Genomic DNA, 56781 nt, shown 5'->3' on the forward strand with positions numbered 1-56781 from the left:
CTAAATCAGATGATGTTGCATCCATCGGTTGAGACCGCCCCGGTTTTCGGAAACTTCACGCCCAGATCAAATTGGCCCACTGCCGGGAACTCGCGGCCGAAAGAAGACCCCAAGCTTACCGTTCCTAAGGTGTTGAAGTCGTATGCGGTGCGTCTCATGGCATCACTGCCGTGTAGGCGGCCGCTTATTGACGGCGGGCGATTACTCCAGCTTCATCCACTCCCCACAATAATCACCACGAAAAACCCAATTCACCAGCGAATGATCCGTCAAGAACATTCTTTTAGATTTGACAAGAACTAGACGGCAGCTTAACGACAACCATCCCTTCAACTTCGTACCTTGTGTCTCGTAGGGAGGAAACACTATGCGACCGATGACAAGGATGTTCGTTATTGCAGCAGCTCTGGCAAGCTCCAGCGCCGCCTTCGCACTCAGCAAGGTAACGGTCAACGTTCCCTTCAATTTTGAATCACATGGCAAGACCTACCAGGCTGGAAGCTATGACGTGAGCCTCGACCCCAACGAGAGCATCCTGGTCATGACCAACCATAACAATCCAAAAGTCTCTGCACATTGGATCGTTTCACCCACAGAATTTGGTACCGACGCCCCCGCACTGTCGATGAAGTTCGACGATGCCACAGACGGCTCGCATGAATTGCACAGCATTCGTCTCGCGACGCGGACCACACAAGTACTGGACAAACGGGAGCGGCATAGCGTTCAACGCGAAGTGTCAATCTCGGGCGGCCGGTAGTAGCAACCACCCCTTCCAGGAAGAGCCTGTATCTTCATGCTCCGATACAGGCTCTATTTTTTTTTGCTCCCAACAATTCCCGCCTCTTCTAATCCCTCCCGACACTCTGCATCGCCCCGGAAGCCGCCAAAACTTGGCAAGCAGGCCAAACCTCTTTATGCTTTAAAGCGTTTGACCGGAGAGGCGATAAGAGTGAACCAAATCACGAGACGAACATTTTTGAAAACCGGAGCAGCCGCTGCCGCTGCTTTGAAGCTTGGCGAACGCGCGCTCATGGCCGACCCCCTCGGGTTGCCGGTTGGCCTTCAGCTCTACAGCGTCCGTAAGCTGCTGCCGAACGACTATCTGGGCACTCTGAAGCAGGTTGCGGCCATCGGATACCGCGAGGTAGAAGCCGCAGGCTTCTACAATCACAGCGCCGAAGAAGTGAAGGCCGCCATGTCGACTGCGGGCCTGCACTGCGTAAGCGCGCACTATCCCATGGGCGAGCTACAGAAAGACGTGGACGGAATCCTGAAGTATGCAAAAGCCGTAGGGCTGAGTTACGTCATCTGCTCGTCGCCGTCGGTTGCCGACCCCTCAAAACTCGCCAGCTATCCCGGAGGCGCAGGCAAATATTTTCGCGACGGCATGACCGCCGATGACTGGCGCTGGAATTGCGACCAGTTCAACGAGATCGGCAAAAAATATAAAGCAGAGGGAATCCAGTTCGGCTACCACAACCACACGACGGAATTCCACGATCTTGGCGGCGGTCTGAACGGCTTCGAAGTGCTGCTCAAGGACACAAATCCAGCCTACGTCACGCTGGAAATGGATTGCGGCTGGGTCTCAGCAGCCGGAAAAGACCCCATTGCCTTCCTGAAGAAATATCCAGGCCGATTCTCCATGCTGCACATCAAGGACCTGAAGCCCGTCACTCCCGGCTCACAACCAAGCGAACGCCACTCCACGGTGCTCGGCAAGGGTACGGTGGACTACAAGCCGATCTTTGCCGCGGCAAAAACTGCAGGCGTGAAGCACTATTTTGTGGAGCAGGAAGAGTTCGACGGCGACGCGCTGGATGAACTGAAGCAGGATTACCAATACCTGCATGCCATGCGCGTTTGATCCAACGCATCGGCGTCCGGAGTGACTCATCCGGACGCCGATACATCGCAAAATCACAGCTGAGAGATACTCACATTGCCATCCGAAGTGTGAATGGACAGCGGAATACTTCCGTCATTCATCTTTCCCCGAATGTGGTGCCCTGAGCTCTCGCGGCTGTCATAGTGATCCATCGTCAGCGGCAGCGAGCAATCGATGCGCCCGTCGCTCGTTGAAACATCGAGATCGGCAGCCAGCGTATGCGGCACCCGGATCGTGACATGTCCATCCGAGCTTTCGATCCGCGACGCCGCGGTTAACTGAGCACCTTCCGCAAGCGAGAATTCCAGCGTCCCATCGCTCGTGTGCAGCTGCACGGCAGAGAAATTCCCATCCACCTTCATGTGTCCATCAGAGCCGCGCGCTTCCAGCGTGCCTGCGGCATTCTGAATCGTAAGATTGCCGTCGCTCGAAGTCAGCTTGAGATTGCCGTGAAGATTGTCGAGTTCAACATTTCCGTCTCCGGTATGAATCCGTAAATCTCCCTGCAAATCCTTCGCCGTCAGGTTGCCGTCGGATGTTTTCGCGTCCAGCTCCAGCGTGCCCGGCGTCATCACTACAACCGACGTCGCCTCATGATTGTTCCAGGTCACATGGAATCCCACGCGAGGCTTCTCTTTGAGAGTGAAGTACACATGATCGCCGGACTGACTCTCTTCCAGCCGGAATTCACTCAGCTTTTGACCGGAATGTATCTTGATCTGAACCGTCTTGCACTCGCCGCACGATCGAATATCGAGATGGCTGTCCGACGTTTCAAGCGTCAGCGACGGTTTTCCGGTAACCGTATAGGACTTCTCCCAGTCGTGCTCAGCATCCTGCGCACGCGCATAACTGGCTGAAAATATGACGACGCTGGCAAGGGCGAAGGAAGAAAAGAGGCAGGATCGTGCGGAAGGCATGGTTCTCTCCTGTCGTGCCATACGCAGGAGGCGCTGCATTGGTTCCGTTGAGAAAATGCTGCAGGCTTTCCGGAACGGAAAGCCCTCAGCATGATGAAGCGGGTAAGAAGTTAAACGAGTTCGTAGCCGGCGAAGAAGTAGCCGATCTCGAACTTGGCGGTATCTTCCGCGTCCGAGCCATGGATGGCGTTCTCTTCGATCGATCCGGCAAACTGCTTGCGGATGGTTCCTTCTTCCGCATTAGCCGGATTCGTCGCGCCCATCAGCTTGCGAAGATCGGCGATGGCGTTGTCCTTCTCAAGCACGAGAGGAAAAATTGGCCCCGAGGACATGAAATCGGTCAGCGAGCCAAAGAAAGGCCGCTCTTTGTGCACGTAGTAGAAGCCCTCGGCCTGCGCCTTGGAAATGGAAACCTTCTTGATGGCGACAATCTTGAAACCCGCCTTCTCGATTTCGGCGAGAATAGCTCCGGTATAGCCCTTACGGACCGCGTCTGGCTTTATAATGCTGAAGGTGCGTTGTGACACCTGGTTGTTCTCCCTTGCAAAAAATGCGTTACTTCCAGTGTAAAGCACGCCGACCCGCAAGCTGTTCTGGGAGCCAGCGGAAGACATCGTCCTGAAACCGACACCAGAAGCCGTCACTTCATGAACGCGTAGAAAAGGTCGTCATTCTGAGCGTAGCGAAGAATCCCAAGCCATGCCCGAGCAAGTTTTGCTTTCAGCAAGCAACTTTCTCTCAGCAATAGCTTTTACGGGTAGAAGCACCGGCCTTCAGGCCGGTGAAATAGCCCCATAAATGAGGGCTTTAGCCCTGGGCCTCACGGTCTACTCAATCACCGCCGTCTTCGCCTTCTTGCCGACCTTGACCGTCACCTTCGCCGGGCGCCCGCTTACCTCAATCGTGCGATCTTTCCGCGCGACGCCATCAATCTGCACGCCCGCTGCCACCTGACGCTCCGCCGCAGTCCGCGATTCAGAGATACCCAGCGCAACCAACAGCTTCGCAACGCTAACCGGGAATGGCAGCGCAGAATCTCCCTTAAGCCTCTCAAGCGCAACTGCATCGACAACCGCAACCTGAACCCAATCCACCCGCACTTCATCGTGAACAGCCGACAAATCCCGTTCCTGGTGAATACGCGTCCAGTTTTCCTGCGCTTCCTTCGCCGCTTCGTCGGGATAGAAGCCGCTGACAATCGTGCGCGCCAGCCGCTTCTTCGCTTCCATCGGGTGCAGCGCTCCGCTCGCCACATCGGCCTGCATCTGGTCGATCTCCGACTGGCGCAGGTCCGTGAGCAGCGTCCAGTAGCGCCACATCAGCTCATCGTTGATCGACATCAGCTTGCCGAACATCTCCTGCGGCGGCTCGTGAATGCCGATCGCATTGTTCAACGACTTCGACATCTTCTGCACGCCGTCGAGTCCTTCGATGATCGGCGTCATCAGCACAATCTGCGGTGGCTGGCCGCTGTCGCGCTGCAGTTCGCGTCCGGCAAGAAGATTAAATTTCTGATCGGTCCCGCCCAGCTCCACATCGCTCTTCAAAGCGACCGAATCATAACCCTGCATCAACGGATACAGCATCTCGTGCAGCGAGATCGGCTTCTCTTCCTGAAAGCGTTTATGAAATTCATCGCGCTCGAGCATCTGTGAAACGGTAAATTTCGCCGCCAGCCGGATAATGCCCTCAAAACCAAGCTTGTCCAGCCACTCGGAATTGAAGCGTACCTCGGTCTTCTCGCGGTCGAGAATGCGAAAGACTTGATCCGTATAGCTCTTGGCATTCTCGTCAATTTGCTCGCGCGTCAAAGGCTTGCGCGTCACCGATCGCCCCGTTGGATCGCCGATGAGCGACGTAAAATCGCCAACAAGAAAGATCACCTGGTGCCCAAGATCCTGAAAGTGCTTCAACTTGCGCATCAGCACCGTGTGGCCCAGGTGCAGGTCAGGAGCAGTCGGATCGAACCCGGCTTTCACACGCAGCGGTACGCCGCTCTGCCGCGATTTCTCCAGCCGCTCACGCAGATCGGAGACCCGGATAATCTCTGCCGCTCCCTTTTGGAGCAGGTCTAATTGTTCATCTACAGGAAGAAAATTGGCCATTGCTTCTTTCAGTATAAGAGGTACAACAGAAGCTATGGACGCCGAGCGCCTGCGAACATTCCTGCTCAAGTTGCCGCACGTCGAAGAGACGATGCAATGGGGTGCCAACCTTGTCTTCTGGGCAGGCGATAAAGCCATCGGCGGCAAGATGTTCGCCCTCACCAATCTCGACGAGGATGGACGCGGTGTGCTCTCTTTCGCCGCTGGTCCGGAACGCTACGCTGAACTGCTCGAAATCGACGGAATAATCCCCGCGCCGTATCTGGCGCGTGCCTATTGGGTATGCCTGGAGCGGTGGGACGCGCTCTCCCAGCATGAATTCGAAGACCATTTAACCCACGCCCACGCCATCGTCTTAGCGAAGCTGCCCAAGCGAACACGAGATGCACTGGCCTTGCCGGCTACCCAGAGGAAGAAACTGATCGCCGACAGAAAGAAGCTCCTGGCTTCTCGCAAAAAGTAACGTAATCCCACTAATCTCACGCAAGAAGTAGCAAAAATCCTCCGACCTTACGCGAGAAGTAGCGGTCCTCCCCCTATGCCGTCATCCTGAGCGCAGCGAAGGATCCACTTTGTCTCCAGTCACAGAATTACCCTGACAAGTTTTCCTGTAAATCTAGACTGGACACGACCGCCGTCATTCTTGACGACCGAGGGGTCAGGATGACGATAAGAGAAGACTAAGCCCGAGCCTCAAAGACCATATTGAACGGCGTTTCCGCAGCCCTGCGGAAGTGCGTAAAGCCGCCATCGGTCACAACTTTGCGAATATTCTTCTCCCCCGCCTGCGCGCCCAGCCCCAAACCAACCTCCTGCGAACGCGAAGCAGGCACGCAGAACACAGTCGAAGCCGAATAATAAATCCGCCCAATCGGATTCATATTCGAAGCAATATCATCCCCTGCAATCGGCTCCACAATCATCCACGTTCCGTTGTTCGCGAGCGACTGCAGCACATGCGCCGCCGCCCCCGTCGGATCACCCATATCGTGCAGGCAATCGAAGCAGGCGACAAAGTCGTAACCGTTGCCGGGGAACGATTTCGCCGGAGCTACATCGAAGTGCACGCGATCCGCGCAACCCGCCTCAGCAGCTTTTTTCGCCGCCTGCTCAATCGAAGCGTCGTGGTAATCGAAGCCGAAAAACTCAGAGTTGGGATAGGTCTTCGCCATCAACAGAGTCGAAGCCCCGTGGCCGCAGCCAATATCCGCCACCCGCGCCCCGGCCTTCAGCTTTTCCTCCACGCCATTGAGCGATGGAATCCAGCTCGACGTCAGGTTCGCGAGATACGTCGGTCGAAAGAATCGCTCGCATCCCTCAAACAGCCCTTTCTCATGCTCATGCCAGCCAAAGCCCTTGCCTGTACGGAAAATATCCGTCAGCTTCTCTTCATCTTTCATGCACGAAGCCAGCATGTGATAACACCCCGGCAAGTGTACCGCCGAATCATCCTGCGCCATGGCAAACGACTGCTCCGGCGTCATCGCATAGGTATCCGTCGCCGGATCATATTCCACGTAGCCACCGGCAGCATTGGCGTTCAGCCACTCACGCACATAGCGCTCGTTGGTTCCGGTGCGCTGCGCCAGCTCCGCCGCCGTCACCGGCGCACAATCTCCCATCGCGCGATAAAGATTCAGCCGGTCGCCGATCACAATCAGAGCCGATTGCATGGCCGCGCCCATATCGACAACTGCCTTGTGTAAAAGTGTGTTGAGCTTATCCGGATCGAGAGCCCGGACCGATGTAGTAGACATAAATTTTTCCTCCCTGGGAAAGACCGCCGTGGACGGGTGGATCGAGCAGGCTGTGCAGGGGCCGGAGCGGGAGAGAAGAGATTTGCCCGTCTATGGCAAGCAGCAGAATCATAGTCATCTAGCAGCACTGAGGCAATAGGCTCTTCGATTTGCCTGCCGCGCCCGCCTCAAGTAGCGTCAAGTCATGACTGGAGTTGCACTCTCGCTCGAAGGCAAAGTAGCCCTCGTCACCGGAGGCTCGCGCGGCATTGGAGCCGAATGCGTCCGCATCTTCTCGGATGCAGGCGCGCAGGTGGCATTCAATTACCAAACCGCCCGCGCTGAAGCCGAAGCCCTTGCAGCCGACTGCGGCGGCAGCTCGAAGTGCGTCGCCTTCGAACAGGACCTTTCATCCCCTGAGGATGGCCGCGCCCTCGTCGCCGATGCCGTTAAAGCCTTCGGCCGCCTGGACTGCCTCATCGTGAACCACGGCATCTGGCCACCACACGACGCGCCCATCGCCTCCATGGCGGAATCACAGTGGCGCAAAACCATGGGCATCAACCTCGACAGCGTCTTCGGCCTGGTTCAGGCAGCCGTTGCCCAGATGCAGCAGCAGCCGCGAAACGGCTCCCCCGCCGGACACATCGTGCTCGTCAGTTCCACAGCCGGTCAGCGTGGCGAAGCCTTCCACGCCGACTACGCCGTCACCAAAGGCGCCATCATCAGCCTGACCAAGAGCCTTTCGAGCGAGCTGGCGCGTGAGGGCATCTATGTAAACTGTGTTGCTCCCGGATGGGTAAACACCGACATGTCAGCCTCCGCATTGAATGACCCGGTGACCAGCCAGAAGATTTTCGCCACCATCCCGTTGGGGCGCGTAGCGACTCCGCACGAAATCGCGGGTCCAATTCTCTTTCTCTGCACGCCGCTGGCAGGCTTTATGAGCGGAGAAATCGTCAATGTAAATGGCGGCGCGGTTCTGGTGGGGTGAAGATGAAGAAGATCTGGATTCTGATAATTTTGGCAGTTCTCTTTGCAGCACATTCGCTGCGGGCGCAAACCGATGCCGTACAGGACGCCAATTCAAAGAGAGCCCACGCCGCACTCGACGCCATGGTCGCGGCCTTGGGTGGCGACCGCTGGCTGACCCTGCAGAATACCTATATCGAAGGCCGGACCTCCGGCTTTTACCAGGGCAAGCCTACCGGCGCCATCGGCGATTTCTTCTCCTGGCACGTCTTCCCCGACAAGGACCGTATCGAGCTCTCGAAGAAGCATGACGTCGTCGACATCTTCCTCGGCGGTGAAGGCTGGGAGATCACCTATCGCGGCAAGCGCGCGTTGCCCGCCGACCAGCGCGACGAATTCCTGCGTCGCCGTGACCACTCCATCGAAACCGCGGTGAAGGTGTGGATGAAAGATCCGAGGACAATTTATCTCTTTGACGGCCAGTCACTCGCCGAGCGTCACTTGGCCGATCAGGTCACCCTCATCAACGCCAGCAATGATTCCATCACGATTCAAATGGACGCGCAGACCCACCTGCCACTACGCCGCACCTATCAATGGCGCGACCCGCTCTACAAAGACAAGAACGAAGAGGTCGAGGAGTACGACGACTACCACACCATCGACGGCATTCCTACCCCGTTCGGTATGACGCGCTTCCACAACGGAGACATGACCAACCAGCGCTTCGTTTACAAAGCCGCCTACAACGTGCCTCTGCCGCCAAATGCGTTTGACGTGGATGCGACCGCAGCAAAGATCAAAAAATAGAAACGCAGCCGAAAGCATAGGGATCATTCGGCTGCGTGCAGTCTACTTCTTATTTTGTATTGATCGCCGTAACGGTGCCGTCCTGGCTGTTCACTACGTACAGCAGTTCCCGCAGAATATCGATATCGGAATAATCAGGGCCATTGCCAACAGGAATCGAATCGATCAAGGTGTTCTTCACGCCGTTGATCACCTGCACTGCGTTGAGTCCGCTGTTAGCCACATACACACGCTGATGCAGAGGATCGACCGAGACATCAGCCGGCTGACCGCCAACCTGGATCGTCGCCGTAAGCTTGTCCGTCGCACCATTGATCACGCTCACCGTCCCCAGCTGATCGGCCGTGTAGATGATGTCGTGAATCGTGTCGATACCAACATTGAAAGTCAAAGCTCCGCCGTCGGTAATGCTCGCCATCACCTTGTCATTTTTGCCATCAATTACCTCTACGGTTCCGGGGAAAGTTTCTTCCGCAACATAAACGCGGTTGGTGACCGGATTCACCGCAAGATTTTCCACGCCACCGGATAGCGATATTTGTTTATGAATGTCGTTGTTATGCCCGTCCACCACATAAACGCTCGAATTGAAATCGGAAACGTAAATTTTATCGGTGACGACATTCACCGCTACACCCACGGCAGGCACATTTACCCTCGCTATGACCTTATTTGTAACTGTATTCACGACATATAAAGCCTGCGATGTCGAAACATAGAGCCTGTTTGTGAATGGATTGATCGCAGCTTCTTCGGCCCCATAGCTCGAATCGATCGCAATAAAACCAACGGAAGCATTCTTTTTTTCATCGATGATATCGACCCCGTTGCCGGCAGGAACATATCCCAGGCCAGTCAGCGGGTTGACAGTGACATCCGAAGCAAAAAGGACAGGAATAGTAGCGACTACTTTTTGCGCATGAGCAGCGCCCGCAGCAGATGAAAGCAGGTAAAACGCTGACACAAGCAGGCTTAGCTTGCCTTTGAACCAGAAACCAGACATTGGCGCTCCGAAGAAAGTTGGGATGGGTGATGAAGTCTCGACTCGTGGGCTTACAGCGATGGCCGGACAGCTGCTGCGAAAGAGTAGATGAGGTTCGCAATGCGCCGGGTTGGCTCACCGCCAGGAATGGCCCATTTCAATTCCCTACCGCAGGCCAAAAGAATAGAGTCGTCATTCTGAGGCTGGCTCTTCGCAGAGCGAAGAGAAAGATGAAGAATCTCCAGCCATCCAGGTGGTTACTCTTTCCTGCGGCTTCGCTCGCGATAGCTCTTTACGCGCTGCTCGACGTCCTCGGAATGAAGCAGGTTTATAGCTATGGGAAAGTTGATCTAATCGTTTGCAAGGCGGCCCTTTTGATCCTGCTTCAGTTTTGGATCAGCCGCTAATGTCATCTTCGCGAGCGCAACATATTCTGCTTCGCCTTTGTGCAGCGACGCAAAATCCACTCCCATATAGTCGAAACCAAGTTCAACATCCAGATAGTTGCCCAACGGTGGCAGTCGTTTTCCGGCTGTCTCATCAGGGTGCCTTGCGGTGAGGCGCTGCAGGGCTAAGGGAGCTTCACGCGGGTCGTATCCGGCGGCCACAACATAGCCCAGGCCGACCCTGTACTCGTGCTCAATCAGCGGTGTCCAGTAGCCAGCCGCGAATGCCTCGTTAACAGCAATATCTCCCAACAGGCCTATCGCCGGATAGGCTGCAATCTCGGTTGCTTCCTGAGTATGTTTGTGCGATCGGCTGCGATAAGTGTCACTCTCAATAGCCGCAGCTATATCTGCGGATAGCAGTGAAGCTAACTGGGCTTCGTTCTGAAGCTTCGTGATGGTCTGGGATGGAATCAGCACCGTGCCCGCATCGTTGGACATTGTCTTGTTCAAGGCTTTCGATTTCTCGATCACCAGAAAGCGGAAGTGAATTTTGGCTGGATCTGAATCAGGCAGAGCTTTCTGCCAGGCGGGAACTAGTTTCTGCCCAAATGCATTGATGGCCTCCTGCAGTCGGCGATCTGAAAGAATGCGATAGCTTTGCAGAAAGAAATGAACTTTGCCCGGCACCTTTTTGTCATAGTCGGGCAGATCAATTTTAAAGTCGTTGCTGGCACGGAATTGCTCTTCATCCGCAACATTCCCATCGATAGTGAAAAGCAATGATTTTGCACGAAGGCTGCTGTCATTCTGTCGCTCTGCTTCATACGCGACACGCATGTCTGGCCTGAATACATTTGGATCGGTCACTCCCTGAGCCAACTGTATGGCTGTTTGCGGATCGACTACGATCTCATACCCATCCGTATACACAGTCCCCCGCCATCCACTGCCATCTCTTGTCAATGCTGGTGCGCGGTCTTCTGAAGCATATCCGGATCTGTGAGCTTGCGAACTGCCGTCGATGACTTCGATCCTTTTGGCGGTGATGATACGCGTTTGCTTGTCTTCCACTCCGCGAATCGAGATGCGTTTGCCAGCGGAAATCATGCCCAGCGAAAAGCTGATCTCGTTTCCTGTATTAATGTCTGGGACAAATGTAGTTGAGGGCGTAATAACAACCGGCTGCTGATTGAGGCGGAAAGAGGCTGGCGCTTCTATATGCGTCACGTAGCCGTCGAGGTTTACTTTCGATTGCGCGACTGCGGGAAAAGTGGTCAGAACAGAGAAAAGGCAGAGAATACAACAGAAAAACGAACGAACCATGAGCAGAAAATTCCAAGCTATACGATTGATATAGGAAGCTTTTTGATCATTTTACGAAATCAGGACAAATGTTGCATCACTTTTATGTAGTCGCCCCCGCAACACACCCGTCTATTCCTATGCATGGAACAAACAGTAGTGAGTGAGCTTCCGCCGCTGGCGCGAGAGCAGGCGGTACTGGATCTGGCCGATTTCGACGAAGTAGTCCGGCTGTATCGTCAGCGCGTCTTCCGCTTTCTGTTGGCTTCGCTGCGCGACCGCGAAACGGCAGAGAACCTGACGCAGGACTGCTTTCTTCGGGCCTACATGGCGCGGGCGCACTTTCGCGGCGACTCCAGCCTGAGCACCTGGCTGATGAAGATCGCCATGAATTTGCTCCGCGACCACCTGCGCAGCAAGCGCCTGCGCTTTTGGACCAAGACGCGCGAGACGGCGCTCGATCCAATCGACGTGAGCGACTGGGTGCCCGACGGACGCAGTTCGCCCGAAGCCGAGTTGATCGCTCGCAGGCAGGTCGGCCATGTCTGGCAGGCGGTCAATCAGCTTCCGCCCAAGCAGCGCAGCGTCTTCGTACTGCGCTTTGTCGAAGAGATGGAATTGAAAGAAATTGCAGAAACAACGGGCATGAACCCGAGCACGGTAAAAACGCATCTCTATCGCGCCTTGGCTGCGGTACGGGGGAGCATGGGAGGCAAGCTATGACCAAAGAGACAACAAACCGGCAGGTGCAGGATCTGTACCCCGAGAGCGACGCGGCGACCAAGCGCGATCTCGAAGGGCTGGCGAACTCGATCAGCCATTTTCGCACCGCTGTGCATCATGCAGCCGGTCAGCAGGCTTCGCCCCTTCCCATCGCTCGGCAGCTCGAAAGGGCCGCGCAGCGCAAGCGCTCGGCACAGCGGCGCATCATGCTCGAATGGGCTGTCGCCATGGCTCTCTGCATAGCCGCCCTGGTGCCCGCCACCACCTATTACCGCAGCCACGCCGCGCACCAGGAAGCGCAGCGGCAGGCACAGCTTTTGAAACAACGCGAAGCCGATGCCGCGCTGCTCGACCAGGTAGCGAGCGAGCTCTCCGAGTCTGTACCTGACTCGCTGCAGCCGCTGGCCGATATGGACGCCGACTACACAAGCAATCAGACAACAATCAAGGAAACGGAGAAAACAAATGGGAGGAACTAGCAAATTCTTAGCGCTGGCGCTGGCCGCTGGCGCCTGCCTCGGGGGTAACGCCTTTGCACAGGACTGGCATTCGGGACCGCCGCCAATGGAGCGTGCCTTTCAGGGTGGACACGGCCGCTGGTGGAACGATCCCAAGGTTGCCCAGCAGATCGGTCTCACCGCCGACCAGCAAAAGAAGATGGACGACATCATGCAGCAGCACCGGCTGAAACTGATCGACCTGAACGCATCGCTGCAGAAGCAGGAAGCTATCATGCAGCCATTAATGGAAGCCGACCAGCCTGAAGAAGGCAAGATTCTCGCCCAGATCGACGCCATTGCACAGGCACGCGCCGAGCTTGAAAAAGGCAATGCGCGGATGCTTCTCGGAATCCGCCAGGTGCTGACGCCCGACCAGTGGAAGAAGCTCAGAGCCATGCGCGAAGAAAGAGGCTGGGGACGGGATGGCCGCGATAGCCGTGGCGGCACGCGCGACCGGCGTGGACCCGGTGGTCCCGGCGGACCTCCATCATCCGGCGGCGCACCCGGATCGCAGGCTCCTGCACCTCCACCACAGATGCAGTAAAAGTTCATAAAACAGCACCAAAGAGCGGCTTTCAGCCGCTCTTTTGCTTTTAAATGCGGCGTTCGGGAAGCAGAACAGCCGTCGCAACCCCCCGTTGGACGTCCCAGCCTTCCCGCGACCCCTGTCAAGAAAATTCTCGTCCAGATCTACGCAAGTCGCTGATACATTTAGCTATTCGTTTCAACAATCATTGGCAGTCTATTACGGCGGAAAACGCTAAAATAGAAATAACTCCTGAAATCTTTTCGGGCAAGATTCTGTTCCGCCAAGACCCCCGGAACCCCCCGCTAAACCATTGAAAACAAACAAAACGGGAAGCAGGGGGGAGGGGGGAGGGTCACAGGTGGATGGTGCCTCTGCTGATCGCAAATAAAGAAAGCCCGGCAACAATAATCCAGAGCACCAGTCCCTGCACCATGGGCCGCACGCCAACCTCTTTCAGCGTCTGCCGCGAAATGCCGCTGCCGATTAGAAAAAGCGTCACCGCAAGTCCAAGTTTTCCAAGCCGATACGCTTCGCCATAAGCCACATGTAGCTGCGGCAGATAGCTCGCCATCACAGCAGCAATGCAGAAATAGAGAATGAACCAGGGCAGATAAATCTGCGACTTGCTCTTTCTCACCGCCGCCGTTACCAGCGCAACCGGAACAATCCAGAGCGCGCGCGCCAGCTTCACAGTGGTTCCGATCGCCAGTGCCACCGTCCCATACTTGGCCGCCGCGCCCACAACCGAGCTGGTGTCATGAATCGCCAGCGCCGACCATAGACCGAACTGCGTCTGCGAAAGATGCATCGCAGCGCCGATGATAGGAAAGATCAGCAGCGCGACGGAATTGAGCACAAACACTGTCCCCAACGAGACCGCCATTTCCTCCTCGTTCGCCTCGGCCACAGGCCCGAGCGCAGCAATGGCGCTGCCTCCGCAGATGGCGGTCCCAGCGGCGATGAGGAACGACTGCGTCTTCTCGACCTTCAGAAGCCGCCCCAGCAGCCAGCCCAGACCCAGCGCAAAGGAGATGCCGATCGCGGTGTAAAGAAAGCCGGAGCGCCCCACCTTGACCACCTCGCCGAGATTCATGCCAAACCCCAGGCAGACCACCGAGGCCTGCAGCAGGAACTTCGCCAGCCGCTTGCTATCAAGGTGATACGGATGCGTCAACAGCAGGCCATACGCCAATCCCGCGCCCAGTGCCAGCGGCGGCGACAGCACCCCGGCGGCAGCCATGATAATACCCACGAAAAACAGATTCTTCTGCATACATCCTGAGCTTTTCACCCAGGTGCAGGGCGCGTCCAAGCGCGAATTGTGATGCGTGATTCGTTTTACTTATCGCCGGGAATGAGGCTTGCGCTTACCGGAAGGAACAGGATTCTGCGCCAGCGCAAATCGTTGAAACGCAGCAGCCACGCCTTCCGGCGCGGGTCCAAGTCTCCGAATAAGCGTGAGGTCGCGGTGGAGCTCAAAACCCTCCACCCGAATCGGAACCACCGTACCAAGCCGTACCGCTTTGCCAATCGCCCATTGGGAAACGAAGCCGAGACCAAGCCCAGCTTCCACACCGGAAACAATCGCTTCAGTCGAATCTAGCGCCATGCGAATCTGCAGTTTGTTCGCTGACAAACCAATCTTCTTGAGCGCCTGTTCCACCACATGCCGAGACCCCGAGCCCTGCTCACGCAGCAGCAATGGCACCTCGGCAAGCGCACTGAGAGGAACGCTGCCCATCCCGCTCCACTCATGGCTCGCGGGAGCAATGAGCACCATCCGGTCGTCGAGGAACTTCTCAACATGCACTTCCTTGCTGCGCGGAGGCCCCTCGATCATGCCCAGCATCACCGAATCACGCAGCAGCAGGGCGACAATCTCTTCGGTATTGCCGCTCACAACCGAGAGCGTGACTTTGGGGTTGTCCTTGAGAAAGACACCAAGCATGCGCGGCAGAATATACTGCGCCACGGTAGTAGAAGCGCCCAGCCGCAGCTCGCCGCTTACCTCGCCATCGAGCTTCGATAGCGCAGCGCGGGCCTCGTCCAGAACGCGAACCGACCGCTCCGCGTACTTAAGCAGCAATCTGCCCGCTGGCGTAAGCGAGGTACGCGTTCCGCTGCGGTCAAACAGACGGCAACCCAGCTCTTCCTCAAGCGCATGAATATGCTGGCTCACAGCCGGCTGGCTCAGGTGCAGGAACTCCGACGCCTTGCGAAAGCTGGCCTGTTCGGCCACGGCGCGAAAGACCGTCAATCTGAAGTTTTCCATCCTGCAGCCACATTACAGAACAAAAGCCCTGGAGAAAACTCCAGGGCTTCTTAAAACCGCGTCATTCTGAGGGCCGAAGGGAGAGCCTGTCTTGAGCGTAACTGAAGGAAAGAATCCCAAGTCAAGCTTGTTGGAGATTCTTCGCCTGCGGCTCAGAATGACCTGAGCCTTGACGCTTAAACAGTGACAGCCTTCGCCGTTTCCTGCGAGGAAGCAGCAGCAACCGAATTCGGCTTCGATTCGGAAGAACCGCCCTTTTCATTGCCTGGCTTACGAATGTCGATGCCGCCCTTGAAGAACGCGCCGTCCTCAATCGAGATGCGCTGCGCAACAACGTCGCCCGACAACGAACCTTCGCTGCGGATATCGACGCGATCGCTGGCATTGACGTTGCCGCGTACCTTGCCGAGCACAACGATTTCACGAGCCGAGATATTCGCCGTCACCTGACCGTTACGGCCCACAGTGACGCGGTTTCCGGGCAGATTGATGGAGCCCTCGACCTTGCCGTCAATGTAGAGCGATTCGGAGCCGGTGACCTCGCCCTTGATGATCAGGCTCTTGCCGATCGTCGCCTGATCTGAGGTAGCCGAAGAAGACGCTGTTGCCGGTGCGCTGCTGCTGGTGCTGCGCGCTGCGGGTTCAAAGCTGGGGGTAGCGGGGGCGGCCGGTCGCACTGGCTCGCTCGGGTTTGGCGAAGAGTTTCCGGTCTGATTTGGTTTCCACATCTGCTTGGTATTTCCTTTCTTCTCCACTTAGATCATTTCCGGGTGGAACTCACGGGAATCCCTCGCCCGTTCCTGGCTGTTCCGCTGGGAAATGTCGATCCTGATCCCTTCGAGGGCTGCTTGCACTCTCGATTCCGCGCAGTCAGGGCTGCTGTTTGCATCTTAAACACTGACGCTTGAAAATTGCACCCTATTCGCAAATCTTTTCTGCGCAGGTGTGTCTTGATATGGTTCAAAGAGGGATAGCTATTCCCTTGAGTCCATCCTATGACTGACCGTGAACTGATCCGCCACATCGAGCGCTCTGCCGGTCAGCGTGCTGGCTACAAACAACTTGTACGCGAATTCGGTCTCGGCGGCGGCCGCGAGCGCCGCCTTTTGCTCGAACATCTGGCGCGGTTGACCGCACGCGGCGACCTGGTGAAATTAGATCGCGATTTCTGGGGGATTCCGCGGGCCGTTGCCGCACGCGACAATCTCCTCGCCGGACGTCTCGATCTGCACCGCGACGGCTTCGGCTTCGTTCGCCCCACGGACAGGGCAAAAAACGGCGACGACGATATTTTCATCCCCCCCAATGAGATAAGCGGCGCCATGCAGGGCGATCAGGTCCTTGTGGAGCTGGCCGCGCCGCGCGCCGATGGCCGCCGGCTCGGACGCATCGCCCGCGTGTTGACGCGCAAAAATCCCACCGTCGTCGGGACGTTCCAATATGCGCGCAGCGAAAAGGCGCAGGGACATACTGTCCGCCCATTCGACGAGCGTATAACGCAGCCCATCCTCATTCCTTTCGGGCAGGAACTGCCTTCGCCCGAATCGGCCACAAGCAGCCCGCACCGCGTTCTCGGCGAAGAAGCGAAGCGGCAGCAATTTGATGACCTCGAAGGATTAGTTGTTGACGTCGAAATTACTGAATGGCCCACGCCTATTCGAGCGGCGCGTGGGCGTGTAATCGAAATTCTGGGCGATGAAGATGCCTTCGGCGTCGACGTGGAAATCGTCATCCGCAAGCACCATTTGCCGCACGTCTTCCCTGACAATGTCCTCAAGGAAGCCCGCGACGTGGCCTTCCTCGATGCTGAAATCATTGCCCAACGCCGCGACTTCCGCGATCTGCCGATTGTGACCATCGACGGCGAAACCGCGCGTGACTTCGACGACGCTGTGCTTGTGCGCGAGAACGGAGACGGCACCTTCGAGCTGCAGGTGCATATCGCCGACGTGGCGCAGTATGTCACTCCCGGAACGTCGCTCGATCTCGAAGCGCGTCTGCGCGGCAACTCTGTTTATTTTCCCGATCGCGCCATCCCCATGCTGCCGCAGGAGCTGTCGACCGATATCTGCAGCCTGCGTCCTGACGAAGACCGGCTGGTACTCTCATGCCTCATGCGCATCGACGCGCAAGGCGATGTGCTCGATTACGAAGTGACCGAAGGCGTGATCCGCTCGTCGCGACGCATGACCTACACGCAGGTCCACAAAATTCTAGATGGCGACGAGACTGTTCGCGGTGAGTTCGCAGACTTTGTACCCGAGTTCGAGCGCATGCACCAGCTTGCGCTCATCCTGAATAAGAAGCGCGAGCGGCGCGGATCGATTGATTTCGATCTCCCCGAGCCGATCATCGAGTTCGACGAATTCGGCGCAATGAAAAGCGTCACGCGTTCGGAGCGCAACTGGGCCCACCGGCTGATCGAGGAATTCATGCTGGCGGCCAACGAATGCGTTGCTTCGTGGATCGAGAGCCTTGGCGTCGACTCCATCTACCGCATCCACGAGCAGCCGGAGCCGCGCCGCATTGTGGAATTTGAAGAGACGGCGGCGACCTTTGGTTATTCGCTCGGCATCGGTAACCTGCCGGTGCGTAAGTTTGAGATGAAGTCTGACCGCCGCGAGCAGCATCGACGTGGAGGCCGCAATCCGCGCCAGCATGAAGTGCCGGAGAACATCCCCATCACGCCTCGCATGTATCAGAAGCTGACGGCAAAGATTGCAGGCCGGCCGGAGGAGCGCATCCTCTCTTACCTGATGCTGCGCTCGCTCAAGCAGGCGCGCTACAGCGAGCAGAACGAAGGCCACTTCGCGCTGGCCGCTTCCTCTTACACACATTTCACTTCGCCGATCCGGCGCTATCCCGACCTGATCGTGCACCGCATCGCCAAGGCGCTGCTGGCCGCAGGCATCAGCGGAGAAGGAAGGCTCGTCTCCGGCGAACCACACGCAAAACATGGTGCAACATGGAACCAGTTCCGCGCGCCTCGTCCGAAGGCGAAGATGGAATCGCCCATCCCCGAAACAGAGCTGGCCGCCATCTCGCAGGAGTCAAGTGAAAACGAGCGCCGCGCCGCCGACGCCGAGCGCGAACTGGTCGAGTGGAAGAAGACGAAGTTCATGCGCGAGCGCGTAGGCGAAGACTTTAGCGGCATGATCCTGAGCGCGACCAAGTACGGCCTCTTCGTCGAGCTCGACGATCTCTTTGTCGAAGGGCTCGTCCCCATCCAGAGCCTTGGCCAGCTCGACGGCGACTACTACACCTTTCGCGAAAACACTCGCCAGATCATAGGCGAGCGCTGGGGGCGGAAGTTCACCTTCGGCCAACGAGTGCGCGTCGTGCTTGACCGTGTAGATGCCGTCGAGCGCAGATTGCAATTTTCCATTCTCGAAGCGGAATCCACAGACAAGACGCAGCCAAAACGTCCTGGCAAAGCCAATCCTAATAAGAACCAGGCACCCGCGCCAGCATGGACCAATCAGAAGTCAAGCAAACAGAAAAAGCAAAAACGCAGCATGCAGCAGCAGGGCAAGAAGACGAAAAAGTTCGCAGGCAAAAAGAAACGACGCAAGTAAACAAGTAAATGCGGGTGCCCTAGGTTCGCGCAGCTAACCTGGGCGTGAATATCCTGGCGTCCCGAATATCACGCTATCGTCAATGCCTCGGCTGGTCTCTAATTTGCATACCAAGACACAGGCCACCGGCCTGCTTACAATAGAAGCGAAAGGTAATTTTCGACACGATGGCACATATGGTGTTTTGTTCGCGCTACAAACAAGAGCTGGAGGGCCTGGAAGAGCCGCCCTTTGACAGCGATTTCGGCAACAAGATCTATCACAACGTCTCAAAAAAGGCATGGCAGGAGTGGCTGGAGCACCAGAAGATGCTGCTCAACGAATACCGCCTGCAGCCCTGGACGCCTCAGGCGCAGGAGTTCCTCGTCGAACAGATGGAGCGCTACTTCTTCGGCGAAGGGTCGGAGCTGCCCAAGGAATACGTCCCGCCATCGCACTAGAACTGCCGGAGACAAGATCTGCAATGAGCGAAAAGCAAGCTGTTTCTACGAAGAGCGCGCCGGCGGCCATTGGGCCCTATTCGCAGGCCGTGCGCGTCGGCGACTTTCTCTATACCTCGGGCCAGGTTGGGCTTGATCCGGCCTCGGGAGCGCTGGTTGAAGGCGGCATTGAAGCGCAGACGACCCGCGTGCTCGAAAACCTGAAAGCGGTGCTCGAAGCAGCCGGAATCGGCTTTGAAAACGTGATTAAAACCACCGTTTTTCTCAAAAACATGGGCGATTTTGCAGCCATGAACGCCATTTACGCGCAATATTTAGCGCCCGAAGGCGTTGTCGCTCCAGCTCGTTCGACGGTCGAAGTGGCCCGGCTGCCCAAGGATGGTCTGGTCGAGATCGAAGTCATTGCGAGAATGTAACCGAACAGGCCATTTTCCATCTAATAACAGTGGGGCAGACATATGGCTGATACGAAGGTAGAAAAGGTTCAAAAGACAGAAGAAGAATGGCGTAAGCTGCTGACGCCAGAGCAGTTCCACGTCACGCGGGAAAAGGGTACGGAGCCTGCCTTTACCGGCAAGCTCTATTACAACCACGACGACGGCATCTACCGTTGTGTAGCCTGCGGAACGGAGCTCTTCACTTCCGACAAGAAATTCGAATCGGGTAGCGGCTGGCCCAGTTTCTGGCTGCCGGTGCGTCCCGACGCCGTGGAAACGCATGAAGACAACGCCTACGGCATGAAACGCGTAGAAGTGACCTGCGCCACCTGCGGCGCGCATCTGGGCCATGTATTTCCAGACGGGCCGCAGCCAACGGGATTGCGCTACTGCATCAATTCCGCGTCACTCGATTTCGAAAAGAAGCAGTAAGAAAATCTTATGAGGCGCAGGCGTTTGCGGATAATCGCAACCTGCGCCTTTCTTATTTTTACCGCTGCCTGCGGATTTTTCCTGCGCGGACAGTTTCATGGTGATCCTCCATGGCGGCATCCTGTCGCCTCTTCGCAAACAATTCACATCAGCAACACGGTGATTCAGGTCGATTTCGGACCCGGCTCCCCTGATCTTCCAAAATCTACAATTTTGCACTGGGTTGAGAACGCGGCCAGCTCTGTCGCGACATACTACGGGCGATTCCCAGTAGCGCGCGATCGCGTGTTGATTGAATTTGCGCCGGGACAGGGCATTCTGCGCGGAACGAGCTGGGGCGATGTCGGTGGCTCTCCCGCTTTTCACCGTCTCGTGCTGGGAGAACAGACAACGCAGCGCGATCTCGATGACGACTGGGAGATGACGCACGAGTTCGTGCATTCTGCGTTTCCCTCAGTCGATGACGACCACTCCTGGATCGAGGAGGGTTTGGCCACCTACATTGAGCCGATTGCGCGCGTGCAGCGCGGCTTCCTGCCCGCGGAGAGAATATGGTCCGACATGATGCACGATATGCCCAAGGGCGATCCGGGCAGCTCTGACCACGGCCTTGATCGTACGCACACCTGGGGGCGCACTTACTGGGGCGGCGCGCAGTTCTGCCTGCTGGCCGATGTCACCATCCGCGAGCAGACCCGTAACCAGAAAGGCTTGCAGGACGCGCTGCGGGCTATCGTCTCCGCTGGCGGCACCATCGACAAAGACTGGCCGCTCGAAAAAGCATTTGAGGCCGGCGACCATGCGACCGGGACGCATGTGCTCATCAATCTTTACGACTCAATGCGCGATACGCCGAAACCCGTCGATCTCGACGAGCTATGGCGCAAGCTTGGCGTAGTCCATTCAAGCGATGGCATTCGTTTTGACGACCATGCGCCTGAGGCGGACATCCGCAAGGCCATCACCCGCACTCCGGCTACGGGCGTGATTCGGCCCCAGCCGTGATTTAGTGGCTGACAGGCGTCAGACCCAACTCCTGCACGTACCCAGCATTCACGCGGCTATTTGCGAATTGAATTTTCTTAAGCAGATCGTCGAAGGCTTCCTGCGCTACTTCTGGTGAGGGACGTGCCGCGATGCGTTTCTCCGCGTTTCCAGTGCCGGGACCCATCTTCGCGAAGGTGATGATCTCGTCCCAGTGCGCGGGCCGGTCGAAGGTAACGACAGACGAGGTCGCGTCCATCTTCTTGTATGGCCAGAAGCACCAGCCTACGTGATTGGCTTCGAGCGTCTTAGTGAAGGCAGCGATCCACTCGTCCTTGTTCTCGCCCGATTCGCCGAGCCAGATGGGCACATGGTACTTGTCGCGGAAGTCGAGATACTCCTGTATTACGCTGACATCGGTGGGCGACCAGTATTTATGCAGCGTGTACATCACGTTCGAATCGAAGGGCTGCCCGAAGACTTTGAAGTTCGAGTCCCATTGCGCGCCGCCGAGGATGACGACATGGTTGCGATCGACTGACCGGACAGCAGCCACCAGCTTGCGATAGACCGGCTCCAGATCCTTGTTGTACTGCTGCAGCTGCGGATAATGCGGGATCGGCTCATTCAGCAGGTCATAGCCGAGAACGATGGGCTCATTGCGATAATGCGCGGCAATTCTGCGCCAGATGGCGGCGGTATGCGCCTGCGCTTCTTCGCTGCGATAGAGCCACGGGTATCCCCAGCTGTCGTCGATATTCGTGCCGGTCTGGCCACCGGGAGCGCAGTGCAGATCGAGGATGACGTAGATGTTGTCTTTTCGCGCCCAGGCGATGAGGCGGTCGAGCAGGCGGAAGCCGTCGGCGTTGTCGCTGTCAAAGAACTTCCAATGCAGCGGCACTCGCACGGAGTTGAATCCGCTCTTCTTCAGCAGATCGATATCGGCTTCAGTGATGTAGCTCTCGCGCCACTGCTTCCAGAAAGCGTCGGCCTTCTCAGGGCCGATGAGTTCGTAACTCAGCTCTTCAATTTCGTGCGTCGATTGTGGGCCGCCATCGAAGTGGAACATGTAGCCTTCCGGCTCAAACCAGTTGCCAAGATTAATGCCGCGCAGCATCAGCGTCTGGCCGCTCGCAGTCACCAGGTCCGGGCCCTTCGTGTGTACAAAGCCGCGTTGTGCGAAGAGAAGAGGAGAAGCGAGAAGAAAAATGCAGAGAGAGATTCTTTTGATTGTGTTCATCGTGGCGACCAAAGCATATACCACGAGGCAATCGAGTGTCTGTAGCTTATCGTTGCGCGCAGGCAATGCGCGGGATTCCCTGCAAGTCGTTAATGAAGCTGACATTGGTCCAACCTGAGAGCAATTGCGCAAGAGCTTCGCGCTGCCCCTGCCCGATCTCCATCAACAACCAGCCGCCCGGCTTCAGCGCGAGCTGCGCCTGCGGAATCAAGCGCTCGTAAATGTCGAGTCCCGATGGCCCGGCAAAAAGTGCGAAAGCAGGCTCATAGTCGCGCACCTGCGGTTCAAGCGTCGCACGATCAGCTTCGGCAACGTAAGGCGGATTCGAGACGATGGCATCGAATGACTCACCTGCGACCGCGCTCAGCAGATCGGACTTGAGAAAGCGTACGCGGTCAGCGACTTGATGTGTCTCAGCGTTGCGTCGCGCTATGGCAAGCGCAGCTTCTGAAATATCAAGCGCCGTCACCTGAGCATCACGCAGAGTATGAGCCAGCGCAATTGCAATAGCTCCGGAACCAGTGCCGATATCCGCGATGGTCAACGGCATGTCGTGCGGGACGCGAGCCAGCAGAGCTTCGACGAGATGCTCTGTTTCCGGGCGCGGAATCAGCACGTCCGGTGTAACGGCGAATGACAAGCCATAGAACTCCTGCTCACCGAGAATGTACTGGATTGGTTCATGAATTGCGCGGCGGCGCAGCCACTCGTCATACTGAGCGGCCTGATCTTCGGTAAGAATCGCATCCGGGTGTGTCAGCAGAAATGTCCGGTCGCGCCCGATGAGACGCAGAAGGAGCAGTTCGGCGTCGCGATGCGGTTGCAAGCTGACGTCTTCGAGGGCCTTCGTTCCCTGCGCTAAAGCTTGACGTAATGAAAGCTGAGTGTTCATCAGATAAGAACAAGGAGTCATTCTGACCCTGAACTTAGTGAAGGGGAAGAATCCAGAGACCATTTCGTTTCCGATTGCTGATTCAGGTTTCTCAAAGAAACCTACATGGTTCGTAGCTACTGCAGACAACCTCTGGATTCTTCGCTTCGCTCAGAATGACTCCTCTATAACGGAATAGATTACGCAGTCGAAGCACTATCACTGAATCATGCGGCGCTGGCGGTCTCCGCCTTCAACCGCTCCGCATTGAAATGCGACGTCAGAGCGTCAATCACCGGCTGCAGCCTGCCTTCCATGACGTCCGCAAGCTGATGAATCGTCAGTCCGATGCGGTGATCGGTCAAGCGATTCTGTGGAAAGTTATACGTGCGAATCTTCTCGCTGCGATCGCCGGATCCGACCTGTTGCTTGCGTTCCTTGGCCAGTGCCTGCTGCTGCTTCTCCATCTCGATTTCATAGAGACGCGCACGCAACACGCGCATGCCTTTTTCGCGATTCTTGATCTGCGATTTCTCGTCCTGGCAGCTGACGACTGTGTTCGTCGGGATATGCGTGATACGGACAGCGGAGTAAGTCGTGTTCACAGATTGGCCGCCCGGTCCCGATGAACAGAACGTATCGATGCGCAGGTCCTTCGCTTCAATCTTCACATCCACGTCTTCAGCTTCCGGCAGCACGGCAACCGTGATCGCAGAAGTATGCACGCGACCCTGAGTTTCAGTCGCAGGTACGCGTTGCACGCGATGCACGCCGCTTTCGTACTTGAGTTGCGAATAAACCTTGTTGCCTTCAATGATGGCGATGACTTCCTTCAATCCGCCAACGGACGATTCAGAACTTGAAAGCACTTCCACCTTCCAGCGGTGCTGCTCCGCGAAACGCGAATACATGCGGAAAACTTCCGCCACAAAGAGCGACGCTTCATCACCGCCGGTGCCCGCGCGGATTTCAAGGATGACGTTCTTCTCGTCGTTCGGGTCCTTCGGAAGCAGAGCGAGTTTCAATCCTTCTTCGATCTTCGGCAGGCGCTCTTCGAGCTGCGTCAACTCTTCTTCCGCCATGGCGCGGATGTCTGCGTCCGTCTCATTCAGCATCGCCTTGGCGTCGGCAATGCCGGTCTGCACCTGCTGGTAGTCGCGATAGCTCTCGACCACTTCCTGCAGGTCGCGGTGCTGCTTGGCCAGCTTCTGATATTTCTGCTGGTCAGAGACGATCTCGGGCAAAGCAAGCTGCTCGCCTAATTCTTCATAACGGGCTGCGATCTGATCTAAACGCTCAAACATAATGATTTCTCGTGCGCTCTGCGCGGTTCGGTGTGAATTGTATAACGGAAAAAGGCAGACGAACGGTATGGGCGGCGGGACCCGCTAGAGAAGAGTGCCGATCTGGAGGCCAGAATGCATTGTCTTCATTTTACCGCGCTTTTTCGCTTAGAAAAAGACCTAAATGCAGTCCAACGCAGCATCTATAGTCGATGAGATGAGCGCCGACCTCGAAGGATTCGCGGAGCTGTGCCAGCGGCTTTCCGCCACCAGCAAGAAGCTCGAAAAGCGCTCCCTGATCGCTGATTACCTGAAGGCGCGCGCGACGGAGGATGCAGCGATCGCGGCCCTCTATCTTTCGGGCCAGCCATTTGCTGAAACCGACCGCCGCAACCTCAGCGTGGGCGGATCTTCGCTTTCGAAAGCCGTTTCGCAGCTCTCAGGCGCAGATCGCAACGCCATGTATGCGGCTTACCGACGCAACGGCGATCTGGGCGCAGCCGCTTTCGACTTGCTGTCTGGCAAGCATGCCGTTCAGCCTTCACTGACATTGAAAGATGTTGAGGCGGCTTTTGCCAATATCGCCTCCGCGAAAGGTTCCATCGCCAAACAGAAGCTCGTTCTCGATCTGCTGGGCAGCACCACGCCGCTCGAAGCGAAATACCTGATCAAGCTCATGACCGGCGACATGCGCATCGGCGTGAAGCAAAGCCTGGTGGAAGAGGCCATCGCGCACACTTATGGCGCCCTGCCGGCTGAGGTGCGCCACGCGGTGATGCTGACCGGCAGCATTCCCGAGGCAACGGCGATGGCGGCCAGAGGGACACTTCATGAAGCGCGGATGCGCCTCTTTCACGCGCTCGGATTCATGCTCGCAAGCCCTGTAGCCAGCGTCGATGAAGCCATCGATCGTTTTCGCGAAGAGATTGTAGCCGAACACAGCGGCGTCTCCGAAGCACTTCCGGAAGAAGAGCGTCAGCCGCAGGAAGCAAACGTAACTCCGCAGCAGGCGCTGCGCGAGGCACAGCTTGAGGACAAATATGATGGCATGCGAGCCCAGCTCCATTGCGGCGATCCCTCGCAGCCCGGCCGCGTCGCGCTCTTCTCACGTAATCGCGAAGAGATTGGCGAGAGCTTCCCTGAAATCGTAGAGGCTTTCGAGCACGTACAGGAGGCAGCGATTCTGGATGGAGAGATCGTCGCCTGGAATCCGAGCGAGCAGCGTGCGCTGCCCTTTACCTCTCTGCAGCAGCGTCTGGGACGCAAGAGTGTATCGCGTGAGATGCGCGAGCGCACGCCGGTCGTTTTCGTCGCCTTCGATCTGCCGTATCGCGGGGAAGAACTGCTGCTTGAGCGTCCTTTGAGCGAGCGCCGCAACGCGCTTGAATCCTTTGTCTCAGAATATGCGGCGGCAACTGGCGGCCGCGCCCTGCGCGGCCAGACAGATCTCTTCGACGATGGCACGGCCAACGCCTTTCCGCGATTGATTCTCGCGCCGGCTGTTCGGCTTGAAAGTGCACAGCAGCTCGACCGCGCTTACACTAAAGCACGCGAGCGCGGCAACGAAGGCGTGATGCTGAAGGCGCTGCACAGCATCTATCAGCCGGGCCGGCGTGGCCTGGCATGGCTCAAGCTGAAGCGAGAATTGGCCACGCTCGACGTGGTTGTCACCGGCGCGGAATACGGCCATGGACGCCGCGTTGGGGTGTTGAGCGATTACACCTTTGCCGTAATGGATGGCGACGAGCTGAAAAACATTGGCAAGGCTTACTCCGGTCTCACAGATGCAGAGATCGACGAGCTGACGAAGTTTTTCAAGCAGCACACGCTTGAAGATCATGGCGGGTTCCGCACCGTCGAGCCGCTGGTAGTGCTCGAAGTCGCCTTCAACAACATCATGCGCTCCGAACGTCACAATAGCGGCTTCGCGCTGCGCTTCCCGCGTATTCTGCGTATCCGGGACGATAAGCCGGTCAGTGAAATCGATACGTTAGAGCGCGCAGAAGAGATTTACAACGGTCAGCCGGACAAGCCTGCAGAGGAGAGTTGAGTTCCCAATACTCGAAAGCTAATGGCTATGTCCATGATGGTGCGCATGCAGATGAAGGTCTTCGACCGACATCACGCAGCCATGCGCGACTTCGCAATCCACGTTCTCAAACTGGATCGTTGTGTGGACTATGTGAAAACGATCATGCAGCGTCGTTTTGATCTCCTCAAGAATCCGGCTGCTCTCCGACAGTGGAATATCAGCGATCGTCACGTGCGTTGCCAACGCATGGGTCTGGGAGCCCAGACTCCAGACGTGCAGGTCATGCACATCTTCGACACCCTCAATCAATTGCAGGCTCGCACGAATATCCGGGAGCGAAAGATTGCGCGGCGTGCCTTCGAGCAGAATATTCAGCGTCTCGCGCACAATCGAGATCGATGACCAAAGGATAAGGGCAGCAATCGCCAGCGAGAGTACGGGGTCAATCCACGCATGACCTGTCCAGAGAATGGCAGCGCCGCCCACAATAACAGCCGCCGTCGAAAGCGTGTCGCCCAGCATGTGGATGAAGGTGCTGCGGATATTCACGTCAGAACTCACGCGCCACAGCAGCGCGGCGATCACGCCGTTCATCAGCACGCCTGCCGCAGCCACGATCATCATCACTCGCGGCTGCACGTGCACGGGTTCGCTCAACCGATGCACCGCCTCAATCGCGATGAAGACAGAAATGACAATCAGCGAAAGCGCGTTAACGAATCCCGCCAGAACTCCCGCGCGTTGATAGCCGAATGTTTTGGCGTCTGTCGGCGGACGGCTCTGAAAATATACGGCGACAAAGGAGAGCAACAGCGCCAGAGCATCGGATACATTGTGGCCGGCCTCGGAGATCAGTGCCAGCGAATGAGCGCGCAATCCGGCAACGAAGGTCAGGATTACGTAAGCGAGTGTCGCCAGCAGCGAGAACTGAAGAACTCGCTGCGTTTTCCCGGTCGGCGCTCCGTGTACATGCATATTTTCAGTTTATGCTTTGAGTCCATCCGGCGCTATCGAAAGGCCGTCACCCAAGGGGAGCCATCCAGCGCCGGGTGGCGCTCGTTGCAACGTTGCGCCCCGCTGCGGAGTTAGCCGTATCGCGCAGCCCGCTCCAGGTCTCCGCAACCACAATACTGTTCTCCGGCTTATGCGTGTCGTAGCGCACCGAACAGGGAAAGCCGAGCCGGCATTCGTGAATGTTCACCAGGTCGCGTAATGGGGTCACATCCTGCGAGCACTCGTAGATCACGCCGCCGATTTCATACTTATAAAGAATCAGCTGCATGCTCTCGCCGGTTTCATCTTCAACGAGTTCTGAGATGTCGAGCAGGGTGCCGTCGATAATCCGGCCGCCCTGCACCAGAAAATCTCGCCGCTGACGCTCCAGCTCCTCAGCCGTGGGCTTTTTGCGCATTGCAAAATAGATCGCCACGCCGCCCAGGCAGAGTCCGGCAGCCGCTAATGTACCAATGACCTGAGGGTCCCGTAGGGAAACGCCATTCATAGCAGCTCTAAGAGCAGAATACCGCAGACCGGGCTCTCCCTTGTGCTTCTACCGATACTTTCACTCTCTATTTTCCATTCGGATGGTGAAACGCTGGGGCAACCGGGATAACCATTGGGTGTGAATGGCAGTTCGGGAGTAAAAATATGTCCCCGCTTGCAACGGGCTGACATATGCTGGTAGACATTTCGCGGACGTTCTCCCCGCTGTTTTCCTTGAAATAGAAGACCTCTCTCAGGAGAAAAACCCATGCAATGTCCATCATGTCGAAATGAAGTCTCTCCGCAGTCCACCTTCTGTGGTTCCTGCGGAACACCGCTCGCCGCCACGGCGGCCACGGCAGGTTACGCGCCAGTTGGCGGCAACGTATCCGCCGCGTCCCTGCCGCCGATTGCCGCAACATCCGGCGGCCTCTCAGAAAATGCTGCTGCTGCCATTTCCTACATCACCATCATCCCGGCCATCATCTTCCTGGTGCTCGAGCCTTATAACCGGATGCGCCTGGTGAAGTTCCACGCTATCCAGTGCATTGCATTGCACGTTGCCTGGATGGTGATCTGGGTAGCCGCGATGGTGATCTCCTTCGTGTTGCACTTCATCCCACTCGTCGGCATTCTCTTTTTCTTTGTCGATCTGGCCGTGGCGGTCGGCTTCTTTATCGCGTGGCTGCTCTGTATCCTCAAGGCCAGCAAAGGCGAATATTACAAGCTCCCGGTCATCGGCGATTTCGCCGAAAAACACGCCAACAGCTAGCTCTGGACGGGATGTGCGTTCTCTGCGCTCAGGCCTCGGTGCGATATACTGAAGCCTGAGCATGTCGAATCGAAAGCTGTCTTTCCACCCCGAAACGCGAAAAGTGCGCATACCGGGGACCCCGGAATTTTCGGCCACCGCAGCCCGTGGCGTTTCCCCGCTGGAATTGAACCTCGCAACCGGTCGGCGCATCCGTTCGACCACCGTCCTTTGCGTCCGCCGCAACGGCAGTGTCGTCATGGCCGCCGATGGCCAAGTCACGCTGGGCGAATCCGTTATCAAGCACTCGGCAAAGAAGATACGGCGTCTTTACCAGGACAAGATTCTCGCCGGATTTGCCGGATCGACCGCCGACGCTTTCTCGCTCTTCAGCCGCTTCGAATCGAAACTGGAGCAGTACGCCGGCAATCTCGGCCGCTCTGCAGTCGAACTGGCGAAGGAGTGGCGGACCGACAAGATGCTCCGCAATCTCGAAGCCCTGCTCATCGTCTCCGACCCGCACCAGACCTTTCTGCTCAGCGGATCGGGTGACGTGATTGAGCCGGATGAGGGCATCGCTGCGATCGGCAGTGGCGGATCATACGCACTCGCCTCGGCCCGCGCGCTTTACGAGAACACCGACTTGTCCGCACGAGATATCGCTGAGAAATCGCTGAAGATCGCCGGACAGATCTGCATCTATACCAATGACCAGATCACCATTGAAGAATTGCACGCATAATTTGCGTACGCCCGCCCTAAAGGAGCAGGCACATGGCCATCTATCTACCCGGAACCGCTGAAGACCAGGAACTCGCGCTCGACGACCTGACCCCGCGCGAGATCGTCGCCGAGCTGGACAAGTACGTCGTCGGCCAGAAGGCCGCCAAGCGCGCCGTGGCTGTCGCTTTGCGTAACCGTATGCGCCGTCAGAAGCTGCCGCCCGATCTCGCTGAAGAGATCATGCCCAAGAACATCATCATGATCGGGCCTACCGGCGTCGGCAAAACCGAAATTGCGCGCCGTCTGGCAAAGCTGACCAATTCGCCCTTTCTCAAGGTCGAAGCCTCCAAGTTCACCGAGGTCGGCTACGTAGGCCGCGACGTGGAAGCCATTGTGCGCGACCTGGTCGAGATCGCCATCGACATGGTGCGCGAAGAAAAGCTGGAAGAAGTGGAAGACAAGGCCGAGCTGAATGCAGAAGAGCGGCTGCTCGATCTGCTGCTGCCGCCTCCAACGGCCACGCCAACACCTGCTCCTGCAGCGATTCCGCAGGCCGAGCCGGGCAGCAACAACACGCTCACCTTCCCGACTCCAAGCAACGAATCGCACCAGCGCACCCGTGAAAAGCTGCGCCAGCAGTTCCGCGAAGGCAAACTCGACGACCGCATGGTTGAGATCGATGTGCGTGAACGCAATGCGCCGTCGTTCGAAATCATCTCAAACCAGGGCGTGGAAGAGATGGACATCAACTTGAAAGATGTCCTGCCGAATCTCTTTGGCCAGCGCACCAAGAAGCGCAAGATGAAGGTCGGCGAAGCTTTCGAGTACCTCGTGCAGGAAGAAGAAGGCCGCCTCATCGACATGGACCAGGTAACGCGCACCGCGGTCGAGCGCGTCGAAAATTCGGGCATCGTCTTTCTCGACGAGATCGACAAGATCGCCGGACGCGAAGGCGGTCACGGTCCCGATGTCTCACGCGAAGGCGTGCAGCGCGACATTCTGCCCATCGTCGAAGGCACCACCGTCAACACCCGCTACGGCATGGTGCGCACAGACCACATCCTTTTCATCGCCGCCGGAGCCTTCCACGTCTCGAAGCCGAGCGATCTGATTCCGGAATTACAGGGGCGTTTTCCCATTCGCGTCGAACTGCATTCGCTCACCGTCGAGGACTTCATCCGCATCCTCACCGAGCCAAAATCGTCTCTGACCAAGCAATACACAGCCCTGCTTGAAACCGAAGGGCTGAAGCTTGAATTCACGCCCGAGTCGCTCGAAGAGGTGGCTCGCTTCGCCTTCCGCGTCAACGAAACGACGGAAAACATCGGCGCTCGGCGCCTTCACACCATCATGGAGCGCGTTCTCGATGAGATCAGCTTCCTCGCGCCCGATTTGACGAAAGCGCCGAAGAACGACGGAAATGTCATCGACCTCGCCGCCGCTACCGACACCGCCGGCGTGCTCGCCCCTCTTCCGATCATCGAACGGGAAACCGCCTCAGGCCGAGAAATCGTAGCCATTATCGATCCGGAATATGTGCGCCAGATGGTCTCCTCGATCGTGAAAGATCAGGACCTGTCGCGATATATCCTGTAGCCGATATCCAATTCAAGAGCAAAAAGGCCGCCGCAATTGCGACGGCTTTTTTGCTCTGACTGCCAGAAGCGCCTCAGCTCGTGTGATCGAGAATAATCTTCCAGCCGTCTTTCGACTTCTGCCAAACCAGCGAGAACACTCCCGAAGCATCTCCACCACCCGCAGCCGAGCGCGTCAGATGATACTTCCCCGTAGTCACGGCGTAATCCGCGCCCAGCAAACGAACCGTCAGGTCTGAGAACTCAAGCGTCCCGCGCGACTCCTTCGTCGCGTAATCGTGCTTGTATCGTTCCTGCACCTGCTGCCAGCCATGGTGTATCGTCTTGCCGACAAAGGTCGTCTCCGGCGAATTCTGGTAGCCCTCCATGAAGCCGTCAATATCGCCCCGGTTCCAGGCTTCCACCTGACCCATGAGCACGTGCCTGATTGCGCTTTCCGCATCCTGCGCAAAAATCATCCTCTGCGGAATAAGCCACAGCCCAGCCAGCGCACACCAGAGCACAAAAGTCTTCCACCGCATAATGATGTCCTTTCGCGTCCGAAAAATCTGCAACCTGCACTCCCAAGATAGTCTGAAGTGCAATCGCAAAAAATTCCATGTCCAAATTGCGGGAGGACGCAAGTCGCAATTTTCTCGCCGGACGCGAACAAAATACATTAGACACAGCCGAGCCAGCTTAGCTAAGATTTACTTAGCTAAGAAAAATTCATATGTCAGTCTCCACGATCCACGAAGCAAAAACTAATCTCTCGCGCCTCATTCAAAAAGCCGAACGCGGGGAAGAAGTGGTGATCGCGCGCGGAAAAACACCGGTAGCAAAGATTGTTCCCATCAAGAAGGGGAAGCGCAGAAATCTCGCCATTTTCAAAGGTAAGTTTAAAGTCGGCCCGGAGTTCTTTGAGCCATTACCCGAAGACGAGTTGCGTTTGTGGAATGGAGAGGGTGATTGAACCTGCTCCTCGATACCCATGCCCTTCTCTGGACAGTGACAGGTGATCCAAAACTCTCTCGGCGGGCTGACAGTGCCTTGCACGATGAAGATTCAGACATTTACGTCTCTGCCGCCAGCGCGTGGGAGATCGCGACCAAATTTCGCCTGGGAAAACTCCCGGAAGGTGAAATTCTGATTGAGGACTTTGATCAGAGCCTGAACAGGCTCGGATTTATAGGCCTTCCCATCTCGATCGATCACGCGCAACGCGCCGGCCTGCTGCCGGGCAGCCACAAAGACCCCTTCGACCGGCTGCTGATCGCGCAGGCACAAGCAGAAAATCTGGTGCTCGTCAGCAATGAGCGCGTCTTCGATGGATATGGCGTCCGTCGCCTCTGGTAAAAGCGACGAACCTCATTCCGCGCGAAGCCTAACGGCTCGCCGCAAAAGAAGTCTGAAAATAATTACAGCCGCCCTACAATATAACTATGCCCCCCGTAAAGACAGTCCATACCGTCTGCTCGCATGACTGCCCGGATTCGTGCGCCGTCCTCGTCACCATCGACGAGACGGGCAGGGCGACGCGCGTGCAGGGCGATCCGAGTCATCCGGTCACCCAAGGCTTTCTCTGCGGCAAGGTGGCCAAATATCTCGACCGCGTTTACTCGCCCGATCGCCTGCTCTACCCCATGCGCCGCCGCGTCGGAGTAGCAAAAGGTCCTCTACCGCAAGGCAAGGAGACAGAAGCCTTCGAGCGCATTTCGTGGAACGAAGCGCTCGACACCATGGCGACTCGCCTGCAGAAAATCAGCGACGAGCACGGCCCTGAGTCGATCCTGCCCTACTCGTACGCGGGAACCATCGGCACACTTGGCTATGGTTCCATGGACCGCCGCTTCTTTCACCGGCTGGGAGCCTCGCAGCTCGATCGCACCATCTGCTCCACCGCAGGAGGCGACGCGCTGCTTGCTGTGTACGGGCGCAAGCTGGGCACAGACACCGAACACTTCCGCCACTCGCGCTACATCATCGCCTGGGGCGCAAACGTTCACGGCAACAATGTCCATCTGTGGCCCATCATCGAAGAAGCTCGTCGACTGGGCGCGAAACTCATCGTCATCGACCCCTATAAGACCCGTACCGCGAAAGCCGCGGACTGGCATATCGCCATCAATCCCGGCACCGATGTAGCGCTGGCGCTCGGCATGATGCACGTCATCCTGCGCGATGGCCTCGAAGACGCAGACTACATCACTGGCAACACTCATGGCTTTGCCGAATTAAAGCAGCGCGCGGCCGAGTACACTCCCACCCGCGTCTCCGCCTGGACAGGCATTCCCGCCGCCGACATCGAACGCCTCGCCCGCGAGTACGCAACCACAACGCCAGCCGTCATCCGCATGAATTACGGCATCCAGCGCGGAGAGAATGGCGGCACTGCCGCACGCACCGTCGCCATGCTGCCAGCGCTCATCGGAGCATGGAAGCACCTTGGCGGCGGCCTCCAGCTTTCCACCAGCGGAGCTTTCGCCTGGGACAAAGCCGCCATCGAGCGCCCCGAGTTGATGCTGGCCAGCCCGCTCAAGCGCCATGCGCGCATCGTGAATATGTCAGAGCTTGGCCACGCCCTGACGGAGCTCAACGGTCCGCCGGTAAAGGCGCTCTTCGTCTACAACTCGAATCCTGCCGCCATTGCGCCCGATCAGGCACAGGTCCTGCGCGGCATGGCGAGGGAAGACCTCTTCACCGTCGTCCATGAGCAGTTCTTTACCGACACAGCCGACTACGCCGACATCGTGCTCCCTGCCACCACCTTCCTCGAGCACAAGGACATACAGGGAGCCTACGGCCACTACTATGTGCAGATTTCAAACCAGGCCATCGAGCCGCTGGGCGAATCACGCTCCAACGTCTGGCTCTTCTCTCAGCTCGCGCAGCGCATGGGCTTCGCCGAGTCGTGTTTCCTCGACACCCCGGAAAATCTAATCGCGCAGGCGCTGGGCAAGCAGGATAAGTGGATGGCGGGCGTCACCGAAGAAACTCTCAATGCTGCCGGAGGCCGCCAGCGCCTGCAATTCGATTCCGAGAAAAATGGCCAGCCGTTCCTGCCCTTCGTCGAAGGCCCGTTCGCAACCCCAAGCGGCAAAGTCGAGTTCTATTCCGAAACGCTGGGCGCAAAGGGACTCGATCCGCTACCCGGTTTCGTCCCGCCGGCGGAATCACGGCACACGGAAAAAGCGAAGTTCTATCCTCTCGAATTCCTGCCCCGCAAGGCCGATAACTACATGAACTCGACCTTCGCCAACCTTCCCGGGCACCAGCGCATGGAAGCCGCCTTCACCAATCACCTGGAAATCCACGCTGATGACGCCATGGCACGCAGCATCGCCGAGGGCGACACCATCGAAATCTTCAACGACCGTGGAAGTCTGCGCATGACCGCACACTTCAATGGCAGCCTGCCCAGGGGCGTAGTTGCCGGACGCCTGAACTGGAACAAGCTCTCCCCCGGCGGCAACAATGTGAACCTGCTTACCTCGCAGCGCCTCACGGATTTCGGCGGTGGCCCAACCTTTTATTCCACGCTGGTCGAAGTGCGGAAAGCTTAAAGTGAAACGCGGACCCTTCGAAATGTCCTCACCGGTCATCGCAAGCCGGGAACCCTAGCTCCGGCCCTCACGTATGCACTCTCGGTGAGGAGCTGATGACATCCTTGCGGCGAGATTTAATTTCTGCGCTCCGGCGGTTTTATAAGGTGCCCGGCTTCGTCTTCGCGGTAGTTGTCTCCATCGGACTAGGGATAGGAGCGAACGCGACCATCTTCTCCGCCGTCAGCACCTTTCTTCTGCGTCCTCCGCCGGTGGGCGATCCAGCTACTCTGATGAGCCTGTACACAACCGAGCGTGGCAATTGTTGCGGCAATAATCTGTCCTGGCCGCTGTATCAGGATCTGCGCGGCGAGGCACGATCTTTGTCAGGCATCGCCGCTTTTTACCCTTCGATGCCGGTGTCCTTAGGTGGGTATGGTGAACCGGAGCGCGTATGGGGATCGCTGACATCCTCCAACTTTTTCGATGTGACTCAGGTCCGCATGGTCCTTGGCAGAGGTTTTACCAGGGACGAAGAGCAGCTGCCTGTTGCCGTTCTCAGTCACCGCCTATGGCAGCGCCATTTCGATAGCGACCCCTCCATTGTCGGGAAATCGGTTTCCGTCTCGGGCCATCCTTTTACTATCGTCGGCATTGCGGCAGCTTCCTTCCACGGGCTGGACATATTCACCGCCGACCTATGGGTGCCGCTTGGCAATCAGCCGCTTCTGATGCCTAAGATCGGCGACCGCTCCCGCAGCAACACCTGGCTGGAAGTAGCAGGACGGCTTGCGCCCGGCATCACCAGCACGCAGGCCGCAACGGAACTTAACGGCATCGCCGGGCGACTGGCTGAAAGCTATCCTGCAACGGACAAGGACCGCGGCTTTCAACTGGAACCGGCTGGCTCGCTGCCTCCGGATGAGAAGGCGGGACTGACCGGCTTCCTGGTGGCGCTGTCTGTCGTGGCGCTCCTCGTTCTCTGCATTGCATGCGCCAACGTGGTCAACCTGCTTTTGGCGCAGGCCTATGCGCGGCAGCGCGAGATGGCGGTGAGGTTATCGCTTGGCGCACAGCAAAGTCAGCTCATCAGGCAGATGCTCGTCGAAAGCATCCTGCTTGCTCTTGGCGGAGGAGGCTTCGGTCTAGTGCTTTGCCTGTGGGCCACCTCGGCGCTCTCCGCGTTTCACCTGCCCATACCGCTCCCCATAGACCTCACAGTCGGCATCGACGGGAAAGTACTGTTCTATGCCTCTGTGCTCAGTATCGGAACCGGGCTGACGATTGGAATCATTCCCGCATGGGTGGCCTCTCGTCCCATTCTTACCAGGGCTTTGAAAGGCGAAGAGTCATTCGTCGGCAGCAGGCGCCGTTGGAGCTTGCGCAACCTTCTCGTCCTCTCGCAGATGTTTTTGTCCCTGGTACTGCTCTGTGCTACCGGACTCTTTCTACGAAGCCTGCAGCGGGCGTCTCATATCGACATTGGTTTCCGCTCTCACGGCATCCTGATGATGAATGTCGATCCACAACTGAACGGCTATTCGACGTTACGCGCGACGCAGTTTCTGGAGGAGCTGCGCCGCCGCGTAAGGGCGCTTCCCGGCGTCATTTCGGTTGCCTGGGTCGATCCTGTGCCGCTTTCGATGGACGGAAGATGGGACGATTTCCACGTCGAGGACGGACCGAAAGCCTCCCGACCAAATACGGTAGTCGACCTCTACATGGTTACGCCCGACTATTTCCAGACCATCGGGATTTCCCGGTTGGCCGGGAGAGACTTCGCTCATGAGAGTGCCGATTCATCTCGCGTGGCAGTCGTCAACGAGACATTCATCAAACAACTCTTCGTTGGACGAAACCCGATCGGCCAGCGCGTCACCGGCAGCGGCGCTACTTATGAGATCGTCGGCGTGGTAAAGGACAGCAGGTCGAGAACCCTGGGAGAAAACACCCGACCCATACTTTATCGCTCCATGGAGCAGGACCTGGGGCGAGATCCCGATTTCAGAGGAATCTCGCTTCTGGTGCGCACAGACGGCAATCCCGCGTTGCTTGAAGGAGCCGTGCGAAACGAGATCCACTCGCTCGACCCCACCATGGCTATTTTTCATGCCGAGACTATGGAAGAACATCTTCGGAGCGCGCTCTTTCTTCCCCGGCTGGCTGGTACGTTATTCGGAATCTTCGGCTTCACCGGCCTGCTTCTGGCAGCAATCGGGCTGTATGGAATGATGAGCTATTCCGTAAGCCGCCGAACGCGCGAGATAGGCATCCGTCTGGCTCTCGGCGCTCAGGTCGGCGCTGTGCAACGTCTTGTCGTGCGCCAAGGCATGATCCTGACATCGATCGCTCTGGCGCTGGGCCTGCCCTGCGCCTTCGCGCTGTCGAAGTTCGCTGCCAGCATCCTCTACGGAATTCGCCCTCACGACGCTGTGACCTTCACGGCCGTGCCCCTCTTTCTCACGACCATCGCCCTGCTTGCCTGCTGGATACCGGCACTCCGGGTCGCCCGCGTGGAACCGCAAACGGCTTTACGCTGCGAGTAGCCCATTTGTGATATGCGACCCTCCCGGAACAGATTCCGGGCAGCGCTCTCTACTCGCAGGAACCTGGGCCGCACGCCGGTCACACTCTGCACTGAAAAAGGTGAAACCGCGAAAGACAGCCTGTGAATGCGGCCGGAGAAGATCATATATTTGTCCAAACGAAGCGAAAACTCCTTCATTCCGATAGACTAAGAGCGGATCAAGCGATGCCGTTCGCAGCGGGTTTCCAATGCGCTGGCTGTGGAGAGTGGAATGAAACGGTGGTTGACGAATCAGCCGGCGGAAAACAGTCGTATATCGAGGATTGTCAGGTTTGCTGCAAACCAAATGTGCTCAGAATCGTCTGGAATGGTGATGGCTTCGATATCCATGCAGAACTGGAAAGCTAGCGGCCGTGGCCGCCAGGGCTACCTGGAACGGATCGGCCTTTTGAAATGACGGGTAGCAGATGCCAGAGCACTTCGGAGTTGGGAACAGCACCTCCGGTCACTTATAATCGACTTTTCCTCAAGTTTCATCTGATTTTTTGCAGTGAGGGTGTGCCTATTTTTCCCGTCATGCGAGAGAGCGTAAGCTCTCCAATCAAAACCAGCCAGAATGCGGCCCGCATCTTCCGCCGCACACTGAAGCCGTTGACCTTCGTTCTTCTTTGCTTGACCGTCTTTTCGGCATGGGCACAGACACAGCAGACGATCACCCAAATCCGCGTTATCGGCAACCGCCGCATTCCCAAGGAAACAATCGTTGCCCGCCTCTTCAGTCACGAAGGCGAGGCCTTCGACCCGACGACGGTCGAGCGCGATTTCAACTCGCTCTGGAACACCGGCTATTTTGAAGATGTCCGCATCGAGCGCGAAGACAATCCCAAGGGCGGCCTCATCCTCGACGTGTACGTCCGCGAAAAGCCAACGATCCGCGACATTCAATACAAAGGTCTTAACTCGGTCACAAACTCCGACGTGCTTGACCGCCTGAAGAAGGAAAAGGTCAGCTTCTCCATCGAGAGCCAGTACGATCCCACGCGCATCGCCCGCGTCGAGACCGTCATCCGCGAGCTGCTCGCCGAGCACGGCCACCAGTTTGCCACCATCAAGGCCGACGTCAAGACCATTCCGCCCGCTTCCGTGCAGGTAGTCTTCAATATCAAGGAAGGTCCGCGGGTCAAAGTCGGCAACATCAGCTTCGCCGGCAATCAGCACATGAGCTCGCGCGACCTGCGCTATGCCATGAAGAACCTGCGTCCCGTCGGCATCCCGCACTCCATCATCTTCGAGAACCTCTTCGCCAAGACCTACGACGCCAGCAAGCTTGAAGAAGACGCCGAGCGCGTCCGCCAGGCTTATCGCGACAAGGGCTATTTCCGCGCCTCTACCGGTGAGCCGGCAACACGTATCCGCAATGAAGGCGGCCTGTCGTTCTTCACCTTCCGCCCGCGCCGGGGCAAGCGCATCGATATCCGTATTCCGGTCGATGAGGGTGCCCGCTATCGTCTGGGCGCCATCACCTTCCGCGGCAACAAGGCTGTTCCGGACCAGAACCTGAAAGCTCTCCGCGCCCAGTTCCCAATTAAGGATGGCGACTGGTTCAACTTCACCGCCTTCGGCAAGGGACTGCAGAACCTGCAGAAGGCCTATGGGCAGCTCGGCTACATCAACTTCTCCGGTAACCCGATCCCGACCATCGACGACGACAAGAAGACCGTCTCCTTTGTCATCGACCTCGAAGAAGGCAAGCCGTTCTACGTCTCCCGCATCGAGTTCCAGGGCAACACCGTTACCCGCGACTTCGTGATCCGCCGCGAGCTCTACCTCGAAGAGGGTCAGGTCTATAACAGCCACCTTTGGGAATTGAGCCTGTTGCGCCTCAACCAGCTCGACTACTTCGATCCGCTCAAGGTCGATCAGGATTCCGAGACGCACCAGAACCCCGAAGCGGGCACCGTCGATCTGCTGCTCAAGGTACACGAGAAGGGTAAGAACTCCATCGGCCTGAACGGCGGTGTCAGCGGCCTCTCTGGCACCTTCCTCGGCTTGAACTATCAGACCAACAACTTCCTCGGCTTGGGTGAAACGCTCAGCGTGCAGGCCAGCGCCGGCAACCTGTCGCGCCACTTGATCTTCGGCTTCAACGAGCCTTACCTGCGCAACAAGCCCATCGGTCTCGGCTTCCAGATCTATTCGAGCAAGTACGATTACAACTCGGCCAAGTCCTACAACCTCACCGGCGCGGACGCGAACACGACATCGGCAGTCAATTCGCTGACCCAGAACTACAACCAGTCTGTGACCGGCTTCACGGTTTCCGGCAAGCTGCCCATCAAGCACACCTTCAAGAACATCGGTATTACCTACTCGCTGAACCGCTCGTCGGTAACGACCTTCAGCCAGGCATCCCAGAACCTCTTCCAGACCTTGTCATTCCGCAGCGGCATCCAGGGCCAGAATTCGCTCGAGGGCATCGTGAACAGCATGGTCTCCCTCAGCTACTCCTGGAACAAGCTGGATTCGAGCTACATGCCACGCAGCGGCTCCTCTTTCCAGAGCGCCCTGCAGGTGGCCGGCCTCTGGGGCAATGTCCGCTATATCAGCCCGGTCGTCGAATACAAGCAGTTCCGCCCCATCAAGTGGTTCCACTTTAGTCCTGAGGGCCGCAACGTCCTCGGCTGGCGCGTCCAGGCAAACTACATTCAGGGCATCAGCGGCGATGTGGCTCCTCCGTTCAACCGCTTCTATGCTGGCGGCGAATCGGATCTCCGCGGTTTCGATATCCGTACAGCTACGCCTTACGGATTCGTGCCCACCCGCGTGCAGTTCAACCTCACCAATCCGGACGGCAGCTGCGTTCCGCAGGATCCAACCAATCCGCAGACCAACCAGTGCGTCAAGATTCCAATCCCGGTCTACGGTATCGGCCCCGTCGGCGGCGATACGCAGGTCACCGGCAACGTCGAGTACCGTATTCCGCTCGTCGGACGCACCGCAGCCCTCGAGCTCTTCGACGACTTCGGCATGAATATGGCCGTCAGCAGCGAACAGCTCAAGCAGAGCCCCCAGGGCTACGCCAGCCTGAATGCACCGCTCTATGGCTGCCCCAACTACGTCAACGGCGCCTGCGTGGGCGGTCAAGCGATCCAGTTCGACCGTTACATCCGGCCGATTTCCGGAACCAACTACGTGCCGCGTATGTCACTCGGCGCGCAGATTTCGGTCATGATGCCGATCATCAACGCTCCGTTCCGTATTTACTACGCCTACAACCCGCTGCGTCTCTATGACCAGATCAACGGTGAAAACCTGATCACCCGCAGCATGTTCCCGGCAGGCGGCGCAGGCGATTACAGCTACGCGCAGGCAACGCAGCTCTACGGATCGCTCTACCAGCTCCGTGAGCCGAATAAGACCTTCCGCCTGACCGTCAGCACCACCTTCTAATCACAACCCAAACCAGAAAGGCCGTCCTCCAGCGAGGACGGCCTTTTTCTTTGCCGAAGGAATTTAAGATCGAAGGGTTCTGGAGCATTCTCGAATCAACTATCAACAAAACCGCCGGTGCCTCATCTTCGCGCCCTGCATTTGGGTGCTAAGAGCCTGCCCTGAGCGAAGCCGAATCGAAGGGTTCTGAGCATTCTCAAATCAACTGTCAACAAACCGCGGGTGCCCCAGGTTCGCGCAGCTAACCTGGGCGCTAAGAGCCTGCCCCGAGCGAAGCCGAAGAGTGGGAAACCACAACCTCATTGTCAACGGTTCATAACCTCACCGAAAAGGAAGAATCTCCCCGATATCTACCGGGCCATCGCCTCCAAATGCCGCGCCGAACACGCTTCCAGATACGAACACACCAACACGATGAGCTCCTCCCGAACCGCGTCGAACTGCTTCTCCAGCTCATCGGATTCGAGTAACCTCCGGCTCACCCCGACCATCGCGCTCTGCAGCATCGAAGCCACCAGCTTCGGATCTCTCGTCAGCGGTTCGCGAGCGCTTGCCAGCATCTCTGCAATCGCAGCGTTGGCTCGCACCCCGTTCTGGCGAGTGATCCTGGCTCCGTCCACATCCGAGCTCACGGAATAAAGAGCGACGCTCGTCTTCACATCTCTCATCTTCGCTTCTAGGAATGCGTTGATGAGAGCCGTAGCCATTTCGGCAAGCGTTCGCCCCGTCTGCTCTATGCAGACGCGCTCCATCGCCTCCGTAACCCCGTCCAGATGACGCCTCAAGGCGGCCTGTAGAAGCGCGCTTTTGTTAGGAAAGTACTGATACAAGGTGCCAACGGAGACACCGGCGCGCATGGCCACCCTGGTTGTGGTCAGCCGCTCTTTTCCTACCTTGAGCAAAACCTGAATAGTTGCTTTCAGAATTGCGTCTACACTGGCAGTCGAACGTGCTTGGACGGGCAGTTTACGGGGCTCTAACTCTGCTAAGGAAGGCTGCGGCAAATGCGAACTCCTAACCTGAAGCTTCCTTCATCTAATCACATGAAAGCACCGTTGTTGCAAGCGACGGCGGATTGAAAGGAAACAGAATGACGATTCAAACCAAAATGGGCGGCACCTTTACTCTTCCCGGCACATCGACAACCGTCAACCGCATGGGCTATGGCGCAATGCAACTGGCAGGACAGGATGGCGAGAAGCGCGTCTGGGGACCTCCCCGTGACGTAGATGCGGCCCTGGCAGTCTTGCGCGAAGCCGTCGCCGCTGGCGTCGACCATATCGACACCAGTGATTTCTACGGTCCGCATGTCACCAACCAGATCATCAAACAGGCGCTTCATCCCTATCCCGACGGCCTCGTCATCGTCACCAAACTCGGCGCGCGTCGCGGCGACGACGGCTCGTGGATCCACGCTCTTTCCCGCCAGGAACTGATCGATGGCGTTCAAGACAATCTTCGGAACCTCGGTCTCGACGCTCTTGATGTGGTCAACCTTCGCGTCGGAGGAATCATGGGTCCATCGGAGGGCTCGATTGAAGCGCCCCTGACGGTGCTCGCTGAACTCAAAGAGCAGGGGCTCATTCGTCATCTCGGCCTGAGCAACATAAGCCCTGCGCAATTGGCGGAGGCGCAGAAAATTGCCGGCATCGTTTGCGTGCAGAATTTCTACAACGTCGCCAACCGCAGCGATGACGCCTTCATTGATGACCTCGCAGCGCAGGGCATCGCGTACGTCCCGTTCTTCCCGCTGGGAGGCTTCAGTCCTTTGCAATCGTCAGTTCTCGATACAGCGGCAGAATCCCTGAAAGTTACGCCGATGCAGATTGCGCTGGCGTGGCTTCTGCACCGCTCGCCAAATATTCTCCTGATCCCCGGCACATCATCGCTGGAACATCTTCGTGAGAATCTCAGCGCAGCAACGCTCGAACTTCCTGCCGAAATGATCGCCGTACTCGACTCAATTGGTCCCGCTGTGAAGCAGTAATGCTCGATTTTTTGCGTGAAATGACATTGTCAAGCCCTGCGCTCGCTGGAATATTCCGTAAGCTGCACAAAAAAAGCCACTTATTTCTCGAAAAAAGTTGGCAGAGAATTATCGCTAAAATTGCTATCATTGAAATAGAGCAGAAAAAAGCCCGCGAACAAAGCGGGCGTTTTCCTTTCCATGGAGAGGATCCCCCGCTAAGTTATTGAAAACACTAGAACACACTTAACTGCAATGGAATCAATGGTATAGCTAGGGATGATCCCCTGCTAAGTTCTTGAAAACAAAGAAGCCGAAGAAAATACAGGGGGTAAGGGGGGTCCCGCTCCGTCCACTCTGGAACAGGACAGCCGGAACGGGCGCCGCAGTCGGTTCCTGCACCGTTTCACATATTGCCGGTTTGACCTTGGTCTCGCACGGACCTATAATTCGCTTGAGTTCCTGAGAATGTCCTCTGTCCGTGTTTCTGCTCCGCGTTTTTGGCTTTTCCGGCCGGAAAACCGCCCCAATGAAGCGCCTCAGACGGTAATAACAGGAAGCGAAAGTTCGCTTCCGCACAGAAATGCGGGCGACAACACCCAAGAACCTAAGGAGTTTCACATTTCCATGAAGCGCTCGTTAACACTCGTTTGCCTGCTTGCGTCCGGACTCGGCGTCAGCGCCGTCGCCCAGGCGGGCAGCACGGCTCCAGCAGATCCTGCCGCGTCCGCAGCCGTTGCCCCAGTAGGTCCGGTGAAGATTGCCGTGATTATGTTCCAGCCGGCCGTCATGCAGACCAACGAAGGCCAGCGGAACTTCGCCGACCTCCAGAAGAAGTACGATCCCAAGCGCACTCAGCTGAAGGGTATGAGCGATGAGATCGATTCGCTCAAGAAGAGCCTGCAGACAGCTGGCGCTAACCTGAGCGATGCCGAGCGCCAGAACCGCCTGAAGGCTGTCGACGAGAAGGAAAAGGCCTTCCAGCGTCTTGGCGAGGACACGCAGAACGACTTCCAGCAGGATCTGCAGCAGACTTACACGCAGCTTGCTGAGAAGGTCTACAACGTCCTTCAGGCCTACGCGCAGCAGCAGGGTTATACCGTCGTGATCGATCGCAGCACCCAGGAAAGCCCTGTCCTCTGGGCTAACCAGGCAACGGACATCTCGGCTGCGGTCATTCAGGCCTACAACCAGAAGTCTGGCATCCCGGCACCCGCGGGCGGTACAGCAGGAGCAGCGGCAGCACCCTCCGCTCCCACGCCACACCCCACCGCTACTCATCCAGCCGCTCCAAGACAGTAAGAAACTCAGATCTAGAGCAGTAAAAAAGACCCCTTTTCGGGGTTTTTTTACTGCCTTTAATACAGATAAAACGGACTACTTCTGCTCCATGGCAATCTGTGGAAAAAAATGTGGAAGACCTTCCCGCGTCTTCACGGCAATTTATTGAATAGCTTGTAAATCTTACGTAGTAAAGTGTCTGCCGTGGCGAAAGTGACTTATTTTCAATGAGAAGCAGCGTTTGGCTACAATTCTCCTTGACAAAGTTCGCTCCCCTGTCTAGAAAACGCATCTTTTGCACTTTCCACAGGTCACATGAAAGGACTGTGACTTTCGAACGAAGCAAAGCGCGTTTAAAACGGCCTAACGGTTGCTGTCTTCGCCAACTTTGAGTACGGCCAGAAACGCCTCCTGTGGAATGTCGACTTTTCCGATGCGTTTCATCCGCTTTTTGCCCTCTTTTTGCTTCTCCAAGAGCTTTCGTTTACGCGAAATGTCGCCTCCGTAGCACTTGGCCAGTACGTTTTTCCGCAGTGCGGAGACGGTTTCGCGGGCGACGACCTTCGACCCAATAGCAGCCTGGATGGCAACCTCAAACTGCTGCCGTGGAATCAGCTCGCGCATCTTCGAAACCAGCGCGCGTCCGCGCTCATAGGCAAATTCGCGGTGCACGATAATCGAAAGCGCATCGACCGGCTCACCGGAGACGAGGATGTCCATCTTCACCATCGGCGAATCCCAGGTGCCGGAAAGGTGATAATCGAGCGAAGCATAACCGCGCGAGACGGATTTGAGGCGGTCATAGAAGTCGAGAACGATCTCATTGAGCGGCAGCTCGTAGGTCAGCATGACCCGCGTTGGTGTGACGTACTCGAAGTTCTTCTGCCGTCCGCGCTTCTCTTCAACCAGCTTCAGGATGCCGCCGACATACTCTTCGTTGGTCAGGATCATCGCCGTAATGATCGGCTCTTCGATCTTTTCGATCTCGCTCGGGTCAGGCCAGCGTGACGGATTATCCACTTCCAGCCGCGTCCCGTCGGTCATGGTGACCTGGTAGCGCACTCCGGGAGCCGTCGTGATCAGGTCGAGGTTGAACTCGCGCTCCAGCCGCTCCTGGATGATCTCCATGTGCAGCAGGCCGAGGAAGCCGCAGCGGAAACCGAAGCCGAGGGCCACGGAGCTTTCCGGTTCGAAGAAGAACGACGAATCGTTAAGCCGCAGCTTTTCCAGAGCATCGCGAAGCAGAGTGTGCTCGTGCGAGTCGACGGTATAGATGCCGGCGAAGACCATCGACTTGATGTCCTCGAATCCGGGCAGCGGCTCAGAAGCGGGACGGTTGTCTTCAGTCACCGTATCGCCGATCTTAGTATCGGCAACGTTCTTGATAGTGGCGACAAAGAAACCAACTTCGCCCGCGGAGAGTTCGGTAATCTCGACTGGCTTCGGCGTCAGCACGCCCATCGATTCCACATCGAAGACTTTGCCATTCGACATAAGACGAATCTTCGCGCCCTTGCGCAGCCTGCCGTTGATAATACGGGCCAGTACGATGACGCCGCGGTAGGCGTCGAACCAGGAATCGAAGATAAGAGCCTGCAGCGGTGCGCTGGCATCACCCGCAGGCGGCGGCAGACGATGCACAATGGCTTCGAGAATATCCGGCACGCCGAGGCCCGTCTTCGCGCTTACAGGAATAGCATCAGTGGCATCGAGGCCTACTGCCTGCTCGATCATCTCCTGCGTGCGCACGACGTCGGCGCTGGGCAGATCGATCTTGTTGATGACGGGAATGATTTCGAGCCCGTGATTGATGGCAAGGTAGGCATTCGCCAGCGTCTGTGCTTCAACGCCCTGGGAGGCATCGACGACCAGCAACGCGCCTTCGCACGATGCGAGCGAGCGCGAGACTTCGTAGGAAAAGTCCACGTGGCCCGGTGTATCGATGAGGTTGAGCTGATAAGTAGTGCCGTCTTTGGCCGGGTACATCATGCGCACCGAATGCGCTTTGATCGTGATGCCGCGCTCACGTTCGAGGTCCATCGCGTCGAGAACCTGTGCCTGCATCTCGCGTGCGGTCAGCGAGCCGGTAAGCTCAAGCAGGCGGTCTGAGAGCGTAGATTTGCCGTGATCGATATGCGCGATGATCGCAAAATTGCGGATTAGCTTTCTGTCCATGGGAAAAGCGCGACACAGAAGGGGCTGCTTCCGATGCACTGGAAGCAGAGAAACTTCTTTCGCTCAAGCCTTATTATCGCATCCGGTATAGCATGCAGGCGCTTTATGCCCATACAATAAAGCAGTAAATCCGCATGTCTGTAGTGAAACTTTCAGGCGCCGCTTTTGTCGCGGCCATGGTTTGCCTCTCAAGCAGCGTCGTGAGCGCTGCAGCCTTCTTGTCACCAAAGCCGCAAACGACAGCTGCAGAAAGTCCGCAGACGCAACCACCGCAGAAGACAGTCTTTTCCTCGCAGGCGATTTCTGCGCGCGACCAATCTCTCATCGACAGCGTAGAGAAGGCATATCAGACGGGCATCAGCAATTACCGCGACGGTCACGTTGCAGCGGCACGCTCCAACTTCGACTATGCCGTAGATCTGATGCTGCGCAGCGGGATTGACTTCAAGAGCGATCCGGCAATGAGTGAGGAGTTCGATCACATCGTCGACGCTATCAACACGCTGGAGATGGATGCGCTGCGCGAGAATGGCCCATCAAGCGGACAGCAGCAACATCCGGAAGACGCGCCGGTAGAGATCGCCAACGACGTCACCTTTCCTGTCGATCCAAACGTAAGAGCGCAGGCGGAAGCTGAGTTGAAGACGACGCAGTCGGATCTGCCGCTGGTGATGAATGACTACGTTGCCAGCTATATCAATTTCTTCACCAATACTGCCAAGGGTCATAACACCATCGTGAACTCACTCACGCGGGCGGGGCGCTACAAGGAGATGATCGAGCGCGTACTGAAAGAAGAGGGCGTGCCGCAGGATCTGATCTATCAGGCTGTCGCCGAATCCGGATTCCGCGCCCAGGCAGTGAATCCGCACTCCGGCGCAGGCGGCATGTGGCAATTCATGCCTTATAACTCCTATGGACTTTCGCGTACCGGATGGTATGACGAGCGCTTCGATCCGGAGAAGGCTACGCGCGCCTATGCCAAGTGGATCAAGCAGCAGTACGACCAGCTTGGCGACTGGTACCTTGCGATGGCTGCATACGACTGGGGCACCGGGAACATTCAACACGCAGTCGAGCGCACCGGGTATGCGGATTTCTGGGAACTGTATCGCCGTAACAACCTGCCGGCAGAGACAAAGAATTACGTGCCCATTATTCTCGCCGTCACCATCATGGCGAAGAATCCGAAGCAGTATGGCTTGACGGACCTTGAGCCCGATCCTGCTCTGGTGACGGATACGGTCAAGACGGATTATGCAGTCGATCTGCGACTTGTTGCTGACATTGTGAACGCGCCTGTGCAGGAGGTTGTTTCGCTTAATCCGAGTCTGCTTCGCATGAGCACGCCGCCTGACGAGCCTTTCGATCTGCATCTGCCGCCGGGAGGCAAAGGCCTCTTCGAAAAACGCATCGCTGAGATTCCCGAAGACAAGCGACGTTACTGGCGTTTCCACGTTCTCACTTCCGGTGAAACGCTCGAAGATATTGCACGCCAATATCACGTCTCCAGTTCTGAAATTGCCTTCGTGAATCAGTTAAGCTCGACGACTGACCTGAGCGGCCTCGATTCGTTGGTCATTCCTGTAGCTCCGGCCGCTGCGCCATCGGCAGCACGCAACAGCACTTACAAAGTGCAGCACGGCGATACGCTCATTACGGTAGCGGATCGCTTTGGCGTGACCGTCGACCAGCTTCGACGTTGGAACAGCCTGCGCAGCAACACCGTCGCTCCGGGGCGTCGACTTTATATTGCAGAGCCCGCGCGTATCTCCGCCGGCTCGCATAAAGCGCGAGGAAAAGCAGCGGCGCACAACACGGAATCCGCATCTCACCACGCAACACGCGGAGACAAACAAGTGCATGCTGAACCGAAAGCGGCCGCTCCTTCTCACAGTGCGACCGTAAAGGGGAAGAAAACTCAACCATGACCCTCACTAAACACTTGCGTTCATTGGCAAGCCGTTGCATGCTGTTGCTATAATCCGCGCGGCAGAGCAGGTGCATAAAATCGCGCACTCTGTGGTAGAACGGAAAACAGGCACCGAGGCCGGAGGACATTTTCATGCAGGACGATCGCAAACTTTACGCGCAAAATGACAGTGAATTTGAACCTGAAACGGACGACTACTCAGAAGAAGTGGATGATGGCTTCGGCGAAGATGAGGAAGAGGAGGAAGTAACCATTTCCATCTCCTCTGATGATGACGACATCGATGACCTCGACGAAGAGAAGCCGGAAACTCATGAAGAACCCTTCGCTGCAGCCGAAGAAGTAAGTGGGGCGAAGCCTGCTGCAGCCAAGAAGGCTCCGGCAAAGAAGAAATCAGTGGCAAAGAAAGCTCCAGCCAAAAAGGCAGTGAAGAAAGCTCCAGCCAAAAAGGCAGTGAAGAAAGCTCCAGTCAAGAAGGCTGTGAAGAAAGCGCCGGCAAAGAAGGCGAAAAAGGCGCCAGCTAAAAAAGCTGCGAAAAAAGCTCCGGCGAAAAAAGCCGTAAAGAAATCTGCCGCTAAGTCCAGCAGTAAAGGCGCTCGTAGCGGCGGTAAAGCCACGAAGAAATCCGTGGCTGGTAAGAAAAAGAGCGCCAGCGTTAATAAATCAACCAAACGAGGTACTACTTTGGCAGTAAAGAAAGCAGCAAAGAAGGCAGCAGCCAAGAAGGCTCCTGCAAAGAAGGCAGCCAAGAAGGCAGTAGCCAAGAAGGCGCCTGCGAAGAAGGCAGCAAAAAAGGCAACAAAGAAGGCAACGAAAAAGGCAACGAAGTAGTCCCAAGGCAAGCAAAAGAGCCCGGCTCATCGCCGGGCTTTTTTGCGTCTGCACATCGGTTGCACAGTTATATGTGCACTTCCACTTCGTCTCCGTCTCGTAACTGATAGGCCTCACGTAGTTTGATATCCGTTGCGATCTCAATGATGTTCTTAGGATGATGACCGGCGCCCGCTTCATTCGCGTCAGTGCGCAGTAGGAATGCCGGGCGATCGAAGACGCGGCACGGCACCATGCTGACGGAAACGGTGCCTCCGTATTCTTCTTTCTCCAGACGAATGGTCTGGGCAGGCAGTGAGTATGCCTGCTCAAGCTTCAGATTCAGCGTTCCAGGAAAGAGCCGCAGGCCGGTCTTCTGTGTATAGAAGCTCTCCAGCTTTTCGAGCCAATAGGAGAAGTTGCCCATGCCGGAGACGACAACCCCCTTCAGGACGGACACAATATCTGCTCCAGGTGATGCTGCTGGTGAGCGATGTAGTCTTCGATCAGAAATCGCAGCGTTGCGGGATCGTTGTCGCCAACCTGACACGCAGCATCGAGTCTGTCTTCCGGCACCCTCTCAACGACTGCCTGAAGCATCTCGTGCTGGGCCTGCCACCAGTTAAGCAGTGTCGCCCACGGCATCGCTGCGTATCCATGAGCGGCGACCCAGCCATCCTGCGCGTAGAAGGGGCCGGTGTAAGCGCCGTCGATAGAGGCACGCACGAATCGCTGATGATTGTTGGCCGCGGAATCGATCATGTGCCCGAGAACCTGCTTGCGCGTCCATCCACCTTCGCGCCACGGCTCGCCGGCAACATTTTCCGCTAGCTGAAAAAGCGAATGGCGGATTGCTTCGCAACCCGCCACAAAATTACTCGCAACTGAATTCGCCATGCTTTAGTGCTGTCCTTCCATCTGGTTGAGTGCCGTCAGTACTTCTTCGCTGTGATGAGAAGGATCAACCTTCGTCCATACCTTCACGATCTTACCCTGCGGATCGATGAGGAAGGTGTTGCGGTTGGCGATCTTCATCACCCCATAGTTGCCCAGCGATCCATACTCGGCGACGACTTTCTTTTCTTCATCGCTCAGCAGTGTAAAGTTGAGGCCGTCCTTCGCGCAGAACTGCTTGTGACTGTCGACCGAGTCGACGCTAACGCCGAGGATCACGGCATTTGCCTTCAGGAACTTCTCCTGATCGTGCTGGAAATTATGTGCTTCGATAGTGCAGCCCGTGGTCATGTCCTTGGGATAGAAGTAGAGAACGACCCACTTGCCGCGAAAGCCATCTAGGCTTACAGGCTTGCCTTCCTGCGAAGTCAATGTAAAGTTCGGAGCCTGCTGGCCGACCTGCGGCATGGCTGTCTCGTCAGCGGCAAAGCCGCGCACTGCCAGGAAACCGGCACCTAAGATAATCACGGTTGCAATCAATACGATGGAAAGCTTAGACACGGCGATTTGCCCTCCTTCCGGGCGTGCTTCATTATCCCTGTTCTACGGCTACGATCGCAATATTCGCTGCATTGGCACGCAAAAGAACTGTATCCCGATCAAAAATCAATGTTCTTCCGGCTTCAACCGCAAGGCACGTCGCATGCGCCTGCTCCATCGCTTCGATGGTCTTGATTCCAATAACGGGCACATCGAAGCGCATATCCTGCTTTGGCTTGGCGACCTTTATGACCGTCAGATCACGATTGAAGGTGGAGGCTTCGCCTTCGTCCGCCATTGTCTTCATGATCGCGCCAGCACGCGCAATGGCGGCGTCGGTGCCCTCCATTGCCTCGACGGCAACGCATGCCTGGCTCGCGACAACCACGGTCTGGCCAATATCGTACCCGGCGACCGCGTTGGCCACAGAACGGCCGTATGCGATGTCCTCCAGTTCATGCCCGGATGGTGCGCGAGCCGTCAGCACACCAGAGTTTGCCAGCAACGGCTCAAGGTAGGCTGTCGATGAAATCAGCTCGATGCCTTCATCGCCTAAAACTTTCGCGACCGCGCCGAGCAGCATGTCGGTATTTTTCGTACTCAGAGAGAGCAGCAGCTTCGCCAGACGCCAATCAGGCCGGATACTTGAGAAGATCTGCTTATGCTTCACTTGTCCCGCCATCACGGCGCGGGTGACGTCCTCGTTGTGAAAGGTCTCGATCAGCTTCGATAATTCTCCAAGCGAAAGCCAGTAGACGCGGACACCCGGATCGGCAGCGGCGCGCTCATTCATCTCGGGGTCAGTTTCTTCCTTGATGGCCGCGACAATGACTTCGAGCCCATGTGCGCGTGCAGCTTCAAGAAGCAAAAAAGGAAAGCGGCCATTTCCGGCGATGAGTCCGAGCTTCATAGCGCGATTACTTCAACACTCCGCGCTCAGACTTCTCGATGAACTCCACCAGGTAAGTGACGTCCTCGGTGGCAATGCCTTCGCTTTTCAGCTTCTCCAGTGCCTGTGAGGTGTTCAGCTTTCCGGCAAGCAAATAGCGGTAGGCATGTTGAATTGCGCGCAGACGCGTGCGATCAAAGCCGCGCCGCTCCAGACCTACCTTATTCAAGCCGTAGGCGCGTGTCTCGCGCCTGGCTGAGGTCAAGGAGTACGGCAACACATCCTGTGTCACCGTCGTGCCACCACCGGTATAGGCGTATTTTCCAATACGGCAATATTGATGCACCTGGTTGAGCGCGCCAACGGTCACAAAATCTTCAACGATGACGTGCCCTGCCAGCGTAGCGCCATTGGCCAGGATGCAGGAGTCGCCGACCACGCTGTCATGACCGATATGCGTGTAGGCCATGATAAGGCAGCCGTTGCCAACGCGTGTGGTGCCGCCACCGCCCGTTGTGCCACGCGAGATGGTCACACACTCGCGAACGACATTGTCGTCGCCCATGGCAACGCCGGTAGGCTCGCCCTTATATTTCAGGTCCTGCGGTGCGACGCCTACACAGGCAAAGGAGTAAAACTTGTTCCGAGCACCGGCCTTCAGATGTCCGTCGAGCACGACATGCGAGATGAGTTCGCATGCTTCGCCCAAAACCACATCCGGACCGACGGTACAGTATGGGCCAACCATGCACGATTCAGGAACAACGGCCGTGGCCGCAACAATCGCAGTTGGGTGGATACTCACTCTGTCGTCACCGCGGTTTGGAGAGCTGGCGTTTCAGGATGTTCAGTAGCAGTTTCTTGCGCCCGCCTGGGAACAAGCTGGCACATTACTGTGGCCTCGCATGCGAGCTTGCCTTCCACCGTCGCCAAACCTTCCATGCGCACGGCGCGGGTCTTCCATTGCAGCACATTGATTTCAATGCGCAACTGGTCACCGGGCACCACGGGCCGCCGAAATCTGGCGCGCTCGATTCCTGTAAAGACCATCAGCTTGCTTTCGCGGTCCGGAATCTCGGTCAGCAGCAACGCTCCGCCTGCCTGCGCCATCGCCTCGATCACGAGTACGCCGGGCATGATGGGGTAATTCGGAAAATGACCCTGAAAAAATGGCTCGTTGATGGTGACATTTTTAATCGCGACGATCCGCTTTTTCCGTTCGATCTCGACCACGCGATCAATGAGAAGGAAAGGGTAACGATGCGGCAGGATCGCCATGATATCGGTAATTTCGAGCACCTTGCTGGGCTCCGGAGTGTGGGTTGCGTTCTCCATAATATGCACGTGCGATTATAAAGGGACTGCGCCTTTGGCGAAATGTGGGCGCCGTGAAATGCTCGCAGAAATGCCGCAAAACTAATAGCTTTTATGAAGTTATTGGCAGATCTTACGCAAGATTTTCTAAATCTGAGAACGCTTAATTTGCTTATATGACGACGAGAAGAGACTTTTTCCGACTGGCCGCTGAAGCTGCGACCCTGGCCGTGCTTCCAGGCCAAGCCATGACGGCGGAGACAAATACACAGAGCCCGCGAGTGGCACGAGCCATCCCGCGGCAACCAGCCCTGCTCGATCTCCAACAACGATTTGTAGATTTGCGCTTCGGCATGTTTCTGCATTTCAACATGGCCACGTTTCAAGACCGCGAATGGGGCGACCCCACTTCAGCGCCTGATCTGTTCCACCCTACGGCCCTCGATACCGACCAATGGGCTGCAGCAGCGAAATCGGCCAACATGACCTGGGGTTGCCTTACCACGCGGCACCATGATGGCTTCTGCATCTGGCCGACAAAGACGCGCGGAGCCAGCGTTCGGCAGACCTCGCACCAAATTGATGTTGTCCGCGCTTATATCGATTCCTTCCGTAAGGCGGGTCTCCGCGTGGGGCTGTATTATTCGATCCTTTCGCTCCGCGATGACATTCGCCATTTCAATGTCACTCCGGACAAGATCCAGCTCATCAAGGATCAGCTTACCGATCTCTTCACCAACTATGGCGAGATCGATATCCTCATCACCGATGGCTGGAATGCGCCCTGGAGTCGCATCACGTATGAAGAGGTACCATTTCGCGAAATCTATGAGCACATCAAAACACTGCAGCCCAATTGCCTTATCACTGACCTGAATACCAGCCAGTTTCCCGCTGGCGGACTCTACTACTCAGACATCAAAGCATTCGAACAGAACGCGGGGCAGAAGGTCCCTCAAGGCAGCGATCTGCCTGCTCTCTCTTGCGTTACCCTCACCGACGGATGGTTCTGGAAGCAAAGCGATCTCGATGGCCACCTGAAACCCACGGAGACGGTGGTGAACGAATGGCTGGTGCCGCTTAACCGGAGATATTGCACCCTGATTCTCAACGCACCACCGACGCGCGAGGGACGTCTCGCTCCCAATGTCATCAGCCGTCTTGAGGAGATTGGCAAAGCGTGGAAAAATCCCGGGCCTGCTGACAAGATCAGCAAGCATGTGGTCATTACCACGCCCAACCTGGCTACAGCCAAGCCGATCCATGCCAGCTCATACCCTGACACCGTCGGTCCAGATGAGGCAAACGATGGAAGCTTCCAGTCCAGTTGGTATCCGGATGAGGGGTTGACGTCAGGCTGGATTGAAGTCGACCTGAAGAAACAGCAGAGCTTCAATGTGGTTTCTTTAATCGAGCCGGTTGGCAGATGGGACGATTACCAACAGTCTCGTATCAAGAGCTACCACTTTGAAGGTTGGGACGGCGCAAAATGGGTGCCGCTGGCAGAAGGCGGAGTGCCCGCCCCGACTACGATTCACCGCATTCCACGTGTTTCAGCGCAGCGTGTTCGGCTGACATTTGAGAGCAGCCACAACAGCCCGCATATCGCGGATCTCGGCGTTTATGACGAACCTGAATAAGCGGTGAAGTGATTCTGTTGATCCGCCTCCAACTTTCCAAGATCGTTGGTCGGATCACTTGTACTGCATTGAAAGGATGTCGCTTGCCCGATGCGTACCCTCTGCAGTTGAAAAGCACCATGCCCGAAGCTTCATACCCATTGGTACGGCACCGATGCATTTACAATAATGAAGCTGGCGAGTCTCTCGAGTGTTACGGTGAGCTAACGTTACGCAAAACTTCGGCCACGTTGTATCGAAGTCAATTAAAGGGCCCATAGCTCAATCGGTTAGAGCAGAGCACTCATAATGCTTTGGTTCCAGGTTCGAGTCCTGGTGGGCCCACCAAGCCAGATTCACAAAAAAGGTTCGCAGGCGGCGAGCGCGTTGATTCGGACTCCTTTGAGCTCTCTACCGCTTCTTCCACAACGTTATCTTTAAGCCGCCATAAATATTGAATGGGGCTCCTGGTGCCAGAAAGGCTGAACTGCGGATCGGGATCTGGCCATCGTCGGTGCCGTATGGTGTTCCGAATGGCTGTGCGACGAAATGGTCATTATTGTCGAAAGGTGTGGTGCCAAGCTGGGCCCCTGTCGAATAGTGCTTGTCGAGCAGATTGTTCAGCTGCACAAAAAGCTCAATGCGTGGAATGATCTGATACCGCGCTCCCAAATTGGCAATCCCGTAACCCGCGGATTTGCCCGATCCAAGATAGAAAATGCCATCTGGTTGATCCATGTTATTTTCATTGCCGCGTGCGAAAGATGAGCCAACCGCGAGAATATTCATCTCAGCCGTCAATTTCGACGAAGGCTTGTACTGGCCATAGATCTTGAATATATTGCGCGGCACCTGCGGGATAAAATCTCCGGGAGTGATGTGGATGTCATCATCGATGCCGGGCATTCCAGCCAGCGCGCTGTCGTTCGTGCTGTTGCTGCCGCCATCGATAGTCTGCGAACTCTGATAGGTCGCATTCAGGAAGGTGTAGTTCCCACCCACGCTCCAGTGATCCCAGTCCTCGGCAAGCTCTAGTTCCACACCATCGCGTCGTGTCTTACCGAAGTTGAGGAAGTATCCGAAGCCGGTCTGTTCGGAAGCCACAAAAAGCAAATCGTTATAGTTCTGCCCGAAAAAGTAGTCGGCACTCCAGTGAAACGTACCGGTATCGTTGCTGCGAATACCCACCTCAAAAGTGCGCGAAACGACTTGCTTGAGCGGAGGATCACTCACCAGCGCGTTCGGTAAATTGCAGGGCTCGTTGGGATCAGCGCAACCAAGTTCGATAGATGTTGGGGCGCGGCTTGCCTCGCTATAGTTGAAATAAGTATTGAAGAAACGACTGGGCTTGTACGTGAATCCGACTGCGGGGTTGAACCGCTGGAAGACATTGTTACTGGTTAGATTCCCTCGGGCCGCGGATAGAGGCAGATAATCCACATTGTCAAGTGAGGTGTGGTTATAGCGTCCGGAGAGAGTAAAGGTCCATGGACCATAGGTGAAGGCGTCGGTGGCGTAGACGCTGGGCGTGTTTACTATCCCGTGCAGCAACACCTGAGTGTCTACCGGGTCTCCGTCGGAAAATGTTGTGCCATCGAGGAAGATCGGAACAAGTGTAAAAGAGACGTTGTCCGAGTTCATGTAGCCAAGCTGGGTGAGTTGGTGGTAAGTCGAGGTGCCACGATCCCATCCCGCCCCTGCAGCCAAGCGGTTGTGCCTGGTTCTCCACGTGATCAGGCCGGAGAGACCATAGCTGTTCTGCTTGTCCGTCGTACGCGTGATGACGCCGTTGCACTTCTCAGATGGCTCGCCGCCAGTATCGTTTTGGAGTACTTGTGCAAGGCAACTCCAATATGGAAAAGGCTCTGTCGTAGAGTCGCCTGTGATTGGAAAATCTGAATAACCTGCAGCCGTAAGCGCAGCCACATCGGCCGGGCTCAGGTTGTAGAGATTTTGGTCGAAGGAATCATCGTTCAAATCGCCATTAGAGCTGTCGGCTCTCACGTAGCGATAGTACGTGTTGCCAGAGAGGGTCAGGTTATCCGTCACCGCGTGAGTTACATTCAGCGTCAGTGAAGGAGAATGGTCCCAGGTCACATCTGGAATGGTATTGACGGACGTATAGTCCACGTTCAGGAAGCGAAAGTCTGAAGTCCCGTTTCCTGTCATCCAATTGTCCGCATAAGCTCCACTCAGGTAGACACTCGTCTTTGCATCCGTCCATCCGATTTTTGCAAAAGCCTGCCGCACTTCAGAGGGAGAAAATTGCCGCCACCCGTCCTCGTGATAGAGATTGCCGGCGAGGTAATAATTAAAACCACCGGGCAACACACCGCCTAGCTCTCCTTCACCGGCGCGGCGCCCAAACTTTCCGCCCGTTATCTGCAGCGAGCCGCCGGGAGCGGTAAGCCCGTTCTGTGTCTGCACCGAGACGGCGCCGCCCAATGTGTTCAAGCCATAGACTGGGTCAGAGCCGGGAATCAGCGCCATGTCCCGAATGGCTAATTTCGGGATCAGGTCCCAGGAAACGATATCGCCGAATGGTTGGTTCTGGCGCACACCATCCAGATAGACCGAGAGCCCCTCGGGAGTCCCTAACAGAGGCGAAGCCGTATAGCCACGATAGTTGATGTCCGGCTGGTATGGATTACCGACGTTCTCATTCACATAGACACTGGTCAAACGCCTATTCATCAGATCCGCAAGATCGAGCGCGTTGCTATCTTCGAGGTTTTTCGCTGTCAATCCCTGCACTGGAACGGGTATCTGGTCACGAGACTGATCAGCCTGTCCGATCGGCGTGGGAGAAAAGACCGTAATGCTCATCGAAATACCCTGGACAAGGAGTCTAACCTCCTGAGAAACCGGAGCCGCCGAGTTTACATG

General features: G+C 56.7%; 53 protein-coding genes and 1 tRNA gene (1 of these 54 only partly in view). 29 read left to right on the forward strand and 25 right to left on the reverse strand.

Going from position 1 to position 56781, the window contains the following annotated elements:
* Nucleotides 1-367: 367 nt before the first annotated feature.
* Nucleotides 368-760 carry a hypothetical protein gene (locus tag GSQ86_RS06620; RefSeq protein ID WP_158749175.1) on the forward strand — a complete coding sequence of 131 codons (393 nt, stop codon included), beginning with the start codon at nucleotides 368-370 and terminating at the stop codon, nucleotides 758-760.
* Nucleotides 761-952: 192 nt separating this feature from the next.
* A complete protein-coding gene (locus GSQ86_RS06625) occupies nucleotides 953-1870 on the forward strand; it encodes a sugar phosphate isomerase/epimerase (RefSeq protein ID WP_216841036.1) in 918 nt (305 codons plus the stop codon).
* Nucleotides 1871-1923: 53 nt separating this feature from the next.
* Here GSQ86_RS06625 and GSQ86_RS06630 read toward each other — a convergent pair whose 3' ends face one another.
* From GSQ86_RS06630 to tyrS, 3 genes are all read right to left on the reverse strand, one after another.
* A complete protein-coding gene (locus GSQ86_RS06630; protein WP_158749177.1) occupies nucleotides 1924-2811 on the reverse strand; it encodes a DUF4097 family beta strand repeat-containing protein in 888 nt (295 codons plus the stop codon).
* Between the two features lie 110 nt (nucleotides 2812-2921).
* On the reverse strand, nucleotides 2922-3338 hold the full coding sequence (gene ndk, locus GSQ86_RS06635) for a nucleoside-diphosphate kinase (RefSeq protein WP_158749178.1): 417 nt from the start codon (nucleotides 3336-3338) through the stop codon (nucleotides 2922-2924).
* Nucleotides 3339-3638: 300 nt separating this feature from the next.
* On the reverse strand, nucleotides 3639-4916 hold the full coding sequence (gene tyrS / locus GSQ86_RS06640; RefSeq protein WP_158749179.1) for a tyrosine--tRNA ligase: 1278 nt from the start codon (nucleotides 4914-4916) through the stop codon (nucleotides 3639-3641).
* 34 nt (nucleotides 4917-4950) lie between these two features.
* On the opposite strand from tyrS, the gene GSQ86_RS06645 reads away from it, so the two are divergent.
* Nucleotides 4951-5379 (forward strand): MmcQ/YjbR family DNA-binding protein, encoded by a 429-nt coding sequence (locus GSQ86_RS06645; RefSeq protein ID WP_158749180.1) that lies wholly within the window; start codon nucleotides 4951-4953, stop codon nucleotides 5377-5379.
* A 217-nt stretch (nucleotides 5380-5596) separates the two neighbouring features.
* On the opposite strand, the gene GSQ86_RS06650 is transcribed toward GSQ86_RS06645, so the two are convergent.
* Nucleotides 5597-6673 carry a trans-aconitate 2-methyltransferase gene (locus tag GSQ86_RS06650; protein ID WP_158749181.1) on the reverse strand — a complete coding sequence of 359 codons (1077 nt, stop codon included), beginning with the start codon at nucleotides 6671-6673 and terminating at the stop codon, nucleotides 5597-5599.
* A gap of 184 nt (nucleotides 6674-6857) precedes the next feature.
* On the opposite strand from GSQ86_RS06650, the gene GSQ86_RS06655 reads away from it, so the two are divergent.
* Complete coding sequence (locus GSQ86_RS06655) at nucleotides 6858-7646, forward strand: SDR family NAD(P)-dependent oxidoreductase (RefSeq protein ID WP_158749182.1); 789 nt, start codon at nucleotides 6858-6860, stop codon at nucleotides 7644-7646.
* Between the two features lie 2 nt (nucleotides 7647-7648).
* Nucleotides 7649-8434: a hypothetical protein gene (locus GSQ86_RS06660; RefSeq protein WP_216841037.1), complete on the forward strand. Its 786-nt coding sequence runs from the start codon at nucleotides 7649-7651 to the stop codon at nucleotides 8432-8434.
* Nucleotides 8435-8483: 49 nt separating this feature from the next.
* Here the strand turns inward: GSQ86_RS06660 and GSQ86_RS06665 are convergent, their stop codons facing one another.
* Together GSQ86_RS06665 and GSQ86_RS06670 are read right to left on the reverse strand one after the other, a co-directional pair.
* On the reverse strand, nucleotides 8484-9437 hold the full coding sequence (locus GSQ86_RS06665) for a YncE family protein (RefSeq protein WP_158749184.1): 954 nt from the start codon (nucleotides 9435-9437) through the stop codon (nucleotides 8484-8486).
* Between the two features lie 329 nt (nucleotides 9438-9766).
* Nucleotides 9767-11128 carry a DUF5666 domain-containing protein gene (locus GSQ86_RS06670; RefSeq protein ID WP_158749185.1) on the reverse strand — a complete coding sequence of 454 codons (1362 nt, stop codon included), beginning with the start codon at nucleotides 11126-11128 and terminating at the stop codon, nucleotides 9767-9769.
* 138 nt (nucleotides 11129-11266) lie between these two features.
* Here GSQ86_RS06670 and GSQ86_RS06675 point away from each other — a divergent pair, with 138 nt between their 5' ends.
* The 3 genes from GSQ86_RS06675 to GSQ86_RS06685 are packed head-to-tail and all read left to right on the forward strand — an operon-like array spanning nucleotide 11267 to nucleotide 12874.
* On the forward strand, nucleotides 11267-11830 hold the full coding sequence (locus GSQ86_RS06675; RefSeq protein WP_254062199.1) for an RNA polymerase sigma factor: 564 nt from the start codon (nucleotides 11267-11269) through the stop codon (nucleotides 11828-11830).
* The gene (locus GSQ86_RS06680) at nucleotides 11827-12309 is read left to right on the forward strand and encodes a hypothetical protein (RefSeq protein ID WP_158749187.1); all 483 of its coding nucleotides are present in this window, start codon (nucleotides 11827-11829) and stop codon (nucleotides 12307-12309) included. The genes GSQ86_RS06675 and GSQ86_RS06680 overlap by 4 nt, the downstream gene beginning before the upstream one ends.
* A complete protein-coding gene (locus GSQ86_RS06685) occupies nucleotides 12296-12874 on the forward strand; it encodes a Spy/CpxP family protein refolding chaperone (RefSeq protein ID WP_158749188.1) in 579 nt (192 codons plus the stop codon). The genes GSQ86_RS06680 and GSQ86_RS06685 overlap by 14 nt, the downstream gene beginning before the upstream one ends.
* Nucleotides 12875-13211: 337 nt before the next feature.
* Here GSQ86_RS06685 and GSQ86_RS06690 read toward each other — a convergent pair whose 3' ends face one another.
* The 3 genes from GSQ86_RS06690 to GSQ86_RS06700 form a co-directional block, all read right to left on the reverse strand.
* A complete protein-coding gene (locus GSQ86_RS06690) occupies nucleotides 13212-14132 on the reverse strand; it encodes a YeiH family protein (protein ID WP_158749189.1) in 921 nt (306 codons plus the stop codon).
* 69 nt (nucleotides 14133-14201) lie between these two features.
* Nucleotides 14202-15116 carry a LysR family transcriptional regulator gene (locus tag GSQ86_RS06695; RefSeq protein WP_158749190.1) on the reverse strand — a complete coding sequence of 305 codons (915 nt, stop codon included), beginning with the start codon at nucleotides 15114-15116 and terminating at the stop codon, nucleotides 14202-14204.
* Between the two features lie 191 nt (nucleotides 15117-15307).
* On the reverse strand, nucleotides 15308-15859 hold the full coding sequence (locus GSQ86_RS06700) for a polymer-forming cytoskeletal protein (protein ID WP_158749191.1): 552 nt from the start codon (nucleotides 15857-15859) through the stop codon (nucleotides 15308-15310).
* Between the two features lie 267 nt (nucleotides 15860-16126).
* On the opposite strand from GSQ86_RS06700, the gene GSQ86_RS06705 reads away from it, so the two are divergent.
* The 5 genes from GSQ86_RS06705 (at nucleotide 16127) to GSQ86_RS06725 (ending at nucleotide 21020) form a co-directional block, all read left to right on the forward strand.
* Nucleotides 16127-18706, forward strand: a complete 2580-nt coding sequence (locus GSQ86_RS06705) for a ribonuclease R family protein (RefSeq protein WP_158749192.1) — start codon at nucleotides 16127-16129, stop codon at nucleotides 18704-18706.
* 167 nt (nucleotides 18707-18873) lie between these two features.
* Complete coding sequence (locus GSQ86_RS06710) at nucleotides 18874-19146, forward strand: oxidative damage protection protein (RefSeq protein ID WP_158749193.1); 273 nt, start codon at nucleotides 18874-18876, stop codon at nucleotides 19144-19146.
* 23 nt (nucleotides 19147-19169) lie between these two features.
* Nucleotides 19170-19562, forward strand: a complete 393-nt coding sequence (locus GSQ86_RS06715) for a RidA family protein (protein WP_158749194.1) — start codon at nucleotides 19170-19172, stop codon at nucleotides 19560-19562.
* A gap of 42 nt (nucleotides 19563-19604) precedes the next feature.
* A complete protein-coding gene (gene msrB, locus GSQ86_RS06720) occupies nucleotides 19605-20015 on the forward strand; it encodes a peptide-methionine (R)-S-oxide reductase MsrB (RefSeq protein ID WP_158749195.1) in 411 nt (136 codons plus the stop codon).
* A gap of 9 nt (nucleotides 20016-20024) precedes the next feature.
* The gene (locus GSQ86_RS06725; RefSeq protein ID WP_158749196.1) at nucleotides 20025-21020 is read left to right on the forward strand and encodes a hypothetical protein; all 996 of its coding nucleotides are present in this window, start codon (nucleotides 20025-20027) and stop codon (nucleotides 21018-21020) included.
* A 1-nt stretch (nucleotide 21021) separates the two neighbouring features.
* Here GSQ86_RS06725 and GSQ86_RS06730 read toward each other — a convergent pair whose 3' ends face one another.
* From GSQ86_RS06730 to prfA, 3 genes are all read right to left on the reverse strand, one after another.
* The gene (locus GSQ86_RS06730; RefSeq protein WP_254062200.1) at nucleotides 21022-22140 is read right to left on the reverse strand and encodes a glycoside hydrolase family 5 protein; all 1119 of its coding nucleotides are present in this window, start codon (nucleotides 22138-22140) and stop codon (nucleotides 21022-21024) included.
* A 145-nt stretch (nucleotides 22141-22285) separates the two neighbouring features.
* Nucleotides 22286-23152 carry a peptide chain release factor N(5)-glutamine methyltransferase gene (gene prmC / locus GSQ86_RS06735; RefSeq protein ID WP_158749198.1) on the reverse strand — a complete coding sequence of 289 codons (867 nt, stop codon included), beginning with the start codon at nucleotides 23150-23152 and terminating at the stop codon, nucleotides 22286-22288.
* Between the two features lie 185 nt (nucleotides 23153-23337).
* Nucleotides 23338-24414, reverse strand: coding sequence for a peptide chain release factor 1 (gene prfA / locus GSQ86_RS06740; RefSeq protein WP_158749199.1), 1077 nt, complete (start codon nucleotides 24412-24414; stop codon nucleotides 23338-23340).
* A 163-nt stretch (nucleotides 24415-24577) separates the two neighbouring features.
* Between prfA and GSQ86_RS06745 the strand changes: the two genes are divergently transcribed.
* A complete protein-coding gene (locus GSQ86_RS06745) occupies nucleotides 24578-26443 on the forward strand; it encodes an ATP-dependent DNA ligase (RefSeq protein WP_254062201.1) in 1866 nt (621 codons plus the stop codon).
* An 18-nt stretch (nucleotides 26444-26461) separates the two neighbouring features.
* Here the strand turns inward: GSQ86_RS06745 and GSQ86_RS06750 are convergent, their stop codons facing one another.
* Both GSQ86_RS06750 and GSQ86_RS06755 read right to left on the reverse strand, forming a co-directional pair.
* A complete protein-coding gene (locus tag GSQ86_RS06750) occupies nucleotides 26462-27400 on the reverse strand; it encodes a cation diffusion facilitator family transporter (protein ID WP_158749200.1) in 939 nt (312 codons plus the stop codon).
* Between the two features lie 46 nt (nucleotides 27401-27446).
* Nucleotides 27447-27926 carry a hypothetical protein gene (locus tag GSQ86_RS06755; RefSeq protein WP_158749201.1) on the reverse strand — a complete coding sequence of 160 codons (480 nt, stop codon included), beginning with the start codon at nucleotides 27924-27926 and terminating at the stop codon, nucleotides 27447-27449.
* Nucleotides 27927-28175: 249 nt separating this feature from the next.
* Between GSQ86_RS06755 and GSQ86_RS06760 the strand changes: the two genes are divergently transcribed.
* The 3 genes from GSQ86_RS06760 to hslU all read left to right on the forward strand — a co-directional run bounded on the left by GSQ86_RS06760 (nucleotide 28176) and on the right by hslU (nucleotide 30977).
* Entirely contained in the window at nucleotides 28176-28679 is a 504-nt protein-coding gene (locus tag GSQ86_RS06760) for a DUF4870 domain-containing protein (protein WP_158749222.1), read from the forward strand.
* A 190-nt stretch (nucleotides 28680-28869) separates the two neighbouring features.
* Nucleotides 28870-29400, forward strand: a complete 531-nt coding sequence (gene hslV / locus GSQ86_RS06765; protein ID WP_174239945.1) for an ATP-dependent protease subunit HslV — start codon at nucleotides 28870-28872, stop codon at nucleotides 29398-29400.
* A gap of 32 nt (nucleotides 29401-29432) precedes the next feature.
* Nucleotides 29433-30977 carry an ATP-dependent protease ATPase subunit HslU gene (gene hslU / locus GSQ86_RS06770; RefSeq protein ID WP_158749202.1) on the forward strand — a complete coding sequence of 515 codons (1545 nt, stop codon included), beginning with the start codon at nucleotides 29433-29435 and terminating at the stop codon, nucleotides 30975-30977.
* 73 nt (nucleotides 30978-31050) lie between these two features.
* Here the strand turns inward: hslU and GSQ86_RS06775 are convergent, their stop codons facing one another.
* On the reverse strand, nucleotides 31051-31497 hold the full coding sequence (locus tag GSQ86_RS06775; RefSeq protein ID WP_216841038.1) for an SgcJ/EcaC family oxidoreductase: 447 nt from the start codon (nucleotides 31495-31497) through the stop codon (nucleotides 31051-31053).
* Nucleotides 31498-31688: 191 nt separating this feature from the next.
* On the opposite strand from GSQ86_RS06775, the gene GSQ86_RS06780 reads away from it, so the two are divergent.
* From GSQ86_RS06780 to bamA, 6 genes are all read left to right on the forward strand, one after another.
* A complete protein-coding gene (locus GSQ86_RS06780) occupies nucleotides 31689-31928 on the forward strand; it encodes a type II toxin-antitoxin system Phd/YefM family antitoxin (protein ID WP_158749203.1) in 240 nt (79 codons plus the stop codon).
* A complete protein-coding gene (locus tag GSQ86_RS06785; protein ID WP_158749204.1) occupies nucleotides 31925-32311 on the forward strand; it encodes a type II toxin-antitoxin system VapC family toxin in 387 nt (128 codons plus the stop codon). Before GSQ86_RS06780 ends, GSQ86_RS06785 begins: the two co-directional genes overlap by 4 nt.
* 86 nt (nucleotides 32312-32397) lie before the next feature.
* Nucleotides 32398-34518 carry a molybdopterin-dependent oxidoreductase gene (locus GSQ86_RS06790; RefSeq protein WP_158749205.1) on the forward strand — a complete coding sequence of 707 codons (2121 nt, stop codon included), beginning with the start codon at nucleotides 32398-32400 and terminating at the stop codon, nucleotides 34516-34518.
* Between the two features lie 95 nt (nucleotides 34519-34613).
* Nucleotides 34614-37043, forward strand: coding sequence for an ABC transporter permease (locus tag GSQ86_RS06795; RefSeq protein WP_158749206.1), 2430 nt, complete (start codon nucleotides 34614-34616; stop codon nucleotides 37041-37043).
* A gap of 206 nt (nucleotides 37044-37249) precedes the next feature.
* On the forward strand, nucleotides 37250-37432 hold the full coding sequence (locus tag GSQ86_RS06800) for a CPXCG motif-containing cysteine-rich protein (protein WP_158749225.1): 183 nt from the start codon (nucleotides 37250-37252) through the stop codon (nucleotides 37430-37432).
* A 150-nt stretch (nucleotides 37433-37582) separates the two neighbouring features.
* Nucleotides 37583-40474 carry an outer membrane protein assembly factor BamA gene (gene bamA / locus GSQ86_RS06805; RefSeq protein ID WP_371720348.1) on the forward strand — a complete coding sequence of 964 codons (2892 nt, stop codon included), beginning with the start codon at nucleotides 37583-37585 and terminating at the stop codon, nucleotides 40472-40474.
* A gap of 350 nt (nucleotides 40475-40824) precedes the next feature.
* Here the strand turns inward: bamA and GSQ86_RS06810 are convergent, their stop codons facing one another.
* Nucleotides 40825-41478 (reverse strand): TetR/AcrR family transcriptional regulator, encoded by a 654-nt coding sequence (locus GSQ86_RS06810; RefSeq protein ID WP_158749207.1) that lies wholly within the window; start codon nucleotides 41476-41478, stop codon nucleotides 40825-40827.
* 86 nt (nucleotides 41479-41564) lie between these two features.
* Between GSQ86_RS06810 and GSQ86_RS06815 the strand changes: the two genes are divergently transcribed.
* The 3 genes from GSQ86_RS06815 to GSQ86_RS06825 all read left to right on the forward strand — a co-directional run bounded on the left by GSQ86_RS06815 (nucleotide 41565) and on the right by GSQ86_RS06825 (nucleotide 43742).
* Entirely contained in the window at nucleotides 41565-42461 is an 897-nt protein-coding gene (locus tag GSQ86_RS06815; protein ID WP_158749208.1) for an aldo/keto reductase family oxidoreductase, read from the forward strand.
* Nucleotides 42461-42670, forward strand: a complete 210-nt coding sequence (locus tag GSQ86_RS06820) for a hypothetical protein (protein WP_158749209.1) — start codon at nucleotides 42461-42463, stop codon at nucleotides 42668-42670. The genes GSQ86_RS06815 and GSQ86_RS06820 overlap by 1 nt, the downstream gene beginning before the upstream one ends.
* Nucleotides 42671-43067: 397 nt before the next feature.
* Nucleotides 43068-43742 (forward strand): OmpH family outer membrane protein, encoded by a 675-nt coding sequence (locus GSQ86_RS06825; protein WP_158749210.1) that lies wholly within the window; start codon nucleotides 43068-43070, stop codon nucleotides 43740-43742.
* Between the two features lie 342 nt (nucleotides 43743-44084).
* Here GSQ86_RS06825 and lepA read toward each other — a convergent pair whose 3' ends face one another.
* The gene (lepA, locus tag GSQ86_RS06830) at nucleotides 44085-45896 is read right to left on the reverse strand and encodes a translation elongation factor 4 (RefSeq protein ID WP_158749211.1); all 1812 of its coding nucleotides are present in this window, start codon (nucleotides 45894-45896) and stop codon (nucleotides 44085-44087) included.
* Between the two features lie 134 nt (nucleotides 45897-46030).
* On the opposite strand from lepA, the gene GSQ86_RS06835 reads away from it, so the two are divergent.
* Nucleotides 46031-47827: a LysM peptidoglycan-binding domain-containing protein gene (locus GSQ86_RS06835; RefSeq protein WP_254062202.1), complete on the forward strand. Its 1797-nt coding sequence runs from the start codon at nucleotides 46031-46033 to the stop codon at nucleotides 47825-47827.
* 313 nt (nucleotides 47828-48140) lie between these two features.
* On the opposite strand, the gene GSQ86_RS22945 is transcribed toward GSQ86_RS06835, so the two are convergent.
* Genes GSQ86_RS22945 through fabZ form a run of 7 tightly spaced genes read right to left on the reverse strand, consistent with a single transcriptional unit; the run spans nucleotide 48141 to nucleotide 52297 of the window.
* Nucleotides 48141-48671 (reverse strand): hypothetical protein, encoded by a 531-nt coding sequence (locus tag GSQ86_RS22945; protein WP_216841039.1) that lies wholly within the window; start codon nucleotides 48669-48671, stop codon nucleotides 48141-48143.
* 56 nt (nucleotides 48672-48727) lie between these two features.
* Nucleotides 48728-49099 carry a CTP-dependent riboflavin kinase gene (locus tag GSQ86_RS06845; RefSeq protein ID WP_254062203.1) on the reverse strand — a complete coding sequence of 124 codons (372 nt, stop codon included), beginning with the start codon at nucleotides 49097-49099 and terminating at the stop codon, nucleotides 48728-48730.
* The gene (locus GSQ86_RS06850; protein WP_158749212.1) at nucleotides 49087-49536 is read right to left on the reverse strand and encodes a DinB family protein; all 450 of its coding nucleotides are present in this window, start codon (nucleotides 49534-49536) and stop codon (nucleotides 49087-49089) included. The genes GSQ86_RS06845 and GSQ86_RS06850 overlap by 13 nt, the downstream gene beginning before the upstream one ends.
* A 3-nt stretch (nucleotides 49537-49539) precedes the next feature.
* Complete coding sequence (locus tag GSQ86_RS06855) at nucleotides 49540-50094, reverse strand: peroxiredoxin (RefSeq protein ID WP_216841040.1); 555 nt, start codon at nucleotides 50092-50094, stop codon at nucleotides 49540-49542.
* A gap of 31 nt (nucleotides 50095-50125) precedes the next feature.
* Nucleotides 50126-50983, reverse strand: coding sequence for an LpxI family protein (locus GSQ86_RS06860; protein ID WP_158749213.1), 858 nt, complete (start codon nucleotides 50981-50983; stop codon nucleotides 50126-50128).
* 7 nt (nucleotides 50984-50990) lie between these two features.
* Nucleotides 50991-51767 (reverse strand): acyl-ACP--UDP-N-acetylglucosamine O-acyltransferase, encoded by a 777-nt coding sequence (gene lpxA / locus GSQ86_RS06865; protein ID WP_158749214.1) that lies wholly within the window; start codon nucleotides 51765-51767, stop codon nucleotides 50991-50993.
* Entirely contained in the window at nucleotides 51764-52297 is a 534-nt protein-coding gene (gene fabZ / locus GSQ86_RS06870; RefSeq protein WP_158749215.1) for a 3-hydroxyacyl-ACP dehydratase FabZ, read from the reverse strand. Before fabZ ends, lpxA begins: the two co-directional genes overlap by 4 nt.
* A gap of 155 nt (nucleotides 52298-52452) precedes the next feature.
* Between fabZ and GSQ86_RS06875 the strand changes: the two genes are divergently transcribed.
* Both GSQ86_RS06875 and GSQ86_RS06880 read left to right on the forward strand, forming a co-directional pair.
* A complete protein-coding gene (locus tag GSQ86_RS06875) occupies nucleotides 52453-53916 on the forward strand; it encodes an alpha-L-fucosidase (protein WP_158749216.1) in 1464 nt (487 codons plus the stop codon).
* A gap of 250 nt (nucleotides 53917-54166) precedes the next feature.
* Nucleotides 54167-54243, forward strand: a tRNA-Ile gene (locus GSQ86_RS06880).
* A 63-nt stretch (nucleotides 54244-54306) separates the two neighbouring features.
* Here the strand turns inward: GSQ86_RS06880 and GSQ86_RS06885 are convergent.
* On the reverse strand, nucleotides 54307-56781 hold the 3' portion of the coding sequence (locus tag GSQ86_RS06885) for a TonB-dependent receptor (RefSeq protein WP_254062204.1). Its footprint extends 174 nt past the window's final position; only the last 2475 of its 2649 coding nucleotides appear in the window; the start codon falls outside the window, past its right edge — the gene reads right to left on this strand; it ends in the stop codon at nucleotides 54307-54309.

The sequence above is a fragment of the Acidobacterium sp. S8 genome, assembly GCF_009765985.1.
In the GTDB taxonomy this organism is placed as follows: domain Bacteria; phylum Acidobacteriota; class Terriglobia; order Terriglobales; family Acidobacteriaceae; genus Alloacidobacterium.

Excerpts from the sequence above, each read along its gene's own strand:
- GSQ86_RS06620 (WP_158749175.1), top strand. The coding sequence starts at position 368 with ATGCGACCGATGACAAGGATGTTCGTTATTGCAGCAGCTCTGGCAAGC.
- GSQ86_RS06630 (WP_158749177.1), bottom strand. The coding sequence starts at position 2,811 with ATGCCTTCCGCACGATCCTGCCTCTTTTCTTCCTTCGCCCTTGCCAGC.
- tyrS (WP_158749179.1), bottom strand. The coding sequence starts at position 4,916 with ATGGCCAATTTTCTTCCTGTAGATGAACAATTAGACCTGCTCCAAAAG.
- GSQ86_RS06645 (WP_158749180.1), top strand. The coding sequence starts at position 4,951 with ATGGACGCCGAGCGCCTGCGAACATTCCTGCTCAAGTTGCCGCACGTC.
- GSQ86_RS06650 (WP_158749181.1), bottom strand. The coding sequence starts at position 6,673 with ATGTCTACTACATCGGTCCGGGCTCTCGATCCGGATAAGCTCAACACA.
- GSQ86_RS06655 (WP_158749182.1), top strand. The coding sequence starts at position 6,858 with ATGACTGGAGTTGCACTCTCGCTCGAAGGCAAAGTAGCCCTCGTCACC.
- GSQ86_RS06660 (WP_216841037.1), top strand. The coding sequence starts at position 7,649 with ATGAAGAAGATCTGGATTCTGATAATTTTGGCAGTTCTCTTTGCAGCA.
- GSQ86_RS06665 (WP_158749184.1), bottom strand. The coding sequence starts at position 9,437 with ATGTCTGGTTTCTGGTTCAAAGGCAAGCTAAGCCTGCTTGTGTCAGCG.
- GSQ86_RS06670 (WP_158749185.1), bottom strand. The coding sequence starts at position 11,128 with ATGGTTCGTTCGTTTTTCTGTTGTATTCTCTGCCTTTTCTCTGTTCTG.
- GSQ86_RS06680 (WP_158749187.1), top strand. The coding sequence starts at position 11,827 with ATGACCAAAGAGACAACAAACCGGCAGGTGCAGGATCTGTACCCCGAG.
- GSQ86_RS06685 (WP_158749188.1), top strand. The coding sequence starts at position 12,296 with ATGGGAGGAACTAGCAAATTCTTAGCGCTGGCGCTGGCCGCTGGCGCC.
- GSQ86_RS06690 (WP_158749189.1), bottom strand. The coding sequence starts at position 14,132 with ATGCAGAAGAATCTGTTTTTCGTGGGTATTATCATGGCTGCCGCCGGG.
- GSQ86_RS06700 (WP_158749191.1), bottom strand. The coding sequence starts at position 15,859 with ATGTGGAAACCAAATCAGACCGGAAACTCTTCGCCAAACCCGAGCGAG.
- GSQ86_RS06705 (WP_158749192.1), top strand. The coding sequence starts at position 16,127 with ATGACTGACCGTGAACTGATCCGCCACATCGAGCGCTCTGCCGGTCAG.
- GSQ86_RS06710 (WP_158749193.1), top strand. The coding sequence starts at position 18,874 with ATGGCACATATGGTGTTTTGTTCGCGCTACAAACAAGAGCTGGAGGGC.
- GSQ86_RS06715 (WP_158749194.1), top strand. The coding sequence starts at position 19,170 with ATGAGCGAAAAGCAAGCTGTTTCTACGAAGAGCGCGCCGGCGGCCATT.
- msrB (WP_158749195.1), top strand. The coding sequence starts at position 19,605 with ATGGCTGATACGAAGGTAGAAAAGGTTCAAAAGACAGAAGAAGAATGG.
- GSQ86_RS06725 (WP_158749196.1), top strand. The coding sequence starts at position 20,025 with ATGAGGCGCAGGCGTTTGCGGATAATCGCAACCTGCGCCTTTCTTATT.
- prmC (WP_158749198.1), bottom strand. The coding sequence starts at position 23,152 with ATGACTCCTTGTTCTTATCTGATGAACACTCAGCTTTCATTACGTCAA.
- prfA (WP_158749199.1), bottom strand. The coding sequence starts at position 24,414 with ATGTTTGAGCGTTTAGATCAGATCGCAGCCCGTTATGAAGAATTAGGC.
- GSQ86_RS06745 (WP_254062201.1), top strand. The coding sequence starts at position 24,578 with ATGCAGTCCAACGCAGCATCTATAGTCGATGAGATGAGCGCCGACCTC.
- GSQ86_RS06750 (WP_158749200.1), bottom strand. The coding sequence starts at position 27,400 with ATGCATGTACACGGAGCGCCGACCGGGAAAACGCAGCGAGTTCTTCAG.
- GSQ86_RS06755 (WP_158749201.1), bottom strand. The coding sequence starts at position 27,926 with ATGAATGGCGTTTCCCTACGGGACCCTCAGGTCATTGGTACATTAGCG.
- GSQ86_RS06760 (WP_158749222.1), top strand. The coding sequence starts at position 28,176 with ATGCAATGTCCATCATGTCGAAATGAAGTCTCTCCGCAGTCCACCTTC.
- hslU (WP_158749202.1), top strand. The coding sequence starts at position 29,433 with ATGGCCATCTATCTACCCGGAACCGCTGAAGACCAGGAACTCGCGCTC.
- GSQ86_RS06775 (WP_216841038.1), bottom strand. The coding sequence starts at position 31,497 with ATGCGGTGGAAGACTTTTGTGCTCTGGTGTGCGCTGGCTGGGCTGTGG.
- GSQ86_RS06780 (WP_158749203.1), top strand. The coding sequence starts at position 31,689 with ATGTCAGTCTCCACGATCCACGAAGCAAAAACTAATCTCTCGCGCCTC.
- GSQ86_RS06790 (WP_158749205.1), top strand. The coding sequence starts at position 32,398 with ATGCCCCCCGTAAAGACAGTCCATACCGTCTGCTCGCATGACTGCCCG.
- GSQ86_RS06795 (WP_158749206.1), top strand. The coding sequence starts at position 34,614 with ATGACATCCTTGCGGCGAGATTTAATTTCTGCGCTCCGGCGGTTTTAT.
- GSQ86_RS06800 (WP_158749225.1), top strand. The coding sequence starts at position 37,250 with ATGCCGTTCGCAGCGGGTTTCCAATGCGCTGGCTGTGGAGAGTGGAAT.
- GSQ86_RS06815 (WP_158749208.1), top strand. The coding sequence starts at position 41,565 with ATGACGATTCAAACCAAAATGGGCGGCACCTTTACTCTTCCCGGCACA.
- GSQ86_RS06820 (WP_158749209.1), top strand. The coding sequence starts at position 42,461 with ATGCTCGATTTTTTGCGTGAAATGACATTGTCAAGCCCTGCGCTCGCT.
- GSQ86_RS06825 (WP_158749210.1), top strand. The coding sequence starts at position 43,068 with ATGAAGCGCTCGTTAACACTCGTTTGCCTGCTTGCGTCCGGACTCGGC.
- lepA (WP_158749211.1), bottom strand. The coding sequence starts at position 45,896 with ATGGACAGAAAGCTAATCCGCAATTTTGCGATCATCGCGCATATCGAT.
- GSQ86_RS06835 (WP_254062202.1), top strand. The coding sequence starts at position 46,031 with ATGTCTGTAGTGAAACTTTCAGGCGCCGCTTTTGTCGCGGCCATGGTT.
- GSQ86_RS06850 (WP_158749212.1), bottom strand. The coding sequence starts at position 49,536 with ATGGCGAATTCAGTTGCGAGTAATTTTGTGGCGGGTTGCGAAGCAATC.
- GSQ86_RS06860 (WP_158749213.1), bottom strand. The coding sequence starts at position 50,983 with ATGAAGCTCGGACTCATCGCCGGAAATGGCCGCTTTCCTTTTTTGCTT.
- fabZ (WP_158749215.1), bottom strand. The coding sequence starts at position 52,297 with ATGGAGAACGCAACCCACACTCCGGAGCCCAGCAAGGTGCTCGAAATT.
- GSQ86_RS06875 (WP_158749216.1), top strand. The coding sequence starts at position 52,453 with ATGACGACGAGAAGAGACTTTTTCCGACTGGCCGCTGAAGCTGCGACC.